This is a genomic window from Nostoc sp. (genome assembly GCF_036916975.1).
Lineage (GTDB): Bacteria > Cyanobacteriota > Cyanobacteriia > Cyanobacteriales > Nostocaceae > Nostoc.
The window spans coordinates 57,672-100,614 of the sequence record NZ_JBALFF010000118.1 but is presented as its reverse complement, the minus strand read 5'-3'; the positions used below and the strand labels follow the sequence as shown (position 1 = coordinate 100,614).

Sequence of the window (42,943 nt, the reverse complement as noted above, 5' to 3'; positions counted from 1 at the left end):
TTTGGAGTTTGGAGTTTGGAGTTTGGAGTTTGGAGTTTGGAGTTTGGAGTTTGGAGTTTGGAGTTTGGAGTTTGGAGTTTGGAGTTTGGAGTTTTAATTTATAAGTAGGTCGGCGAGAAAAAACTAAACTATGTAATGAAAAGTAAAATCTCTGTATTTGGCTCGTAGTTGCGCTTTAGCGCATCCGGATAAAGATGCGCTAAAGCGCAACTACGAACCAGTGATGATTATTTGCGCCGACTTACTTAACTCCTAATTACTAACTTTTAACTATTAGTTCGAGAAAACAATCCTGCGGATAAAATTAAAGTGAGACTTCTTGAATGCTATCAAAATTGGGCAATGAATCTTTCACTGCTTCTTCAGTAGGTTCTGTGCGTAGTTTACCGCCGTAGCCATCGCACCGTTTGGCAAACTGACAATAATCACAGGTTTTGCTACCCTCCACCACTTGAGGAAACTGCTGGTTATTTTGGTAATTTTTCAGCCAAATAGTTAACTGGCTTAATAATTGATTAAGTTTCTTTGCTATTTGTGTATGTTGAACAGTATTGTAATTAAATTTAATATTTTGTGGTTTTCCCTCAGATTGGACAAACCAGTAAGTCATCGAAATATTTTCTGGCAAATAGTCGCTAGTTTCTGCCAATACATACAAATAAAGCCGTGTTTGCCAGTTGGATTCTAAGTTGCGTTTATTGGGTGGTTTAGGATAAGTTTTCCAGTCGAGAATTTGCGCTTGTTGGTTATCTGCAATCAATAAATCATAGACAACTGTCAGCAAATAATCCTGAACTTGCAGAGTGCGGTAGTGTTCACTCTCACGGAAAGTTTGGTTTTCAGATGCAGGCGTTAAAATTTCTGGGGCTGCATCGGCAAAAGCTAGCATCCAGCTTTGCAGTTTAGCATCTGCTTGCAGGAAACTATCAATTGGCAGACCCATTTCTCGCTGCTGCATTAGCAAGTGAAAGCGACTACCCAAAGTTTGCCGTTCTTCTTGTTCTGGATTTGAGGGCGAATTGAGTTTTTCTAAGTAAGTATGTTGGAATTTACGCGGACAAACTTCTAGTAAGTTGAGTTGTCCTTGAGATAGTCGTAGTAGTTGAGTGGGAGTTGACAGCATTCTTCTATTTTAGAAGCGATCGCTGGGGTTACAGGGTTAACCGCAGCGCAGTTAGTGACGCTAAAAACTTTTGGGGCAAGTGGAAGATGGAGAGCAAAAATAAAAGGTAAAAGGATAAACTTTGCATTTATTCCATCCTTTTACCTTTTTTATGTACCTGATGCTTATTTCATGTTAGCCCTTGCGTCCTTCACTGCGGCAAAGAAAAATAATCCTGTAAGTGGAATGCTCAATGCCAGGATAATCGCAGTGGTCGTGAAACCAAAATCTGGTCGTCCGTAACTGAGTTCAAAAATCGAACCGACAGCCGCGATCGCGCTTACACAAGAACCACCCAGAAATAAACCGCTTTTTGGAGTTAAATACACTACTAGCCCCCTACCTATGTTATTGGTTTCACCGCTTGATACGAGAAGCCATTCTTAGATAGCTCCTGGACTAAAGTCAAGGAGTTTTCTACACGGTCTACAAATACCACGCCGTTAAGGTGATCCATCTCGTGCTGAATGCAGCGTCCTAAAAGGTCATTAGCCTTTAATGTCCGGGGACGACCGTATTCGTCTTTATAGGCAATTTCTACGACTTCGGGGCGCTTTACGTCTAGATATACGTTGGGAATGCTCAAGCATCCTTCTTGGGCTACAGAGATGTCGCGGCTTACTTGTTTAATGGTGGGGTTAATCAACACCAAGGGCTGATTAGCTGCATTCTCTGGTTCTAGGTCGATGACAATTAGTTGTTTGTGAATTCCCACTTGGGGTGCAGCCAAACCAATGCCATCTTTGCTATACATAGTTTGCAACATTTCGCGCACCACTTGGCGGAGTTCATCATCTACTTTCGCAACTCGCTTTGCAGCTTGACGCAGGACGCGATCGCCTAAATAATGAAGCTCCAAAGGTGGATTTTTTAACTTTTTTTTCTCTACAGCAATTTCAGAAGGCATGAGTCTTGATGGCTAGATGGTGAAAATTCTTACTATCTTTATTCTATAAGACTCATATTTAATTTTTGAAATCCCCGTAGGGGAGCCAGTGCTTTGCAATTTAAGCTGAAATCTTCTGACTGTATGAGTTTTGCCCTCACCCCCAGCCCCTCTCCCATTTTTGGGAGAGGGGAGCAAATCCCCCAGCCCCTCTCCCAAAAATGGGAGAGGGGAGCAAATCCCCTAACCCCGAATCCCAAAAATGGGAGAGGGGATGACGTTAAGTTCACACCAATGGCTTTTTGTCCCACCCCAGAAGATTGGATAATTTATTTGTTGCAAGTCCCTAGAGACGACTAAAGTCTTCATAAGATGACTGGAGCCGCTCACTACGAAATAATTTCAATATTTTTTACATTACTTAATCTAAACCTTATCTAAGTTGAGAACCGTAGTTTTCACCCTCTCCCTAACTCCCTCTGCTAAATGCTTGAGAGGGAGTTTGAAATTCTGGCTCCCCGAATCCCAGATTTGGATTCGGGGTTGGGGGATGAGGGCAAATCTTTTTCATCATGGAAGAACTATAGGTTTCAAGATAGACGTGGTTTAGTTTGATTTATTCTCACCGACTTACTTAAGCGAACACGAGTGTGTCTTGTAGAGAAGATAACTAATATATAACCAAAAATATGAAGTCTACTTCAGTAGACTTTAGCTTGTAGCCTTGAACTTTAGTTCCAGGCGGGTTTAGCAGCCAACACTTAAACTGTTTCTAAGCTTTTGTTGACACCAATACCCTAATCATAACCGCTATATCAATCTTACTTAGTAAAAGGAATTTTTCAATGTTTTTTATTGATTGAAACCTATATTTAACAATATTTTGTCGCATCCTCACCACATTCATTGACTAAATATAATAAAGACTTAAACCGAAGACCAACTATTTGTTCATAGAGGGGGTTAATTTTACATAAAGGTGGAATCTGAAACAGAGTCCGACCGAAAACTGTAACAGTTCTTTCAAAAGGACAATTGGAGGGAATTACTTTGCACAATAGTTTGGCTAGATGATAATTATGTATTTCTATAGACTCAAGTTGATATTGGATCTGGCTTAATAAGTTATTATCCAACTTTGCTTTATTTAAGGAGTTCATAATCTAAATTTCCTTCAATCAATCTTGTTTGTTCCTTTAAATTTACAAGCATCGTCAGATACTAAACATCGTAAAATTACCAAACTATTTTTCCCCTTTTTTGAAGTCGGTTATAAAAACAGTAAAATTGCTTAGAAACCAGAACAGGTAGCCATTGTTATCAATAACTGTAAGAGCGACAGCGAGTGTATCTATGGTGAATAGCACGAAGATAAGGTAAATAGTCGAGACACCAGGAGCCTACAGGAGCAAAGGAGCAGGAAGGAAGTGGCAATTTATAAAAGCTGATGTATTGGCAAACTTTGCACTATTGACTATAAATAGTGGTGTTATTGACGTAAAGACGCAAAAGCTGAACTTAGCGCCAAGGGGTTAAGTTCATTCAAATTTTGAGGTGATGTGTGTTTAAATCTCTTACGAAACTTGACTACCTGCTCAAAGAAACTTTCCTCGGTTTACTGCGGGGAGGTTGGATGAATTGGGCAGCTGTAAGTACTGTAACGGTGTTACTGTTTTTATTCGGCTTGAGTTTGCAAACCTCTTGGCAAGTTGAAAAACTCCTCTATCAGTTTGGTAGTCAGCTAGAAGTTTCAGTTTATCTCGAACCGGATACGCGGGTAGAAACCATTGAGCCACTGATTGCAAAAATGCCAGAGGTAGCGGCGATACAAAGCATTACCAAAGAGCAGGCTTGGACTAAGTTAGTTAAGGAAATGAGAATTTCTGATATTGAGGGGGCTACCCAACAGCTAGGTGAGAATCCTTTAGTTGACGAGATGAAGGTGAAAGCGCGTAATTCTCAAGTTGTACCAACTTTAGCAACGCAGTTGGCTAAGTTACCGGGAGTTGATACGGTGCAGTATGTGGATGAAGCAGTTAAACGCATTGCCCAATTGCACCAAGGTCTGAACTGGATTAGTTTAACAATTACGATTATTCTGACTTTAACAGCGATCGCAGTGACTACTACGACAATTCGGCTGATTGTGATGGCGCGACGCCAGGAAATCGAAATTATGCAACTGGTGGGAGCAACCAGAGCTTGGATTTACCTACCGTTTATTTTACAAGGAATTAGTTTTGGTTTGGTTGGTGGTGCGATCGCTTGGAGTTTTATTTCAGTAATTCAACAGTTTCTCGGTAAGTTGCTAGCCAATCAACCTGAATTTATTCAAGCTATCACCAACGGGGTGCAACTCACTCCAGCCCAAATTTTACTCTTGCCCCTGATTCTCTTGAGTTTCGGTTCAGCTGTAGGATTAATGGGAAGCTTATTTGCTGTCCGACGTTTTGCCAAAGGTTAATCATTAATCATTGGCCATTGCAAAGGACAAATGACTAATGACAAATGATAAATGACAAAACCTTATGAAATCGCAATGGGAATGTTTTCTGCAAAATCTCGGTGTATGGGAAGGTTCATTCACTAATTTTTCTCCCGAAGGTACACTTCTCACAGATACTCCTAGCCATCTTTCTCTAGAAGGTGTAAACAATAACCAGACAGTGGTACTAACTCTGAGCCGTTCGGGAGGAGATGATGTAATCAGAGAATTTAGTTCTGTGGGAGGGGGTCTACTTTTTTTTGAAAATGGTTCATTTTCTGAAGGTTTAATTCAGCTAGGGCCATTTTCCGAATTCGGTGCAGAACTGGCTTTTGTTCATGAAAATCGCCGCTTACGTCTGGTGCAACTGTTTGATAAAACTGGTAATCTAAGTAAACTAGTTCTAATTCGAGAACATCTAGCCAGAAGCCCAGTAACAGAACGTCCACCTTTGCAGATAAATGACTTGTTGGGAGAATGGCAAGGACAAGCAGTGACAATATATCGAGATTTGCGTTCGCCTGATATTTACTCTACAACTTTGAAAATACAACTTGATGATACTGGGCGATTAATTCAAAGTACCTCATTTGGCGATCGCACAATTACCTCAACTGCTACCATCAAAGGTTCCATAGTTCTATTTGACCAAGATCCCCAAAAACAAGTACAAGTATTATTGTTACCTGATGGCGCTTCTGCAACTTCTCCTCTAAAGGTGCAATTACGTCAACCATTATTTTTGGAAGCGGGTTGGTTAATCCAGTCAAATCTGCGCCAGAGGATGATTCGCAGCTATAACGATAAAGGCGAATGGGTTAGTCTGACATTAGTTACTGAAGAAAAAGTGTAAGGGATTTTTAGCTTGCAATTGATCGCACTAGAACCTATTTCCATCGTACCTGAAGAGAAAATGGAGCGATCGCTCTATCCAAATTTGTGATTGCCGACGTATCGCTGATAACAATCAAAGCCTTCCAAGCTCTCGTAGGTTTTTCAAATCCAATTCAAAGTCTTCAACGTCGTAGGAGTAGAGAGGGATGTTTCGCTGCTTGAGGAGTTGGCGAAAGGTATTGGGTTGCATATCCGCTAGCTGACTGGCGTAGCCTATCGTTAAGCGTCCTGTCTGGAATAGGAACAGAGCAATTTCTTGACAAAACTCGCTTGGAGTAAGCTGAGATGCTTGGAGAACTTCGTCTGAGATTACAACACTCATAACAAGCCTAGTTTACCGATTAAGTAAGTGGGCGCAAATAATCATCACTGGCTCGTAGTTGCGCTTTAGCGCTAAAGCGCAACTACGAGCCAAATACAGAGATTTTACTTTTTGTTACATAGTTTGGTTTTATCTTGTCTACCTACTTATATCTTTAGGGTAGTGCAAGAAACGTCAAACTATAACTGTAATTCTTCCAAGTAAATTTAACATCCGGTTTCACTGGGAGATAGTCTTTAACCCAGTATACGTAAAGTAGGCGTTCGTTAGTGTTAACACTGACTCAACACTGGGAATCAGGCAATTTGAAGTGTGCTAGGTTCAGGAATAGATTCACCTTCTACTTGCCAAGCTTCCAAGTACATTTCAATAACTTCTTCGCCATTACGAATAGCTTCCTCACGAGTTTTGCCATGAGTGCAAGGCATAATAACGCGCTCGACAAACTCTGGAATCGTGACTAGGAAAAGCTGATCTTCATCAGACCATTGAAGAATCATACTGTATCGATTCATGAATCATCGTCCTTTCTTAACTCTTGGAGTTCAGTCAATAAACTTGCTAACTGTTTTTCTAGGTAGATTGGCACATCGTCTCCATCTTTACCGGGAATTGTGAGTATTTTTTTGATCAAAGAATGTCGCCAACGCTCATGACTGCCTTTGCCACGCTTAGGCAGATAAACGAATCCTTCACGCGCAATCTGAGCTTTTAATTCCCGAATTTTCCTCGGCATGAATGTTATCTAGTTTTATACCCTATTTTCTCACGCTCAAACTCAGCATACAAAAGAACATCGACATTGCAACGCTTGCTTGAGTAAACCTTGATATTCATCATCCTCAACCCGATAAGCCCCAAACCTCTCCAAATGCGGATTCATCATTTGGGCATCAAAAAACACAAATTCCCTCTGACGCAACCTTTCCACCAACTTAACCATCGCTACCTTCGAGCCTTCAGGAATCCGATAAAACATCGACTCGCCAATAAAAGCCCCACCAATAACAATCCCTAAAATTCCCCCAGCTAATTCGTCACCCTGCCAAGTTTCAAAACTAAAAGCATAACCATTCTGGAAAAGTAGCCAGTAAATCTTTTGTAATTCCGGTGAAATCCAAGTTGTCTCTCTATCAGCACACCCAGCCACCACAGCTTGAAAGTCCCGATTAATAGCCACACTAAAACGCTCTTGATTCAAGACACGCTGCAAAGACTTAGGGTAGCGAAACCGTTCATCCAAAGGAATAAAAGTCCGATCGCGACTTCGGTACCAACTGAGGCGATCGCGCTCATCAGCCATGAGAAAATAGCCTTGTGCATAACCCCCAACAATAGCCGCGATATCATATTCCATAAATATAAAAAAACACTCTTAGAAACGCCATTTGATCCTATCAATCATCCTCCGCGTTCCTCTGCGTTTCCCTCCGCGTCCCTCTGCGTTTAAAATAAAAAAGATGACTCAACCAATCCCACCCATCACCCTACCACCCCCTGAAAACCCTTTGCTCGAAGGAGAATGGTTACGAGAACGCTTACAACGGTGGCTAGATACAGAATTTCTCCCCGAAGCAGTCAACCAAAACATTGCCCAACGAGCCGCCCAGATTTTTGTGCGTCAACGGATGGAAGGAGAAAACGACCTTGGTTCTCTGGTAATTGCCATTGTCACAGAGATGCAGTCGTATGATTTTTCCAATAGCTTCTATGGAGAGTTTGCGATCGCTAACGCCGTCAGCGATCTACTCTTAGAAAGTCTAGGAATTGATAAGTGTTGTGGTCAATAATAGTTAGGAGTTAGAAGTTAGGAGTTAGGAGTTAGGTTTGTCTCAATTAATAACTCATCACTCATAACTCATAACTTTTTACCAACTAGACTTAACAACTCCAGGTAAAAGACCTTCATGGGCCCATTCTCTCAGCACGTTCCGAGACAGTCCAAAATCGCGGTAAACACCTCTAGAACGACCGGTCAACCAGCAACGATTGCGGTGACGAGTGGGCGCACTATTCCGGGGTAGCTGTTGAATCTTGCGGTGGATTTCCAACTTATCTAGGGGAGATGGTGCACTTCTGAACTCTTCTAAGAGAGCTTCCCGCTTGTCAGCATACTTTTCTATCAACCTAGTGCGCTTTTTCTCGCGCTCAATCAAGCTCTTTTTTGCCATATATTCTCTAACTTATTTAAAGACACCGTTTTCCATTCTACAGTCTCTCCATCAATTCTGGGGTTACTTGTGTCGCTTACCCTACAACCACCGGCTTATTAGCAGCAGGACATAAATCGGCAAGTTCACAAGCAATGCAGACGGGAGAGCGTGCTCTACAAATAGCACGACCGTGATAAATCAGCCGAATTGACCAATTTTCCCAATCAGGCTGAGGCAATAAACCCATTAAATCTTGCTCAATCCGAACGGGGTCTTTTGCTTGAGTTAAACCCAAACGTTCACTGAGGCGCTTGACGTGAGTATCTACCGTCACCCCAACATTAATGCCATAACCATGACCCAAGACTACATTTGCTGTCTTTCGCGCCACACCTGGAAGCTTTAATAATTGCTCCATTTGGTTAGGCACAACAGAGTCAAATTCGCTAACAATCATCCGACAGGCGGCTTGAATGTTTTTGGCTTTATTGCGATAAAACCCTGTTGAACGCACCAAGCTTTCTAATTCTACCAAGTCAGCGATCGCTAAACTCTCAGCATCAGGAAACCGAGCAAATAAAGCTGGTGTCACTTTATTCACTCGCTCATCAGTACATTGAGCAGAGAGAATCGTTGCTACCAAAAGTTGTACTGGCGTTGAGTAGTTCAAAGAGCAAGTAGCATCTGGATAAAGACGCTTCAGCCGAGCTAAAATTTCTATCGCCCGTAGCTTTAAAGGTAAAAGTTTTTTTTCCCTATTCCCCACTCCCTACTCTCCACTCTCTATTTTCACTGAAACAATTTTTGTACCCACTCCAATTGGCTAGTTAATTGAGTAGTTTCTTTGACTATCAAAAAGATTCCTAACCCTAAGAGTAACACCAAACCAGTTTGCATTACCCCTTCTTGAATCCGCGCCGGAACAGGCTTACCGCGCAAACCTTCAATCAGCAGAAAAGCAAGTTGTCCACCATCCAAAGCTGGTAAAGGCAAAATATTGATAATAGCCAAGTTAATGCTGATAATTGCCGCAAAAGACAACAAGTTTACGCTATTGTCCTCAGCTAATTTTGCACCGATTTTGACAATATTAACTGGCCCAGAAACTTGTCCAGCAGTTTGTTGAAAGTTAGTAATCAACTGCCCAAAACCGCCGAGTGTACCAACAAATAATTGTTGAAACCTGTTAGCAGCAATGCCAAAAATTTCAAAAGGACTATTAGGACGACGATAAATTGCTGTAGCATTAGGACTAAGTGCCACACCAACTACACCTTTACCATCGGCTCCCAGTTTTGGGGTTAATTTCAGGGTTTGTTGTTGGTTGTCACGTAGAATTTTCAGGTCGATTTGCTGATTGGGATGAGTTTGAATTTCTTTTGTTAGCAAAGGAGTTGACTTTTCAGAAGCTGGGAGTTCTTGACCATTAACAGCCAGAATAATATCTCCTTCCCGAATTCCTGCTTGATAGGCAACAGATTCTTGATTAACAGGCTGTACGGCGACACCAGCTTTATAATTTAATTCCTTGGGAATGCCGACGATACCTAATTGTAGAACCAGCACCAAATAGGCAAAGATTAAATTGGCGATTACTCCAGCACTAATCACGATCGCCCTGTCTAAAACTGGACGGTTACGCAGCAGATTTGGGTCATTGGGTGGAATATCGCTATCGGGGTCATCATCCGGGAAGCCGACAAAGCCGCCCAAGGGAAAAGCGCGGACAGCATATTCGGTTTGTGAACCTTGGTACTTAAGAAGAACTGGGCCAAAACCCAAAGAAAAACGGTTAACGAGAATACCTTGAGAACGGGCTGCAACAAAATGTCCCAACTCGTGTACTAAAATCAAAACAGCCAAAACTGCGATCGCTGCTAAAACTGACATAGAGTAAATTGTGAAGATATTAAGATACGGTTATCTCCATTCTAATTGGGCATTAGGCATTGGGCATGGGGCATGGGGCATGGGTAAAAGACTAAGTACATAATTTCGTAAATTCATAGCGAATCCCTCAGCGTACCTCTGCGCTTCCCTCAGCGTTCCTTTGCGTTTAAAACTGCTACGAATTGGACAAATTACAAAACTTCACGCCCCAAGTAAGGTTGCAACACTTCTGGTATCCTCACCATCCCATCAGGTTGTTGATAATTCTCCAAAATTGCAGCCATCGTCCGTCCCACCGCCAAACCCGAACCATTCAGAGTATGTACGAACTGAGTCCCTTTCTTCCCCGCCTCTTTAAAGCGAATATCAGCCCGTCGTGCCTGGAAATCTATAGTATTGGAACAGCTAGAAATTTCGCGGTATTTGCCAGAAGAGGGTAACCAAACCTCTAAATCATAAGTTTTTGTCGAAGAAAATCCCAAATCCCCAGTACTTAAATTTACGACTCGATAAGGCAACTTCAACGCCTGTAAAATTGCTTCTGCATTCCCCACCAATTTCTCCAACTCATCAAAAGACGTACTGGGTTCGACAAATTTCACCATTTCCACCTTGTTAAATTGATGCAGGCGAATTAAACCCCGCATATCCCGCCCATAACTCCCAGCTTCGCGGCGAAAACAGGGAGTAAAAGCACAGTGGTAAATAGGCAAATCTTCAGCAGCGAGAATTTCACCCCGATAGAGATTTGTAACTGGAACTTCCGCCGTCGGAATTAGCCATAAGTCATCATCAGCGCATTTAAAGCTTTCTTCCGCAAACTTGGGTAATTGACCGGTCGCCGTCAAAGACTCGGTATTAACTAACAGAGGCGGACTGACTTCCACATAACCAGCTTGAGTATGAACAGTCAGCATAAATTGAATTAATGCCCTCTCCAATGCCGCACCAGCCCCTATCAATGTCACAAAGCGACTTTGGGCAACTTTTACAGCCCGTTCAACATTGAGAATACCCAGCTTTTCGCCAATTTCCCAGTGAGGGAGAATATTCGGATTTTTGGGAATATATTCATCACCCCAACGGCGGACTTCTACGTTATCTTCCTCATTTTTACCAAGGGGTGTAGAGTCGCTTGGTAAATTGGGAAGTGCCAACACAAGTTGGGCGATTTCAGCTTTGAGGTTTTTTTCTTGGGGTTCGAGTTCACTCAACGTAACTTTGACAGAGTTACCTTCATCCCGCAAAGCTTGAATTTCTCCGTCTTGAGGATTTATCCCAGATTTAATCTTTTGCCCGACAATTTTACCAATTTCGTTGCTACGAGCTTGGAGTTGACTACGCCTTCCCTCAAGTTCCCGTTGTTGCCGATCTAACTGTAAAATCGGTTCAATGTCGTATTTACCACTACGACTATTCAATCGTTCTTGAACTAATTGCGGATTTTCCCGTATTTGCTTGATATCCAGCACAGATTTTTCTCAGTTTTTAGCCTATTATCTTCCTGCCAACACATCAGCATATACTGATTTTGACTTGCCACGAGCAGAAAAGCAAACATAAAAATTTTGCCCTGCCAATCTTACCAGGGCTAGAAAAATTTAAAATCCAAAATTTGGTATTACTCCTCTGATTTTCTAGGGACGGTTAATGCGATTGAGCAACCAAAGCGATGCAATAACCCCTGCAAAATGCGCTGAAACAGTGTTGGTGTTTGCCTGTACCACAAGCATATCTAGACCGCTAATAATTCGGGTGGGATCAAACAATTGCGTAGTTATAGCTTGCGGGGATATGGATCTTGCTACTAGTGTACCGACGATCGCTTGCGCCCCTAAAAGAGTTACCAGCGTTCCCCCTAAATTCACCCACAGCCCTAAGCGTAATACTTGCACAGTCTCGCTTTTGCGAGGGCGGTTGCTGGGATTGGAGGATTCCAATTGCTTGCCAATTCTAGTGTATCGGTAAGCTAAATAAATCCCTCCACCCAAAATAACCAGTCCACAAATTGCTAAAAATACGCCAAAGCCAGTCCCAGGATTATTAGCAGGACTGCCAGTTCTTTGATTAAAGATGGCAAGCAGCACAATTATGCTAGAAACAACGCCTAGTACTAGCTGAATCCAGAAGCTAATCCAGCCTGTAAGGCGAAAAGTTTGGGCAATTGCCCGCAGAGTCGAGGAAGATGATGGAGCATCGGGAGTTTGTGACATAAACTGATCGCTAATATGCTAGGCGCTTGATTAAGGAACGCGAGGACGAGGGGACGCAAAGACTTCTTTACCCGCGTCCTTGCGTTTCCCCGTCTTCTTTCCCCCCGCCTTTGGGTCTTCTTTGATAAATTTACTATCACACTTGCCATAACAGACAAAAGATTCTCTTTTTGAGAAAATCAGTAATGGTTAAGCTTTAAGTGTTTTCACTGCCGTAGCAGATTTAACCCAGACATATCCCTTAGCGTAAGCTTTCAGAATTTGCATTGGAAAAATCACTATAAAACAAAGTGTTTATGAACTTTTACAGACAAAATAGCATTTTACCTGTAAAATTTCTTCGATGGCATTTTATTGCTTAAGCAGTTATAACTAGCTCGGCATCACTTAACACCAAGACAGTGACTTTGCCACTGTCTGTTCGCTCCTCACCATATCGTATCGAGCTTGAGTAGGGATACACTATTTGGTGCTCCTAAAACTCGTAAACTCGTCCCACAACTTCACCGGCGTGGGTAATTATTTCGTATTTACGCAATGGATATCTAGTCTAAGTAGCTTTATATATTACTTACTTAGCAGTAGCACTATATAGTGACTACAAGGATTGTAGACCCTACCCTAAGGCATTTTTTTAGCCATTCACTAACCATGAAACTTGAGGATATATATCAATTTTTTGAAAATCCTCCGCCAACTTACCTTTGTCAGGAAGTAGCAGTTTGTTACATACTGTCTGTTTTATTACAAGGGGAATCTTACGGAACCGAGTTGATTGAGCAATTAGAAACTGAATATCCAACCTATAGACTTTCGGATACCGTACTTTATAGTGCAATCAAATTTCTGGAAGATGAAAGGGCAATCACTGGATATTGGAAGAAACTCGAAGGACGAGGACGCCCCAGGCGAATGTACCAAGTTTCTCCAGAATGGCAAGTTCAAGCGCAGGATTTAGCTTTTCAATGGGTTAACTACATCAATAGGAGGACAAAGTAACGAATAATGAATAATTGATAATGAATAAGTCTCCTCCAGTCAAACAATAACAATTAGTTATGGATACTGCTATTCTGCCATCTACGTTCCTGCTAACCTTGTTGTTATCAGTTGGGCTGTTTTTCTTTATTCGGGCATCGACTAAAGACCGCATAGAAACAGCACAATTGGTATCCGAGCAAGACGAAGCTGCTTTCATGTCTCAATTAAAAGAGTATTTTCGCTCGCGGTCTTACCGAGTGGCAGAGGTAGACCGAGAACAAAACAAAGTGATTTTTGAAGGTAATGTCCGCCCCAGTTGGTTCTTAGCTATATTTTTAACTCTGCTGGCAGCGAGTGGTATTGTTTGTCTATCACTAGTCGTGTACCTGCTTTTTCCTAACCTGAGTACCTTTGTTCTACCTATGGTACTGCTGTCGCCTTTGAGTGGTCTATTTTATTGGAAAAAATCTGGAAGACTTGAGAAGGTGTCGCTTAAAGTAGAAACAACTCAGAGCGAACAAACCTCCTCAAGTAAAATTACTGTAGTTGCCCATCGAGATGAACTATACGAGTTACAGAGGACTCTACAGCTTAAGGCTGGTGAATAATTGTTGGTTTTTATGACCATCTCTTAACTATGATATGCAGACTTGTGATCTGACCTACTCTTTAGGCAATGGAAAGTAGGAAGGAGGAAATCAAGACTTCTGCTTTGTCAATTTTCCCCACGACTTGTGTCGTGGGGAAAAATTTAAATTCATTAACTTAAATTTGTTGACAGAGCAAGGTTTAACAATTTACGGCATAAGAGCGCAATTTCACTAGCGCTTTTGGAGGCGCTTGGCTCTATACCCACTTCCTTCTGTACCTTGACACTAGTATCAATCCATGCAATCTAGCGTGGTTTGACACAAGTTGATTTTTGAACTACCTGGCTAGCCTTAAAAAGCAAATCAGCTCCAAACTAAAAAAAAATTAAATTTTGCATAAACTTAGCAATTTTGCCAGTTAATGATAGTCAGGAGCCACATTCAATGCGTAAGATGACCGTTTATGGTTCACCGATTAGCTAAAGCTTGAGGTTCTTGACCTGGTGAAGGTTCTAACACCCTCAAGCTAGGAAACAAGAAGTGGTTTTCCTCTACGTATTGAGCACCAAAGAGTCCCTTTTCTGCCCAGAAATAACGGTCTGTGGTGTGTTCATTTCGCTTTACGAGTAGCAGCGCAGGTGGCAAAATACCTTCAGCTTGAATGAATCTTCTTGCTGCTGTCACAGGTTTTTCTTCGCCACTTTCGATGCTATATTGAGGCACATGTTCCAAAATTCGCCGTCCTTCCTGACGACGACGACTTTTCCTTTTGCGTCTCCTTGCCAATCTATTGTCCTCCTCTTTCAAGCTATAGATTGTAGTAATAGCTACAAAATCCGTCGCCATTATATAAGTTCTAGTTCAAAATATCAATAGTTTTTCACCTTTTAATTTAAGAAAATTAATATATGTATTTGGAGATAAAGAAAACAAAACTACCTAAGAATATAATCCCTTAGTACAAACCATCACTAAAAAGATTTTAGTTAAGCTTTATTAAATGGGTGAGGTAAAAACTAAGTATCTTCTCTTAATCATGCCTCAAAATCTGTAATCTTGAGGAAAAGCTAAAAAATGTTAATGTCTGCCAGTTCTGATTTTCTTGCCCTATGTCGAGAGCAAATAGCGCTGCTAACCCAAGGGCTGGGAGCAACTTTAAGTATTGTGTACCTGACACAAGAATTGGTAGAGACTCCTTCGGGTGAGTCGAAACTGATTCCTGTAGTGATTTACCCGGAAACAGCATTATTACCACCAGGAGAGGAGAATGCTGAAGCGACAGTACATAAGCAATTTCAAGTTGGAAATGTGTTTATATTACCCAATCAACAGAGAAGGTTATTGACAGCAGGATCAGAATCTCCAACTTCGTCACCGGAGTCGGAGATACCAGATGCTTCAGGGCCCTATCTAAAAGAGGAATACTTATTTAGTGGCAACCAAATTGTTTTACCTCTGGTTTATGAGGGTGTGATGATGGGGTTACTAGTGACGGGTAGGAAAGATCGGGGATGGAATGAACACGAGGAAAGTCAGATTCAACGGATAGCCCAAACACTGGCGATCGCTTGTATTTTAGATCAACGGCGAGCATGGTTTGAGCAGCAGTTGCATGAGCAACAAGTTCTCCAAGAAAAACAGCGAGATTTGCTGGATAATCTGTTGCATCAGTTTCGTAACCCTTTAACGGCGTTACGGACTTTTGGTAAACTGCTATTAAAAAGGCTCAGACCAGCAGACACCAACCGAAATGTAGCAAATAGTATTGTGCGGGAAAGCGATCGCCTCCAAGAATTGCTGCAACAATTCGATCAAGTAATTGATTTAACTGAGGCAGATTTAGCACCACTACATCTCCCCAAAGAAGTATTTGTAGAAGCAACTATCCAAAAAGACGCTAAACCACCGTTATTATTGCCAGGAACGGGAGATAAAGCAGTTGACTGCTCGTTAGCAGATATATTAGAACCATTATTAATATCAGCCAATGCGATAGCTCTTGAGCGAAAGCTAAAACTAATAACTGAAATTCAAGAAAATTTACCCCTAGTGCGTGCAAATGTCAAAGCATTACGAGAGGTGTTAACTAACATTATTGATAATGCTTTAAAATACACTCCCACTGGTGGCAAAATTTTAATTCAGGCGGGGCAAGAAAAGGCTAATTTTCAGGGAATTGTCATTAGTGACAATGGGCCAGGCATTCCCCCGCAGGATTTAGAACATCTTGGAGAACGGCATTATCGGGGTGTACAAGCGCAAACAGAAATCCCCGGCACTGGTTTGGGGTTAGCGATCGCAAAACAATTAATAGAGCAAATGCAGGGCGAAATCGAGGTTTTCAGCCCTGCAATCAACTCTAAGCTAACTTCACCCGATGCGCCGGGAACTACCTTTATTATTTGGTTACCGGAAGTGGAAACTTAGTTAGGAGTTTGGAGTTTGGAGTTAGGAGTTAGGAGTTTGGAGTTTGGAGTTTGGAGTTAGGAGTTTGGAGTTTGGAGTTTGGAGTTTGGAGTTTGGAGTTTGGAGTTTGGAGTTAGCCTAATTCATAACTATTTTAGTGAAACCAACAAGTTTTGATTGATGGTCATTTGTAAATCGGTATTTGGGTCAATGGCGATTAAGTCAACACTATTCTTGCCGAAGAATAGACCAACCAACGCACCGATACTGGCGCCACCCAACACTTCTTCTGTGGCGATCGCGCGATCGCCTATCAGGGATAATTAAAACAATTCGCAATTCGTAATTCCCAATAGAGCCTCCGGTACGCTTTGCGGTTTTCATGGCCCTTTGGGCTGTACGCAATTACGAATTATTTAATTGCTGGGGTTTGGCACGACATAGGGCGAGTTAATTGCTGGGGCTTGATTAGAACTAACCAGTGCTTGGTAGATAAAAGCTGCTACCTGGGCGCGAGTAGCAGTTGCGGTTGGATTCAGGGACTTCACATTCGGATAGTTCACCACAATTTGTTTTTCAGTTGCTGCTGCGATCGGGCTACGGGCGTAGCTAGCGATGTTAGAAACATCGTTGAAATACCTCAGAGTGTTTTCGGTATTGCCACCAGAAGTATATCCCAGACCGTTGGCGAGAGAAACCAAAACCTGCTGGCGGGGAATAGCCTGGTTAGGCCCAAAGCGATTACCAGGATATCCTGCTAAGAAACCAATGCTATAGGCTTTCCCAATGGCACTGGATGCCCAGTAGTTGCTAGGGACATCAGTAAAAGCGATCGCTTGCCGTTGCTGTGATTTTTGGAAAGCTTTATCGACCATAGCGGCAAATTGAGCGCGTGTCACAGGTTCTTCAGGGCGGAAGCTACCATCAGGAAATCCGACAATTACGCCTAGCTGTGACAATTGTTGAATAAATTGTGCCGCCCAATAGTTAGATGAAACATCAGAAAAAGCAATAGTTTGAGCCGAAGATGAAGCAGTATTTTGAGCCAAAGATGTCGGGGAGCATCCCACTTGGATGGGTTTGCTTTGCAAACTATAAGTCATTAGCTCACAAACTAAACTTGCCGACTTAGACTCTACAGAATTCCGCCTTGGCGGATTTTGTTTATCTAGCTTCGATTTCCAATCGCTAGATATTTTTTCTAGATTGGGATGTTTACTTAAAAACTCTGAGTCTGCAACAACATCGTGAGGTCCTTTAACACTTATCTTAGAACTATTGAGGTAGATATTATAGTCATAAGTAACGTTTTGATTTTTATAATTACTGTTACTAAGTTTGCCAGGAAAAGCATAGAGAATGTTATTTAAAATTTTGACATCAGATGATTTATTAGCAAATATTTGCCCCTCGTTAATTTCTGGACTTTGATTATTTAAAACAGCAGTGTTATTTACAATATCAATATGATCGCTTAAAAATCCATGAATGCCGGAACCACCATTATTATATGTAAGATTGTTTTTAACTAAAGTACGTCCTGTATATGCACTCATTTTTAAGTTCTTCTCATCATTTCTTGAACTATCGATAATGATGCCATTACCGTCTGTGATCTGTCCGACTGTGATCCAAGGGATGTACATACGATTGTTGTAGGTCTGATTGTTGGTCACATACATCTTGTATCCCTGGTTATTGTCAGAATTCCAATTGTTTAACATTGAAATGCCACTGTTACCATAAACACTATACCAGGCATTATTAAACACCACGTTATTATCTATTGTCACATAGTCGGATTGAATTGCTGAAATACCTCCTCCTCCGCAGTCATGCACTTTGTTGTTCAGAATACGAATGTGATGAGGATGATCGTTGGTTCGTCCGTCAACGCTGATGCAGTTTCCATTCGTCAGTGGGTTTACTTTGTTAGTCTTCTGACTCCTCGCATAATCAAGGGTAATATTGGCATTGTTCCCTATCACCTCCAGCCCGTTGATCTCGATATATGAAGCTCCATTTGAAATCAGGATACCATTCCATGTATTGTGCTGAATTTTTGGGGAATGCCCAGGATATGCTTTGTACTTAATCCATGCATTTGCAGTTCCAGAACGTTTAATAGTTACTACACTCCCAGCTTTGGGTATATTTTTGTATACTCCGTTCATAATCAATACTGTATCGCCAGGGTTGGTAAGGTCTGCTGCCTTTTGAATTGTCTTAAAGGCGGATGAAGTAGAGAGTCCGCTATTATTGTCGTTTCCAGTACCACTAACATAGTATGTTTTGGGTTTTGAATTAGCGCTAATTAGCTCGCGGCCAGATCGGCTCATTTCCTGGTTAGTGGATACCGGATGGACATTTTGAACTAAAAATACTTTTATCCTTTCTCCCTGAGCCATAAGACTTAATACTACGGGAATTGCAAAATATGTGCCTATACCGAAACCTTGAATTTCCACAAGCAAAAGCTCCTTGATTACCAGTGATTACCACTATTTAATAAAAATATCAGGATATTACGTAATTTTGAATACTCTTTTGGATAGAGAAGAAAATACAGCCGATTTTCTAAGTTCACAGTATAGGGTAATTAAATAAATATTTTAATAAATATTAATATTAATTAAAACGATATAGAGGAAGAATGGTTGCTGTAAAATATAATTTTTTACTATTAAAAATTAAGGCGATCGCACAGTATATTTAAAGGAGCGATCGCCTATCAGGGGTGATTAAAGTCACGACTTGAATTCAGTTAAATTTAGTAGCGGGATTGTGGTACTAAATTCAAGTTAGAATTCAGTGTGAGCTTCAAATCCTCTGCGGGTCTAAGAACAAAGACATTTGCTTGTTTTTTCCGCAACAGCACACTTGCTCCTGCACCCGCAGCCGCACCAAGAACAGGTTTTAAGTCGTCAATTTTGCGGTTACCAGTAACTAATGAACCTAAAAGACCAGCACCCCCACCAATAGCTGCATCAGTTAAAATCTGACTTGTGCTGGGGCCTTGTGAAACTTTTTGAGTTGTGGTATATGTCCGAGAACTTGCATTAATTGACTGACGCTGACCATTAGAAAATTCTAATTCTTGAGCTACAAACCGCACGCCTTTTCCTTGGTTATCATTTGTATCTCTTGAAGAATAATTATCTAGGTCAACAGATTCTAGTCGTCCATTTACTTTAGTACCGACGGGAATCAAGACATTTCTATTTCTGTCGATAATGTCATTCGCTATTCTCAAGGTTAGAGATTTAGTTTCCCCAGGAGCAATAGTAATTGTATCTTTATCGTAGGTAACAGGTAAAGCAACCCCAGAAGGAATGGTAACGTTTCCATATTGCCCAATTCTGTCTTGCCCAATTCTGTATTGTGCATTAGCAGGAGCTAAAGTTAACAGTGGGGCAGTGAGGCTTGCTGTAACGGCTATTGCCATGAGTGCAGCAGTTCCAGATTTCAATTGATGTATGCGAGTCATAAGTGGGTAAACCTTTGTGTATGTTATGTATTTAATGACGTGAATTCACTGAGTTTGTTTCTGAAATTTATCAAACCTCTTTAAAGACGCATTCCGAATATTTAAGGTACTTATATAGCCTGGAGTTTGTGTTGCAGCTAGTCCTATTGGAGATATCGCTTTTCAGAATTTGTATCTTGCTAATGTGCGTCACTAAATAGATGGTGAGATCCTCTCAAGATGACGCAAAATAGGTCTAATTGTTTCCAGAGTTGTTTCATTGTTAACATCCACATATCTACAGCACTGAACAGAGGCGGATGGACTGACTGTGAACTCTTACTTCTATTGTAGATTTCTTTGGTGAAACTGGGGAAAGGTTTTCGCTTTCTTTGTCAGTCAGGAGTCTATCCCCCTTGCTTATTGCTCCCTGTTCCCCTGCTTCTTTTTCAAGGGTATTGGGGATATGATTTATAGCTTTGACAAAATCTCTGGTAACAACTGACTAGGAACTTTAGATAAAGCCAGATTTTGTCCCTGGATGCCTAATTCATTATGAAAAGCACGAATAGTTTTCACTATATAAGTAAAGGTTGTTTGATAAGCTTCGGGCTGTTTGCTTAATCCGTTCAAGGCTTGCAAATGGTTGTCTAATGCTACTTCTAAGTGTTGAGAACGTGTTGCTTTGTCACCATTAAACGACTTATCTATTACTAGTTGATAATGTGCAAGTCCCAGGTTATTATAAGAGGCAAGCAAATCAAAACTTAAAGGAGTACCGCTAAGTGAGCGAGCCAAGGCTATGGCCTCTTCGTAAGCGCTAATGCATAGTTGCAGATACTTTTGCCGTGCTTCTTTAGTTGTTTGAGATAGGTTTGCTAAATGCCAGTAGGCAGTAGCTAAATTATTTTGTGTAGCGGCGCAGCCACCAGGAACATTAGCTGGAGTGCGATACTTAAGAGCTTCGTTGTAAACATCTATAGCTAGCTGAAGATTTTGGGCAGGATGTTCGTATTGTGCCAGATTCCAAGAGGCGGTGCCGATGTTGTTTTGAATCATGCCATATTTGAGCGGTTCCTGTTCGGGGTTGTAGTGTACAAGTGCTTCGTTGTAAGCTGCGATCGCTTTCTTTAAATGCACAATCGGTTGGTTGTATTGCCCTAAATGCCAGTAAGCAGTACCCAAATTGTTCTGGCAAGCCGCATACTTTAATGAATCCATGTCGGCTGTACGATAGCTAAGTGCTTCGCTGTAAGCTATAATCGCTTGCTGCCAATTTTCAGAAGGGTGAGAAAAACCAGCTAAATCACCATAAGCCGTCCCCAAATTATTTTGCACACGAGCGTAAGTTTCTAGATGTGTCTGGGGTGAGATCATCTTTAACGCCAACTGATAAAATTCTATAGCCTGCTCTATATAGGTTTGTCCTTCCTCAGAATTGGGCGGTGTACGGTATAGCATCCAGTAGAGTGTACCCAAATCATTTAAGATATCTGGGAGTTGTGGTGAGGTTTCGTCATAGCTAATTGCCTCCTGATAGGCAATAATTGCCACCATCAGGTTTTCTAGGGTTGCTCCTTGCTCAATGCGAAGGCGGTATAAGCTGCCCAAGCGATGATAAGCTTCTGCCAGTACCTCCCCTGGAACTTGCTTTTGGTGTAATTCTTCAATCTCCAGCAAAATCTGCTGCGGTTGCAAGTAATCCTCTGTATTTTGAGCAATATTTGTATTTATCGTTGCTATTACTAGCTCCGTTAACTCGCTACTAATATGAGATAAAGACGACAGCAATTGATTATTATTCGCAGTACCAGACCTATTAGTAGATTCCTGGTATTGTGGCGCAGCCTTCAATAAGTCGCCTGGTGATGGAGATTCCTGGGTTTTATGTCCGCCATTCCCTTGTGTTTCTGCTGGAAAATCGGAATTATTTTTAAACTTTAACTCGCTGGCTGCGGTTTTGAGTTCTGCTTGGGTAACTGATTCATCTGCAATCGACTGCTCAATATAGCCTAAATCCAAGCTTCTGGGATTAGAAAAACGTTCTGGATAACCCGAATTCTGAGTCGCTGGTGTAGGTTCTCCAGCAAACACAAATACGCCAGTCCGACAACGCCAAAACTGTGGCGCTGATTGCTTGATAGCAGATAACCAAGGACGTGGTATCCACAACAACAAGTTAGATTCTAGGAATCGGCTAGATTCTTGTACAGAGAAATATTGTTCGCTTAAGCGGAGATGGTGCAAAAATAACCGTTGTGTAGCGACTGGTTGCTTGGTGAGATGCTCCACGCCGACAATCTGAAATGCTGGTACTGGAGAAGGTCTTCCAGGGGTATCTTTTGATGCCCCAACAATTGGCGGTGGATAGTTTGCCAACCATTGATTTATTTGAAGTATGGGATTGGGATCGTTTAAATTCAAACGCAACGTAACTAATCGCGGATAAGCTAGAGTGCTATTTTCCTGAGCTTTTGATGGCTGAGATAGCACTTGTCCAATAGGATAAGCCAATGTAGAATGCAAACGGGTCGCTACTTGATTTCTCAAGTGTAAATCATCACATACTGCTAAAAAAAATTGTCGTCGTAAGCCAAGACTGAGGGCAAGTTTCAGGCGGTGGTATACTTGCCGATTCCAACTAGAATTATCATTTTTTGCAGTATCATTCACGCTCATAGCGGCTAAAGAGCCAGAACACAGTACATATCTATCACCTTTATGGGCGCATCCAAGTAAGCTAATCTCATAATAGAAATGATTTTTAAGCTAGCGTTCTACTGCTGTAGATAAATTCAGCTTTTCAGGTATAAGTAGATAGACAAGATAAAACCAAACTATGTAACGAAAAGTAAAATCTCTGTATTTGGCTCGTAGTTGCGCTTTAGCGCATCCGGATAAAGATGCGCTAAAGCGCAACTACGAGCCAATGATAATTATTTGCGCCCACGTACTTAGTAAAACAAAATAGTATATAATTATACTCTGAATTTTAATTTAATTTTAACAAAAAAAAGCAGGCTCCTCTTAAAATCAGAACCTGAAAACTATAAAGAAAATGAAATTTTATTAAAAAGCTTTACGATCAACTGCTCTTAGAAACAAAGAAGGCAACTAGAATCAAGCCGCCAACCAAAACTGTAGCGACGATTCCTAATAAAAGATAAGTTCGCTTTTGCCCTTCTGTGGGAGCTTCTGCTTGATAAATTTTTGGTTCCCGGGCAAAATTATTCAGAAGGCCGCCTTCTTCGTTTGTATAGGGCATGAATTAATTCCTTTATATTTATTGTTCATCTAATGTTACATAAATCGTAGATCCGCCCTCAAAGTGCTAGACAAATCGTTACATTAGGGATTTAAAAGAGGCAGGGGGCAGGGGGATGAGGGGGATGAGGGGGATGAGGGGTAAGAACTTGCAACAAGTCTTTCCCCTTGTCCCCAATTCTCAAGAGTCGCCAAGTCCTCTTCCCAATGCCCTGTTTGGCCTATTCCCCATTCCCTAACTAGTAATCGTTCCAGTCAGAGGTGAACTAGGACTGGCGTAGTCTTTGATAGGCATTCTGCCAGCAAGGTATGCTAGACGACCGCCAACTGTTGCTAAATTCATGGCCCGAGCCATTGCTGGCGGGTTTGGAGAAAGTGCGATCGCACTATTAATCAACAAAGCATCTGCTCCCAATTCCATTGCTTGGGCGGCTTCTGAGGGTGAACCAATTCCGGCATCTACCACCACTGGTACACCCGCATTTTCGATGATGATTTGGATGTTGGCGGTTGTTTTTAGCCCTTGTCCAGAACCGATGGGCGATGCTAAAGGCATTACTGTAGCACAGCCTACTTCTTCTAAACGCTTGGCTAACATGGGGTCAGCGTTAATATAAGGCAATACTGCAAAACCCTCTTTAACTAATTGTTCTGCGGCTTGCAGCGTCCCGATTGGATCTGGGAGTAAATACTTAAGGTCAGGTATTACTTCTAACTTTACAAAATTATTATCTTCCTGCCCTAACAATTTCGCCATTTCTCGCCCCAAACGCGCCACCCGAATCGCCTCTTCAGCAGTTTGGCAACCTGCGGTATTGGGCAACATCCAGATTTTTGTCCAATCTAAAGCTTCAGCTAAACCTTCGTGTCCGGGGGCTTTGGTTTGTACCCGTCGTACTGCTACGGTGACAATCTGGCAATCACTGGCGGTAACGCTTTGCTGCATTTCTTCAATGCTGCGATACTTACCAGTTCCAGTCATCAAGCGGGATTGAAAGGTTTTACCAGCAATAATTAATGGGGGGTCTTGAATGGGGAGTGGTGGCTGCTGTGGCGATATGGCAGGACGATTCCCGTTGGAGAAATTGGCAGAGTGAGTCAGCATTGGGGTAGAGGTAGATAGCTTGGACTGGAAGCGCGAATAGTGAAAATCAGCAAGTAGAGGGTCAGACTTTTGTTCTAAGATAAAATCGGCAATCAAGGCGGCTGTTACGGGTGCAAGTAGAATTCCGTTACGGTAATGACCTGTAGCAAGGGTTAAATTTTGACAATGGCTAGTGCCAAGGATGGGCAACTCATCGGGGGTGGCTGGGCGAAATCCCCACCAGAATTCTTGGATGGGATAATGTTTGAGTTGGGGATACAGGCGGATGGCAGCTTGTAGTAATTTTTGAATACCTTCTGGGGTGTTGTTGGGGGTGAAGCCAACGTCTTCGCTGGTTGCACCAATAATAAGGCGATCGCACCTTGGTACGATGTAAATATCCTGCCCAAACAAAACCCGCTTCAAGGGCAATTCTGGTGCAATTTCTGGTATCCGCACACTCAGCATTTGCCCTTTTCTGGGACGCACGGGTACTGGTAACAACTCATTTGACCAAGCACCTGAAGCTAAAACATAGTGTGCGGCGCGAATTATTCCAGCATTGGTTTGCACGCCAACCACTTGTCCTTGCTGCTGTAAAAATCCTTCTACTGTAATCCCGTCTTTAAGTTCAACACCAACAGACTCAGCCGCCGTCCACAAAACCTGAGCGAGAGCCTTATTATCAACTTGCGCGTCTTCAGGATACCACCAGCCACCAATTACCTCTGCTCCCAATCCTGGCTGATATTGATGAATTGCCTCTTTGGTTAACCAGTAAGCCGGGGATGAGGAAGATGAGGGGGATGTTGCTTCCATTACTCCCTCATCTCCCCCTGCTCCCTGCTCCCTGCCCCCCTGCCCCCCTGCCTCTTCAAAGACGGGTGCAAGGATGCCACAGGGACGGTAGCCAGTATTTAAACCAGTTAGTTCTTCTAGTTTGCGCGTCCAGTCGGGATATAAAGCACGCGATCGCCAACACAATGAACGCATTGCCCCATTAGGGATGTTTTCTGCATCTGGTGCTAACATTCCGGCGGCGGCGTGGGTAGCGGCAGCCTGGAAGTCACGACAAAGCACGGTGACACTTGCCCCGCGCAGTTTTAGCTCAATGGCGATCGCTAAACCAATAACGCCGCCACCAATAATTACAGTCTCACTAGTCATTAGTCATTAGTCACTAGTCATTAGTTATTAGTCATTAGTACATAACTAATAACTCATAACTTATAACTTATAACTCATAGACGGATCTAACGTTACCACAAGGCGCGAATTGGTTCGTTGCCTTGATTTGTATTGCTTTGCGTATTTGTTTGTGAAGAATCTGTATTGTTATTTGTTGTAGTGTCAGCAGGTGATGTTGAGTCATCAGAAGGATTCTGGGCAACGTTACTCCTGTTATCAGGTCTTGGAGCTACAATACTACGCTTGTTTGCGTTTGTTTCGGTTGTTTCATTTCCTTCTGTTGCAGTTTCTTCATTCTTGCTGCCAGCACTGCTATTAACATTGATATTAGCTGGCAGGACTTGTGATTTTTTGTCACTGGGAGCGTTAGCAGTTTGTACGCCCATCGGAAAGTTGATGCCCAGTAATGTACCAAGCAGAATGGCTAAACCTCCAGCCATTAAAATTAAGGGTGTCCATCTACCCATCTTGTCTTACTCCTTTTTAACCTTTTGGTGTCCACACTATTCGAGAACCTTGTCCCCAAAATCCATCAAACTTTGTCACTTTCACATCGCCTAAAACCAGAGTTTGGCTGTTCCTTAGGCAAGTCTGTTGTAGGAGAATGGGGAGGAAGCGAACGCCGTGATCGATCGCGCAATTCGCTGCTGATACTTCACCCTCGACCTTAACCGCGCAGGTTCTGCAACTGCCAATGCCCGGACAGTTTATTACCTTAGCACCGTCATTGTAGAGGTCAATACCATTTTGCAGCAAAATTGTTCGGAGATTGCTTTTGGTTACCCACTCAATTGTTTTACCTTGAGCTAGTACATTAGGCATTTTTTAATTGCCAAACTGGCGTTTTGTTGTATATTGACACATTGCCTCGAAAGTTGTCTCGTCGGTCCCAGTTTTATGACCACAAATTCTTCACCTCAACTTTGGCTCTATGACACTACATTACGAGATGGCACTCAGCGCGAGGGGCTATCAGTATCGATAGAAGATAAGTTACGCATTGCTCGTAGACTCGATCAACTGGGAATTCCCTTTATTGAAGGCGGTTGGCCTGGTGCCAATCCCAAGGATGTACAATTTTTCTGGCAACTCCAAGAAGATCCGCTAAAACAGTCTGAAATTGTCGCTTTTTGTTCGACTCGCCGCCCCAATTCCACTGCTGCAACCGAACCGATGCTACAGGATATTTTGGCTGCGGGAACTCGCTGGGTAACGATTTTTGGTAAGTCTTGGGATTTACATGTCACAACCAGCCTCAAGACGACATTAGAAGAAAATTTGGCGATGATTTGCGACACGATTGAGTACCTCCGTTCTCAAGGGCGTCGCATTATCTACGATGCCGAACATTGGTTTGATGGTTACAAGCACAATCGAGATTATGCTTTACAGACATTAGAAACTGCGATCGCATCTGGTGCTGAATGGCTAGTCCTTTGTGATACTAATGGTGGCACTTTACCCCATGAAATTAGCCAAATTGTTCAAGATGTCATTTGTCATTTGTCATTTGTCACTTGTCAAGAACCAATGACAAAGGACAAAGGACAGAGGACAATTCCCCAAATTGGAATTCATACTCATAACGATTCGGAAATGGCGGTTGCTAACGCAATAGCCGCCGTGATGGCAGGGGCAAAGATGGTACAGGGGACAATTAATGGTTACGGTGAACGTTGCGGGAATGCTAACCTTTGTTCGTTAATTCCCAATTTACAATTGAAGCTGGGTTACAGTTGTATCACAGAAGACCAGCTAACACAACTTACAGAAGCTAGTCATTTTGTGAGTGAGGTGGTCAACCTCGCGCCAGATGAACACGCTCCCTTTGTGGGACTTTCGGCTTTTGCCCACAAGGGCGGTATTCATGTATCAGCCGTGGAACGAAATCCTTTAACTTACGAACATATTCAGCCGGAACAAGTCGGGAATCATCGCCGCATCGTGATTTCTGAACAGTCTGGACTTAGTAATGTTTTAGCTAAAGCCCGCAGTTTTGGCATTGACCTCGATGAGCTAAAGGCAGAAGCCAAGCAAATTCTCCAGCGCCTCAAAGATTTGGAGAGTGAAGGATTTCAATTTGAAGCAGCAGAAGCCAGTTTTGCGCTACTGATGCACGAAGCTTTGGGAGGTCGCCAGAAGTTTTTTGAAGTCAAAGGTTTTCAAGTCCACTGTGATTTGATTGAGGGGAAAGAAACTAGCAATGCCTTAGCCACAGTTAAACTCGCTGTTGAGGGCAAAAATATTCTGGAGGCGGCGGAAGGTAACGGCCCCGTTGCTGCGTTGGATGCAGCTTTACGCAAGGCTTTAGTGAATTTTTATCCCCAAATAGCAACCTTTGATTTGACAGATTACAAAGTGCGGATTCTCAACGGACATACGGGGACTGCGGCAAAAACCCGTGTGTTGGTAGAATCGGGCAATGGTCGTCAACGCTGGACTACGGTAGGAGTTTCTACCAATATTTTGGAGGCTTCTTATCAAGCTGTGGTGGAAGGCTTGGAATATGGTTTGTTATTGCACTCTCAAGCAGAAGCGGCAACAAAGCTTCTAGTTGACAAATAACACTATATGGTGTAGATAAATTTTACACTTTTCAATGAGAATGGGAGGCGATCGCCTCCTTTTTCGTGCAATACTTTTGTGCGATCGCAGCTACTCTACCTGTATAGAACGTAAAATCGCAACTAATAAAATCAGCTGCACTGGCTCAAGATTGACTTTTCCTTTGCGGTAGTAGTGCCGAGTGCTGATATGGTTAAGTTAGTGGCTTCTGTGCCGTAAATGCAAAAATAGCAACCCAATTGCCAATTCCAGACATGTTATTCATATACCTAAAATGCGACACCGAACAGCCCGCCGCAGCCATCGCCAACATTTAGGTGCAGACCTAGAAATCTAATGCTGCGACAAAAACTTCATCATACACAAGGTTTTAGGAGAACTTTTCCCAAGATTGAGCAACTAATTGGCTCAACCAGCGACGTTGTTGCTGATCCAGCAATGGATCATCCGCTAGCAACTGAGCGGTTAATTCTTCCAAAGATTGACCCTGAGCGCGGACAATTTTAATTAATCCAGCGATCGCACTGGCAACTAGTTCTTCATCAATTGGCTGTTGTCGCAGAGCAAAAATTTCCTGGGGACTGTCTGGAATGGGATAATTCATGGCGTGGGTTTACAGAAATACAAAATGTACAATAAATTTGACAAATTCTTAAAATTTCTTCACTTAATCTTTACGAAAGTAATAGGGCGGAGTTTAGCTTACTTTGTGCCTTCATAAAATCTGTCTTAGTGAGTAGATTGCTCGGAGATGTCAGGAAACGATGAGAGAAATCCTTTATTTAGAAGTTCCAACTTCGGATATAGCAACTGTTCGTAGCTGGTTACAAACAGATTTTGAACCCGGAAATGGAGAAAAAGTGCTTACTTCGGAAGGCTTTCGCCTCAAAATCCCCACTGCAACTACAACTGCTACCGTGACTATTTCCGAAAAATTGCCTGCGGAACTTTCGGTATTTGTCTGGTCGGTGCAACGAACTACTTATCTGAAAGTGTTTCGTTGGGCAGAAAAACCCTTTCCCAAAGAGGGGCAGATTTTGCAACGCCTAACCAAAGAAATCAGAAGCCGTTTTCCGCATCATTACCCAGAACCGCCAGCGATTGATTTATCTAAGCAATCAATATTTGCAGCACTAGGCTCTGCTTACCCCCTCACCGTCAAGTATTTTCAGAAAATGCCCAACGGTGAATATGATTTAACGCGTGCCTACTGGTGGGAACAACGATGGCGCGAAGGAGTACGGAATCCGCAGCAGCCGCGTCAGGTGGTGTTTTCCACTCAAGGGGAGAGGGGAGCAGGGGGAGATGAGGGAGATGGAAAAATAATATCCCCCTCATCCCCCTCATCCCCTACTTACGACATCATCTACATCGGTGGCGCACTAGGCGCGATTCATGCAGCATTGATGGCAAAACTGGGATATAAAGTCTTGCTGGTGGAACGAATGCCGTTTGGGCGGATGAACCGAGAATGGAATATTTCCCGCGATGAGATTCAAAGCTTAGTTAACCTGGGTTTAGTCACCCCCGCTGAGTTAGAAACCATCATTGCCAGGGAATACAAAGATGGATTCAATAAGTTTTTTGATGCTAATAATCCAGTCAAACTGCGATCGCCCGTCCTCCACACACCCACAGTCCTAAATTTAGGCTTAGATTCCGAAAAATGGCTGCAAATGTGTGGGCAAAAACTGCAAGCCGCAGGCGGTGAAATCTGGGATCAAACAGAGTTTATCCGTGCAGATATTGATATATCACAAGTTCTTCTACAAGTCAAGCATTTACCCAGTCAGGTTGAAAAGCAAGTAAGTGGACGACTGCTAATAGATGCAATGGGAACTGCATCGCCCATCGCTTGGCAATTAAATGGTGGTCGTGCTTTTGATAGTGTATGTCCGACAGTGGGAGCGGCAATTGAGAGCGGATTTGAGCCGCAAGTGTGGGATTCTCAGTATGGGGACGTGCTTTATAGTCATGGGGATATTTCGCGGGGAAGGCAGTTAATTTGGGAACTGTTTCCTGGGGCAGATGATGAACTGACGATTTATTTATTTCATTACCATGAGGTCAATACAGAAAATCCCGGTTCCTTGCTAGAGATGTACGAGGACTTTTTCACGATTTTGCCAGAGTATCGCAGGTGCGATATGGACAAATTGGTGTGGAAGAAGCCGACATTTGGGTATATACCGGGGCATTTTAGTGTGGGAAGTAGCGATCGCACAGTTGCCTTTGATCGATTGATTGCGATCGGTGATGCTGCATCACTCCAGTCTCCCCTTGTCTTCACCGGTTTTGGTTCGCTAGTTCGCAACTTAGAGCGTTTAACAACCCTGTTAGATACTGCTCTCAAACATGACTTGTTGAGTTTCCGCTACTTGAACCAAATTCGCGCTTACCAAAGCAACGTATCCGTGACTTGGCTATTTTCCAAAGGCATGATGGTACCCACAGGGAAATTTTTACCACCCCAACGGATTAACTCCATGCTCAACACCTTCTTTGGATTGTTAGCAGACGAACCCCAAGAAGTAGCAGATAACTTCATCAAAGATAGGTGTGATTGGTTAACCTTTAACCGTTTAGCACTCAAAGCAGCGAGCAAAAATCCTGCCTTACTTTTATGGATTTGGCAACTTGCTGGGCCAAGAGATTTAGGGCGATGGCTTGGTAGTTATTTCAACTTCGGTCGTCATGCCCTGGTTAGTGCTTTGCTGAGTCCGTGGTTCGGGCGCTTCTTGAACCGGATAGGTTTTTGGCTAGAACCTCGGAATCCGGGATTGTGGCTGTGGCTGCTAGCGATTAATTATGCGATCGCCACAGGCAAACCGCGATCGCGCGCTCAAGTCGTAAAAGCCAACCCAGAAGCCATAATTCCGAAGTCAGAAGCAAGGATTTTGAATTAGGCATTGGGCAAGGGGCATAGGGCATTACATTAATCACTTGACTCCTAACTCCAAACTCCTAACTCCAAACTCCAAACTCCAAACTCCAAACTCCAAACTCCTAACTCCAAACCCCTAACTCCTAACTCCTAACTATTGACCCTTGGGGCGAAAATTTGGCAGTTCCACAGATGCCAATGACTTACGCCCCTTGGGTGGACGCTGGGGATAAACCACTGGTGAAGGTGATGTATCATTGGTGTTATCACCTAATGACTCTGGAGGCAAATCAGCTGCCGACAATTCCAACTGTGTCAATTGTGATTCTGACCAGTAGTCTTCAGTTCCTTCAGGCGGCGTCTCAGTCTGAGGTGAACTAGAAGAAACTAATAAGTTATTGGCTGGTGAAACTACAGAATCTATTGTCCAAGAAGTCGAGCTAGTTGTAGGAGGATTAATTTCTGCTTCCAACTGCTCCTCTTGTGGATTTTCTAATTCCTCATCGTCTTCTAAGATTGTTGCTAAAGTCTCCCAGATAGGTGCATCACCCTGATTATCCACATTGGTTTTCGCCGCGGGTGGTGGTGATGCAGGCTGCGAGGTGAAAAACATTTGAATGAGACTATCTAATTGCTGATCTAAATTTGATGAGCCTGAAGTTGTTTCAACTTCCGGTGTCTCTGGGGAATCATCAATTTTTGGAGGAGGAACCGATTCTGCTGGTGTTGGGGGATTTTGCTTAACTGACCAGTTCCAAGAAGATGATGCCGTCGGAGTCGGTTCAGTTCTTTGGAATGGAATTGGTGCTGACGGTTCGCCCCAAGAATTATCTAAATCATCAGTCAGGGATTCGGGTTCTGCTGACCAAGGTTGAATCGGCTGGGCGTTAGGAAACAAAGATCGAGCTTTTCTAGAAAATCTTCCTTGCCCACTAGTTATGTCTTTGGGATGTTTTGCAGTATCTTCTAGAGAGTCATAGTTAGGAACCGATGTATCTAGACATTTTTCCAAAGCTGCTTTATATTGCAGCGTCTGGCGTTGTTGTCGCATCAATCTAGTACGTAACTCCCGACAAACAGTTTCTGATTGCAATAACTGCTGAGACTGTTCGCTGCTGTTAGTGTGTAGCAACGTACATTCTCGCTCTAACTGGGCAAGGCGTTGTTGGCTAATTTGTAGCTGTGCTTTATAACTTTCGGTAAGAATTTCCTGGCGCTTAACAGTTTGTACAGCAGTTTCTAATTGGTGAAATAGGGATTTTATCTGATCTTGAGCCGCAGCCAGTTCTTTTGCGTGTTGGTTGAGCATCGACTCACTAACGCTAGAACGCGTTTTCTGCCACTGCAAAACCTTTTCTGACTCAGCTAGGTTGTCTTTTAGCTGCTCCACTTCTTCATACAACTTATTGTTAGCTGCACGCAATTCTTCGTTCAATGCCAGCAGGTTCTGAAATTCTGAGTCAATAAGTGCTTGTTTGCCGCTTTCAGGCTCTGCAACCCAGTCCGCCTGGGTGGTATCTTTTGAAAATTGTGTATCTTCAGCTGGCATGAGGAGTGGCTGTTTGCTGACTGTCATATTGTCATTAGGCACAACTGAATAAAAGGGACAACTCGCCTGCTCAGATTGTGGCGAATTAGCAGAATTTAGGGATTCCATCACAGCCCCCTTGTTTGAGGTGTTAGCTTCATTCATCACTCTTGACTCACCTGCTTAAAAATATTCAGCAGTGCTGGCATTAGCATTGCTTATCAACTCTGTCTAATCAGGGTTTGCTTTAGAAGCCAAGTTTAACTCTCTCCAAGCACCAGCAATTAATCATCAATTGATGTTCCCCATTTTGTATCTAGACTGATGCCGTTATAACACTATGATGCTCTTTCCCGTCAAGAAGAGACGGAAAGGGAATTTAGGCTGCCCTTGGGGATAGGCGGCCCAGAAAAGAAACCCGATGCTTAAAAACTAAACTGTATTGGCTGATGAAGCTTTTCTACATCGAAAAACTGCCTCACTACATAAATTATTGTCTATAATCGCATCCGTCTTAATAGATAATTTTAAAATGTATCCTTAAATACATTTTTTCACTGACTTCTTATTACTTAGGATAGATGTCAGTACAAGTATTTACTATTACGGCATACTTCTGTAGAAGTTACGCATTGACAGAGACAACCAACCGTGGGTTACCTCTGGTTACAAGCAAGAGCCTTGTAATGCTCTTGTAGGAAGCCCAGCCTTGTTTACATGATGGACAATGTGGAAAGTGCATAAGTCCTATTCTGTTATCTTGGGCGATCGCTATTTAATGTCAGCAAACAATTAAGAGCTTCTCTTAGAACTGGAATGTTAGAACAATATGCCTACTACGGATAAATACTTATAAATATTTGCTGAAGAAGTAATATTTTAGGTAAGTAAAAAAATAAAGCTTTTTTAAAGAATAATCTCAACTTGATACCGGCTTTTTTCTGATTAAATACAGTCCTAGTAAGCAATTTCAAGCTTAGTTAGTCAGAGGCTTCTCTAACAACTTGCCTTCAATGCGTCAAGTTTGTTTAATGACTACAAAAAATTTGTTTAAAGTATACTTTAGTACTTATACATATAAAATATTTAGTATAATAAATGACAAATTTTTTGTTATTATCAAGCAATACTACGGATACAATTTCTAATTTATTTATTAAATAATAGTTGCAGTAACCGACTTTTTTACTAGCAAAAAAGTAATTATAAAGACTATAATTACTGGCAATTAATGTGATTGCGGTGTTAGATAAAGCGGTATAACAGTTAGGCTTTTCCAAAAATTAGAAATTGAAAATAGGGTGCTAAAGATGACCGACGTACTTGCAATGGGTGTAAATATAAAACAAGTAACTGCCCAATTACCATTAGTTGCAGAAAATTTGGACAGTTTTTGGGATAAAGAAATTAGGCCGTTATTTACAGATGAGTCTCTATGTTTCAGAGTGAAAACTCTTAACGGAAAATATCTTAAGTATGTCAACTTGGATAATGGAGCGACAACCACTCCATTTGCGAGCCTCAAGCAGCATGTGGACGATATGCTTGACACATACGGTAGCGTTCATCGAGGCTCTGGGCAAAAGTCCATCATTACTACACGAGAATATGACGCCAGTCGGAACATTATTCGAGACTTTGTAGGGTCATCTTTAGACAACTATGTAATCTTTGCGAAGAATACAACAGAAGCAATTAATGGAGCCGCCACACTTTGGGCAAAAAAACCTGGAAAAATCTTAGTTTCTGATATTGAGCATTCATCCAACCTGCTGCCTTGGGTTACAAGAGACGAAGTTGTGCAGTACAGAACCCAGCCGGATGGAAGTGTAAGTGTCGCAGAAATTGAAGATATCTTCAAAGCACATGAAAATCTTCCCAAATCCGAGCAAATTAAGTTAGTAACTATTACAGGTGCTTCGACAATTACAGGTTACAGACCTCCGATTTACGAAATTGCAGCTTTAGCACATCGGTATGGCGCTCAGATTTTTGCAGACGTGTGCCAGTTGATTCAGCATGAGCAAGTAGATATGGGTGCTGATAATGACCCATGTCATTTAGATTTTGTGGCATTCTCTGGACACAAGATGTATGCACCCTACGGAACCGGGGTTTTGCTAGGGCCAAAGGAATTTTTTGATAGCTCCTACCCTTATCAAATCGGCGGTGGAAACCTGCCTTATATCACCAGAAATCTAGAAATCAAACGTTTTTATACAGAAAGGGCCCATGACCCTGGAACACCAAACGCAATGGGTGCGATCGCCATTGCCAAGGCGATTGAAATTATCGAAGCAGTAGGGCGCTCGCGCATTGCTAAGTATGAACACTCTTTAGTCGAATTTACATATACACGGCTTCAGACTATTACTGGTGTCAAATTACATATTCCAGGACATAATTTAGCCCATGTTATTCCCTTTGATATTGATGGGTTTGATGGACGTTTAGTGGCAGAGATTCTGGCACAAGAATACGGCATTGGGGTTAGGGCTGGGGCTTTCTGCACTTATGAATATATTCGCAAACTTAAGAATATTTCAGACGAGCAAGACTGCGAAATTGCTCAGGAAGTAGACAGAGGAATCACGCGCAACATTCCTAGTATTATCCGAGCCAGCTTTGCTGTATATAATACATTAGAAGACTGCGATCGCTTTATTGATGCGATCGCTCAAATAGCTAAAAACGGATTTGCTCACTACTTGCCCAACTACACACAAGATCAGATAACTGGTGTTTGGACAGCGATAGACAGCTAGTTTTTTCTCTTCATTGGGGAAAAGGCAGAGGGGCAGAAATAAATTCTTTAATTTTGAATTGATTTCTCCCTCATCTCTGTGCCTTAAATTACGAATTACGAATTACGAATTACGAATTACCAGGAGGTAATAGCTTGAGCGATGAAAACCTCTTTGACCAGGAGGATTATTTACACGCACGGGTTGAACAGTGCATCTGGCAAAAAAGTACAGAAGCAGGTATTTCGCGCCAGCGCTTTCTAAAAATACTAGCTACTATGGTTGGCGCAACAGCCATTGGGGGGTTAGCTAAACCTGCGCCGGCTCAGAGTCAGCCAACTGTAAAAACTAAAGGCAGTAAAATACTTAAGCCATTGCCACCAGGGTATATCTCTCATAGCAAAGGCACATTAGAGATGAACTGGGAAGCCATGTATGGGCGTGGTTATTTAGTACCAAATGATTGGTTTTATGTTCATAACCGCAGTACACCTCCTCCCTTTGACCCATCTACATGGCGTTTGCAAATTCATGGAACTGGGGTTTCTGCCCCCTGTGAGTTTAGTTACGATGAAATCCTTGCTATGCCGTCCATCTCAGTCACTTGTGCCATTGAGTGTGCTGCTAATGGTCGGCGTTTCTTTGAAGAAGCTTACAACATCCCACTTCCCGGAACACGATGGAGGCTTGGGGCTATTGGTGTGGCTGAGTGGACTGGTGTACCACTTAGCATATTATTAGAGCGAGCCGGACTGAAATCCACAGCAAAAGATGTACTCGTTGAGGGCGCTGATGTGGATTCGCTGGACTCAAAAGGGACGAATAAATCCAAATTCAACAATGTAGTTCCGATTAGCAAGGCATTAGCAGATAATTCGCTCCTTGTCTATGCAATGAACGGAGAACCATTACCTCCAGATCATGGCCAGCCATGCCGTGCCTTATTCCCTGGTTGGGGAGGAAACGCCAACGTTAAATGGATTGAGCGGATTGAGGTTTCCCAAACGCCAATATATACCCAGTGGGTGACGGAGCAAATGGTGCTGATTGGTGCAGATTACCCAGCGATCGCACCGTATAAAGGTAAGCTGATTACCTATCAAAATGTTAAGAGCGCTTTTGAATTGGCTTGGCCGGCTACACTTTCTGCTCAAACTCACTTACTACGTGGGCGTTCTTGGTCTGGGAAAGGAAAGATTGTCCGTGTAGAAGTCAGCCTAGATGGCGGCAAAACTTGGCAATTTGCACGACTGCGAGAACCAAATTTTCCATTTGCATGGGTACGCTGGGACATTGAATGGAACCCACTTCCTGGGGAATATTTTCTCCAAGCTATTGCTACTGACGATTTAGGTAATACACAACCGAGTACAGTTCCGTGGAATGATTCTGGATTGCTCTATGGTGGCGTTGTTAGCCATCCGGTGACAGTACGGGGATGAGGGGAATGAGGGAGCAGGGGAGAAGAACTATTTATATATCAATAAAGTTCAGTTAAGCATTTTTTCTTCTCTCAGTGTTCTCTGCGCCTAATAAGGTTCGTTAAAAAAATTGACTTTGACAAAAAGCTTTAGCCTTAACCCAAGCGTATTGATTTATATATTGATTGCCCAATGCCTACTCAGTACTATCAGTTCTTTAGAAAAAGACCTATTTATGATTGATTTGAGTTGGTTGATTTTAATAACTGGCGGTCTAATATCTGGAGTCATAGCTGGACTTTTAGGAATAGGTGGCGGGATTATCACAATTCCTCTTTTAGTTACACTAGGTTATACTCCCGTTCAGGCGATCGCTACTAGTAGCCTTGCTATTGTAATTACTTCAATTTCGGGAAGTTTGCAGAATTGGCAAATGGGCTACTTTGACTTTAAACGAGTAATTTATTTAGGAATTCCAGCTTTTCTAACTACTGGAATAGGTGTATACTTTGCCAATAAAATTCCATCTTATATAATACTCTTTACATTTGGCATTATACTACTCGCTAATCTTTATCTGATTGAGCTTCGCAAGCAACTGGCTTTAAAAGAGAAAGAAAATACACCCCCAGTTTTTAATCCCTTAGTTTCTAAAATTGGCACTGGGGGAGCAGCAGGAATTTTAGCAGGTTTATTTGGCTTAGGTGGCGGTATCATTATGGTGCCACTGCAAATGTTATTACTGGGAGAAGAAATTAAAGTAGCAATTCAGACTAGTTTGGGTGTAATTGTCATCACTGGTTTAGCTGCCTGCACAGGACACACCTTAGAGGGAAATATTCTATTTTCTCAAGGTATAATTTTGGGATGTGGTGGGCTTTTAGGCGTTCAGATGAGTACTCGCACATTGCCAAAGCTACCAGATTATACTGTCAGTTTAGTGCTTCGTATCTTCTTAGGAATACTATCAGTTTATATTTTTTGGGAAGCTTGGACAAATTATCAACAAATAATTACTATAGCAGTCCTAAATCATTCGTGAACAACAAGATCCCCGACAACTTTTACGAAGTCGGGGATCTGAGCATCTCGATTTTCACAACTCATTTATGATTGCTATATTTTGTAATATCATGTCTGCTTGATTACTTATTAAACCCAGAAAACCCGACTCTGCCAAAGGCTAACGCATCCTAGTACTTTGTCTAAGCTAGTAATGAAAAGTTTGTAGTAACCACTTTAGTACTTCAAAAATAAGGACTAAAGTCCTTACTACGGGAGTATCCCGTCAGGTGCAAAAACTTTGTGTTTGCCCTCATCCCCTAACCCCTTCTCCCAAAAATGGGAGAAGGGGAACTAGAATTATGTCTCCCCTCTTCCATATGACGGGAGAAGGGGAACTAGAATTATGTCTCCCCTCTCCCGTCATATGGGAGAGGGGCTGGGGGTGAGGGAAAAGATTTAAGCCTTCGCACGCCACTACAAGAGAGCCAAAGTCTAAATTTTTAAAAGAGGTGATATATGAGTATTTTTAAAGTTGAAGTTGTCAAAATCAACAGCATTATTCCTCATCCCAATGCTGATAGGCTAGATATTGCCTCTATTGAAAATATGGGGTATCAAGTAATTATAGTCAAAGGTCACTTTAAACCGGGAGATTTAGCTTTTTACTTTCCTATTGATAGTGTGATTCCAGAAAAGTTTTTGGATGAGTTTGGTATTCGTAACTACTACTCGAAAAAACTGTATGCTGTCAAACTTCGCGGCATTTTTTCTGAGGGTTTGCTTATTCCCGTTGGTAATAACTTTATCGGAAATGTCGGAGATGACTACACGGAGCATTTTGGTGTAACAAAGTACGAATATCCAATCCCTCAAGGGATGAGCGGGCAGGTAGAAAGTGTTATTGGACATTACAAATTCCCCAGTCCAGAAAACCTGAAACGTTACAAAAATATACTAATTGAAGGTGAAGAAGTTGTTGTAACAGAGAAGTTGCACGGAACTAACTTCACTGTCTTAGTTGATGCTGATGGCACAACTAAAATTGGCAGCCATAATTACTTCTGGAAAAACAGCGAAGTCAATAAAAAATTAGTTTATATTCGTGCTTACAACGAAAACAAAGCTTTCCAGAAACTTCCGCCAGGAACTCAGATTTTTGGGGAAATCTACGGCGTACAAGATATCAAATATGGCTTGAATAATGGCAATATTGGAATTGCTATATTTGCTGTGCGTCGCGGCAGTTATTTTCTCAATTACAGCGATTTTGTGGCTTTTTGCGAGGAATTTACTTTGCCGAGAGTGCCTGCGCTTTATATCGGTGCTTACAGTTGGGAAGCGGTGTCTCAGTTCAATAATGCCAATAGTGTAGTCAGTCCGAATTGCATCATGGAAGGCGTTGTTGTGCAACCGGTCATTGAGAAAACGCATCCAGAAATAGGTAGAGTAGTTTTGAAGTTGATTAGCGATCGCTATTTGCTCCGTAAGAATGGAACTGAACTGCATTAGGTTCAACTCGAATTTTGGCGACGACACCTTAACTAAACTTCCGCAATCGACTTAAGAATTATTCTCTCAAGGTAGCCACCGGGGCCGAAATCCGGCTAAGGGAAGTTGTTCTGGTTTAATTTCAACAGTCGCAGCATCAGCGATGGGTAACAAAGGCATTAACCACAAGCTACTGGTAGCAATAACATCTCCATCATCAGTTTTCAAAGTGTTTGTGGGTAATGATGCTGTCGTGTTTGTCTGCGGTACTACTTGGTCAAATAACAAGCCCAAACCGTCAGATGATAAACTCATTTGCACATTCCGTTGAGCGGGAGGGAGTACTAGCAATGGTTTCTGTTGCCCAGTTTTCAGATCAATTGCCACCACATAAGGCTGTTCTATGTATTGTTCCTTGGATATTAGCTGTGTCAGCAAGCAGTAGAGGGTGGGTGAGGCGATGTCAAATTGGCAGCTGAGAATTGAGCCTGTAGTTTTTAATAGTTGTTTCTGCACACCTTGGTTTGTCACCAAAAACAAATCTCGCGTGTAATCTGTATTAAATTTCACCATCGCTGCTTGAGAGCCATCTTTAGAGAAAGCTTGTACCAAACCAAACTGCGGCAAAAAATCTAGGGGTTTACTAGCATCACCTTGCAGTGGTAAAATTGCTGCTCCCTGGCCTTGGGCAACTGCTACGGCTTTACTATCTGGCGTTACCATAAAATCTCCCCCCGGTTGGCTTTTTAGGCGTTTAGGGGTGGGTTTTTCTGCTGAACCGTCACTGGTTGCTGGCATAAACCATAGTCCAAAGTCACCGGGATTAGTTTTGTTTCCCCTTTGGATGACAATAGTTTGCCCATCAGGTGATAAGTCAAATTTCAGGTTTTGATAATCTTTACTATCTAAAACTAAGTCAACTTTGCTTGCTGGTTCTGTTTTTTCTCCAGATTTACTATAAACGCCTGTTGTCACTGTATACAGTTGGGCTGAAAGTAAGTCTTGGTTGTTTGCGGCGCGAGCAGAAAATAAAATTTTCTCTCCATCAGGAAATGACTCAAAATCTATTACTATCAGGTCTTTGGGGGTAAGCACCCTTTTTTGCTCTTGGGTTAAGTTGTAAAGAACTAACCGTCCCTGTTCTTCTTTATCGGTTCCGATGTAAAGGATAACGCGATCGCGTGTGCGAAAGCTACCAATAAAGGGCTGTATCAACCGATTATTGCCTTCTTGCTTTGCAAACTTATCTTTAGCTCCCTGTAACTGCACTTTATAATTCGTGCCATAAGGTGCTGGTGTTAGCAGTGTATAAACCATCCGCCGCCCAGCCCAACTGAATTTACCTGCTAGGGGTGGCTCGATTTTCAAGTTATCCTCTACGGTTTTTACTTCCATTGGGCGGCTGAAGGTGAGGGTGAAAGAATTATCTTCTGCGCCAATTTGTTGATTTTGCCAGGTAAATTCCCGGACACGAGCAGTCACTACATCACCTTGCAATATTATTAACCCAATCAGCACACTCAGCAGTAGCATTAGTGCGATCGCTATCCGATCTAGTGGTTGGATAAATGCTTTAGATTTCGTCATTGGTTATTTGTCATTTGTCATTTATCATTTGTCATTAGTCATCAACAAATAACTAATAACTATAAGGATTTTGCGGTTGAGGAATGTTTTTGAGAGAGGTAGCGGCGATGGTAAGTTGGCGTTTACCTGCCAAATTTTCTGTTACCATTTGTCCTTCTACTTCCAACCAGGTGTCAGGAGAATAAGCTTCTTGATTGTTTGGGAGTTTGACGGGTAATCCTACAGGGTAAGCATCTGCTGCACAGCAAGTTAAGACAAATCGCGCTAAAAACAAATATTCTTTTGCTATATCTGGCGGGTGGATGACAAATCCTTGCACCTTGACTTTTTGTCCTGCATATGTATCTGGCTCTGGATAGACATTGACAGTGCGTACCCAGTCTACAAGCGATCGCTCCTCTGGACGAACAGTAGCTCGAAAGGCTTGGGGTTTGACGCGTGTGCTTCCCAATGAATCAGCCGTCACACCTCTTTGGAGCGCTTTGTCACTAGCAAAAACTTGCGGTGTAATGATAAAACCTAAAATCGCTGTAGTCAACAACAAAGTACTGCCCCAACCAGGGGGAAATAAACGAATATGCTGGGTATTTGGCGTAACATCACGGCGACGGCGTTGCCAAAGTTCCTGCATCTTAAATAAACCTATAATGATGAAGCTGATACCAGTCACGACCGCCAACCAAATGTAATTGGGGTGAATTAACAGGTTCAGCTTGTTAGTTAGCCAATATTTCAACATCAAAAGGCCCCAAGATGTAATTGCTAAAGCATCCAGCCAAGGGAATAACAGATTAGGAATTTTAGATTTGGGATTTTTGTTAGTCATTAGTCATTAGTCATTGGTGGTTGGTCATTAGTCATTAAAAAAGGACAAATGACAAATGACAAATAGTTTTTTAAAAGACGTGCAAATTCAGAAAAAGGGTGAATACAAATGTCAATTGTGCTGCTAAAGCAAATAAGTAAAAGATAGTTTTTGGTTTAAAAATAGATAACATCAAACCAACACTTTTGATGTCAATCATTGGGCCAAATACCAGAAATGCCAACAATGAACCACTGCTAAAGGTTGAGGCAAAAGATAGTGCAAAGAAAGAATCGACTGTAGAACAAATTGACACCACTACAGCTAATATCAGCATGACCACAATTGAAGTAATCGGGCCAGCACCCAAACTAAGAATTAATTCACGGGGAGCTAGCACTTGAATAGCAGCAGCGATCGCACTTCCGACAATCATCACTCCGCCTAATTCTCGTAATTCTTGGATGCTATTATCCACAACTAGGCGCAGTTTAGCTGCAAGCGGTTTATCGGTGGTAGAGATTAAGGTAGGCGGTACTAAATTCGGATCTATCCGCAGAGGTATACCTGCTTTTCCTCCTAAGATATAAGTTCCAGATTGTAACAGATTCGGTACTGTTGCTTCCTGTTGTACTTGGGAACGTTTACCACGGCGTTTAGTTTGTGGTTGTTCAGGCGGATTAAACTTCATATACCGAGCGATCGCAGGTTGGAGTATGGGATTTAAATCCTTTTGAAAACTGAAAACAAACCCGATAATTGTAGCAATTGCTAGAGAAAATACAACTCGTAAGACTACTATTTCTGGCTGATCTCGAAATGCCGTCCAAGTTGCCCAAATTACAATGGGGTTAATTGTTGGTGCTGCTAGCAAAAAACCAATTGCGACTGGCATAGGTACTCCCTGAATTAGGAACCGCCGCGCTACCGGTACATTCCCGCACTCACACACCGGAAATAAAAAGCCGATCATGCTGCCAACTAAAGCACCCAGCAACGGATTTTTGGGCATTTTTTCTACTAATTTGCGCTCATCAACAAAAAACAGCAGCAAACTGGAGAATAAAACCCCAAGAAGCAAAAAAGGCATCGCCTCGACTAGCAGACTTAGAAATATCGTAAAACCATTGTTCAATTCATTCATGGGCGTCGCAGTCAAAAGCGGTTTTTAGTTTTAGGGTTCTGCCTAGTCATTCTATCGAAATGGGGATCAAAAGCTGTTCGGGAAAATTAAACATTATTTAAGTCAGCAAGTTGTCTTTCGTTTCAAGTAGCGTTCAAGCGCTATAAACCTTTGCTTGAGCCAATATAGTGATATTTACCTGAATGTATTTACTGATGATAACCATTTCTAAGATTGTCTTAGTTCAGAAATTGTTCCGTTCTAGAGGGCAAGTAGCTGCATAGATGTTTTGGAATTATCTATGCTTATAGTTACAGTAATTTGCTGGAGAAGATATTAGCTCGGCTGTATTTTCATCAAGGATTCACAGTTATTCAACAATTGGGGTATCCCGTCAGGTGCAAAAACTTTGTGTTTGCCCTCATCCCCTAACCCCTTTTCCCAAAAATGGGAGAAGGGGAACTAGAATTATGTCTCCCCTCTCCCAAAAATGGGATTCAGGGAACTAGAATTTTATGTCTCCCCTCTCCCAAATTTGGGAGAGGGGCTGGGGGTGAGGGAAAAGATTTAAGCCAAAATTGGGATGCTCCCTAGCCCGTCGTAGACATCGCTCTTGGTTGCTAGCATCATTGATTTTGGCTAGTTCTGGCAAAATTTTATCTGGGCTTTGGTTGATTTTTTACTATAAAAACTCTAAAAATGCAAGATTAAAGTTTAGCAAACAAGATAAATGATGGGGAGAATCTTTCGGCGTTAAAATCTGAGACAAGTATATCCCCGACAACTTTTAAGAAGTCGGGGATATAGTC

The 42,943-nt window shown here is 42.2% G+C and carries 36 protein-coding genes and 2 pseudogenes; 12 read left to right on the top strand and 26 right to left on the bottom strand.

Translation table 11 applies throughout. The annotated features are described in order from the left end of the window. Positions 1 to 304: 304 nt before the first annotated feature. From V7K73_RS27475 to V7K73_RS27460, 4 genes are all read right to left on the bottom strand, one after another. Positions 305 to 1,123 carry a PD-(D/E)XK nuclease family protein gene (locus V7K73_RS27475; protein ID WP_334884880.1) on the bottom strand — a complete coding sequence of 273 codons (819 nt, stop codon included), beginning with the start codon at positions 1,121 to 1,123 and terminating at the stop codon, positions 305 to 307. Positions 1,124 to 1,287: 164 nt separating this feature from the next. Then, a complete protein-coding gene (locus V7K73_RS27470; protein ID WP_100899691.1) occupies positions 1,288 to 1,491 on the bottom strand; it encodes a hypothetical protein in 204 nt (67 codons plus the stop codon). A 14-nt stretch (positions 1,492 to 1,505) separates the two neighbouring features. After that, on the bottom strand, positions 1,506 to 2,069 hold the full coding sequence (gene def, locus V7K73_RS27465; protein ID WP_334884878.1) for a peptide deformylase: 564 nt from the start codon (positions 2,067 to 2,069) through the stop codon (positions 1,506 to 1,508). Between the two features lie 851 nt (positions 2,070 to 2,920). Further along, entirely contained in the window at positions 2,921 to 3,208 is a 288-nt protein-coding gene (locus tag V7K73_RS27460) for a Mo-dependent nitrogenase C-terminal domain-containing protein (protein ID WP_334884876.1), read from the bottom strand. Positions 3,209 to 3,609: 401 nt separating this feature from the next. On the opposite strand from V7K73_RS27460, the gene V7K73_RS27455 reads away from it, so the two are divergent. Together V7K73_RS27455 and V7K73_RS27450 are read left to right on the top strand one after the other, a co-directional pair. Then, complete coding sequence (locus V7K73_RS27455; protein WP_334884874.1) at positions 3,610 to 4,512, top strand: cell division protein FtsX; 903 nt, start codon at positions 3,610 to 3,612, stop codon at positions 4,510 to 4,512. Positions 4,513 to 4,576: 64 nt separating this feature from the next. After that, a complete protein-coding gene (locus V7K73_RS27450) occupies positions 4,577 to 5,386 on the top strand; it encodes a DUF3598 family protein (protein WP_334884872.1) in 810 nt (269 codons plus the stop codon). A gap of 114 nt (positions 5,387 to 5,500) precedes the next feature. On the opposite strand, the gene V7K73_RS27445 is transcribed toward V7K73_RS27450, so the two are convergent. The 4 genes from V7K73_RS27445 to aat all read right to left on the bottom strand — a co-directional run bounded on the left by V7K73_RS27445 (position 5,501) and on the right by aat (position 7,106). Beyond that, entirely contained in the window at positions 5,501 to 5,749 is a 249-nt protein-coding gene (locus V7K73_RS27445) for a UPF0175 family protein (protein WP_334884871.1), read from the bottom strand. A gap of 296 nt (positions 5,750 to 6,045) precedes the next feature. Beyond that, complete coding sequence (locus V7K73_RS27440; RefSeq protein WP_334884869.1) at positions 6,046 to 6,264, bottom strand: type II toxin-antitoxin system HicB family antitoxin; 219 nt, start codon at positions 6,262 to 6,264, stop codon at positions 6,046 to 6,048. Beyond that, positions 6,261 to 6,485, bottom strand: a complete 225-nt coding sequence (locus tag V7K73_RS27435; protein WP_334884867.1) for a type II toxin-antitoxin system HicA family toxin — start codon at positions 6,483 to 6,485, stop codon at positions 6,261 to 6,263. Before V7K73_RS27435 ends, V7K73_RS27440 begins: the two co-directional genes overlap by 4 nt. Before the next feature lie 42 nt (positions 6,486 to 6,527). Continuing rightward, complete coding sequence (aat, locus tag V7K73_RS27430; RefSeq protein WP_334884865.1) at positions 6,528 to 7,106, bottom strand: leucyl/phenylalanyl-tRNA--protein transferase; 579 nt, start codon at positions 7,104 to 7,106, stop codon at positions 6,528 to 6,530. Between the two features lie 103 nt (positions 7,107 to 7,209). Between aat and V7K73_RS27425 the strand changes: the two genes are divergently transcribed. After that, positions 7,210 to 7,539 carry a hypothetical protein gene (locus V7K73_RS27425; protein ID WP_334884864.1) on the top strand — a complete coding sequence of 110 codons (330 nt, stop codon included), beginning with the start codon at positions 7,210 to 7,212 and terminating at the stop codon, positions 7,537 to 7,539. Positions 7,540 to 7,617: 78 nt separating this feature from the next. On the opposite strand, the gene rpsN is transcribed toward V7K73_RS27425, so the two are convergent. The 5 genes from rpsN to V7K73_RS27400 form a co-directional block, all read right to left on the bottom strand. Then, positions 7,618 to 7,920, bottom strand: coding sequence for a 30S ribosomal protein S14 (gene rpsN, locus V7K73_RS27420; protein ID WP_334867077.1), 303 nt, complete (start codon positions 7,918 to 7,920; stop codon positions 7,618 to 7,620). A 76-nt stretch (positions 7,921 to 7,996) separates the two neighbouring features. Further along, positions 7,997 to 8,668 carry an endonuclease III gene (nth, locus tag V7K73_RS27415; RefSeq protein WP_334884862.1) on the bottom strand — a complete coding sequence of 224 codons (672 nt, stop codon included), beginning with the start codon at positions 8,666 to 8,668 and terminating at the stop codon, positions 7,997 to 7,999. Positions 8,669 to 8,691: 23 nt separating this feature from the next. After that, complete coding sequence (gene rseP, locus V7K73_RS27410; RefSeq protein ID WP_334884861.1) at positions 8,692 to 9,792, bottom strand: RIP metalloprotease RseP; 1,101 nt, start codon at positions 9,790 to 9,792, stop codon at positions 8,692 to 8,694. A gap of 191 nt (positions 9,793 to 9,983) precedes the next feature. Then, positions 9,984 to 11,264, bottom strand: a complete 1,281-nt coding sequence (gene serS, locus V7K73_RS27405) for a serine--tRNA ligase (protein WP_334884860.1) — start codon at positions 11,262 to 11,264, stop codon at positions 9,984 to 9,986. A 165-nt stretch (positions 11,265 to 11,429) separates the two neighbouring features. Continuing rightward, positions 11,430 to 12,005, bottom strand: a complete 576-nt coding sequence (locus V7K73_RS27400) for a DUF3611 family protein (protein WP_334884859.1) — start codon at positions 12,003 to 12,005, stop codon at positions 11,430 to 11,432. A gap of 651 nt (positions 12,006 to 12,656) precedes the next feature. Between V7K73_RS27400 and V7K73_RS27395 the strand changes: the two genes are divergently transcribed. Beyond that, positions 12,657 to 13,004 (top strand): PadR family transcriptional regulator, encoded by a 348-nt coding sequence (locus V7K73_RS27395; protein ID WP_334884858.1) that lies wholly within the window; start codon positions 12,657 to 12,659, stop codon positions 13,002 to 13,004. 59 nt (positions 13,005 to 13,063) lie between these two features. Then, positions 13,064 to 13,594: a cofactor assembly of complex C subunit B gene (locus tag V7K73_RS27390; RefSeq protein ID WP_334884857.1), complete on the top strand. Its 531-nt coding sequence runs from the start codon at positions 13,064 to 13,066 to the stop codon at positions 13,592 to 13,594. A gap of 450 nt (positions 13,595 to 14,044) precedes the next feature. Here V7K73_RS27390 and V7K73_RS27385 read toward each other — a convergent pair whose 3' ends face one another. Continuing rightward, positions 14,045 to 14,362, bottom strand: a complete 318-nt coding sequence (locus V7K73_RS27385) for a DUF3155 domain-containing protein (protein WP_334884856.1) — start codon at positions 14,360 to 14,362, stop codon at positions 14,045 to 14,047. A 288-nt stretch (positions 14,363 to 14,650) separates the two neighbouring features. Here V7K73_RS27385 and V7K73_RS27380 point away from each other — a divergent pair, with 288 nt between their 5' ends. Further along, positions 14,651 to 16,003 (top strand): GAF domain-containing sensor histidine kinase, encoded by a 1,353-nt coding sequence (locus V7K73_RS27380; RefSeq protein WP_334884855.1) that lies wholly within the window; start codon positions 14,651 to 14,653, stop codon positions 16,001 to 16,003. Between the two features lie 128 nt (positions 16,004 to 16,131). Here the strand turns inward: V7K73_RS27380 and V7K73_RS27375 are convergent. From V7K73_RS27375 to V7K73_RS27345, 7 genes and pseudogenes are all read right to left on the bottom strand, one after another. Then, positions 16,132 to 17,085 (bottom strand): annotated as a pseudogene (locus V7K73_RS27375) (S-layer homology domain-containing protein). 1,667 nt (positions 17,086 to 18,752) lie between these two features. Beyond that, positions 18,753 to 19,469 carry a conjugal transfer protein TrbI gene (locus tag V7K73_RS27370; RefSeq protein ID WP_334884853.1) on the bottom strand — a complete coding sequence of 239 codons (717 nt, stop codon included), beginning with the start codon at positions 19,467 to 19,469 and terminating at the stop codon, positions 18,753 to 18,755. Between the two features lie 450 nt (positions 19,470 to 19,919). Beyond that, positions 19,920 to 22,127 (bottom strand): tetratricopeptide repeat protein, encoded by a 2,208-nt coding sequence (locus V7K73_RS27365; RefSeq protein WP_334884851.1) that lies wholly within the window; start codon positions 22,125 to 22,127, stop codon positions 19,920 to 19,922. A gap of 406 nt (positions 22,128 to 22,533) precedes the next feature. Further along, positions 22,534 to 22,713: a photosystem II assembly protein Psb34 gene (psb34, locus tag V7K73_RS27360; RefSeq protein ID WP_334884850.1), complete on the bottom strand. Its 180-nt coding sequence runs from the start codon at positions 22,711 to 22,713 to the stop codon at positions 22,534 to 22,536. 234 nt (positions 22,714 to 22,947) lie between these two features. After that, complete coding sequence (thiO, locus tag V7K73_RS27355; RefSeq protein ID WP_334884849.1) at positions 22,948 to 24,963, bottom strand: glycine oxidase ThiO; 2,016 nt, start codon at positions 24,961 to 24,963, stop codon at positions 22,948 to 22,950. A 92-nt stretch (positions 24,964 to 25,055) separates the two neighbouring features. Further along, entirely contained in the window at positions 25,056 to 25,451 is a 396-nt protein-coding gene (locus V7K73_RS27350; protein ID WP_334884848.1) for a hypothetical protein, read from the bottom strand. Positions 25,452 to 25,467: 16 nt separating this feature from the next. Next, a pseudogene (locus V7K73_RS27345) lies at positions 25,468 to 25,806 on the bottom strand (2Fe-2S iron-sulfur cluster-binding protein). A gap of 75 nt (positions 25,807 to 25,881) precedes the next feature. Here V7K73_RS27345 and cimA point away from each other — a divergent pair. After that, positions 25,882 to 27,549 carry a citramalate synthase gene (cimA, locus tag V7K73_RS27340; RefSeq protein ID WP_334884847.1) on the top strand — a complete coding sequence of 556 codons (1,668 nt, stop codon included), beginning with the start codon at positions 25,882 to 25,884 and terminating at the stop codon, positions 27,547 to 27,549. Between the two features lie 370 nt (positions 27,550 to 27,919). Here the strand turns inward: cimA and V7K73_RS27335 are convergent, their stop codons facing one another. Then, positions 27,920 to 28,153 (bottom strand): hypothetical protein, encoded by a 234-nt coding sequence (locus V7K73_RS27335; RefSeq protein ID WP_334884846.1) that lies wholly within the window; start codon positions 28,151 to 28,153, stop codon positions 27,920 to 27,922. Between the two features lie 160 nt (positions 28,154 to 28,313). On the opposite strand from V7K73_RS27335, the gene V7K73_RS27330 reads away from it, so the two are divergent. Next, entirely contained in the window at positions 28,314 to 30,455 is a 2,142-nt protein-coding gene (locus tag V7K73_RS27330) for an NAD(P)/FAD-dependent oxidoreductase (protein ID WP_334884845.1), read from the top strand. Positions 30,456 to 30,587: 132 nt separating this feature from the next. Here the strand turns inward: V7K73_RS27330 and V7K73_RS27325 are convergent, their stop codons facing one another. Further along, positions 30,588 to 32,126, bottom strand: coding sequence for a hypothetical protein (locus V7K73_RS27325; RefSeq protein ID WP_334884844.1), 1,539 nt, complete (start codon positions 32,124 to 32,126; stop codon positions 30,588 to 30,590). 1,145 nt (positions 32,127 to 33,271) lie between these two features. Between V7K73_RS27325 and V7K73_RS27320 the strand changes: the two genes are divergently transcribed. The 4 genes from V7K73_RS27320 (at position 33,272) to V7K73_RS27305 (ending at position 38,640) form a co-directional block, all read left to right on the top strand. Next, on the top strand, positions 33,272 to 34,726 hold the full coding sequence (locus V7K73_RS27320; protein WP_334884842.1) for an aminotransferase class V-fold PLP-dependent enzyme: 1,455 nt from the start codon (positions 33,272 to 33,274) through the stop codon (positions 34,724 to 34,726). Between the two features lie 134 nt (positions 34,727 to 34,860). Further along, positions 34,861 to 36,147: a sulfite oxidase gene (locus V7K73_RS27315; RefSeq protein WP_334884840.1), complete on the top strand. Its 1,287-nt coding sequence runs from the start codon at positions 34,861 to 34,863 to the stop codon at positions 36,145 to 36,147. A gap of 214 nt (positions 36,148 to 36,361) precedes the next feature. After that, the gene (locus tag V7K73_RS27310) at positions 36,362 to 37,168 is read left to right on the top strand and encodes a sulfite exporter TauE/SafE family protein (protein WP_334884890.1); all 807 of its coding nucleotides are present in this window, start codon (positions 36,362 to 36,364) and stop codon (positions 37,166 to 37,168) included. A 479-nt stretch (positions 37,169 to 37,647) separates the two neighbouring features. Then, a complete protein-coding gene (locus V7K73_RS27305) occupies positions 37,648 to 38,640 on the top strand; it encodes an RNA ligase (ATP) (RefSeq protein ID WP_334884838.1) in 993 nt (330 codons plus the stop codon). Positions 38,641 to 38,706: 66 nt separating this feature from the next. Here V7K73_RS27305 and V7K73_RS27300 read toward each other — a convergent pair whose 3' ends face one another. The 3 genes from V7K73_RS27300 to V7K73_RS27290 form a co-directional block, all read right to left on the bottom strand. Then, positions 38,707 to 40,206, bottom strand: coding sequence for a hypothetical protein (locus tag V7K73_RS27300; RefSeq protein ID WP_334884836.1), 1,500 nt, complete (start codon positions 40,204 to 40,206; stop codon positions 38,707 to 38,709). Positions 40,207 to 40,258: 52 nt separating this feature from the next. Then, positions 40,259 to 41,032 carry a TIGR03943 family putative permease subunit gene (locus V7K73_RS27295; protein WP_334884834.1) on the bottom strand — a complete coding sequence of 258 codons (774 nt, stop codon included), beginning with the start codon at positions 41,030 to 41,032 and terminating at the stop codon, positions 40,259 to 40,261. Between the two features lie 70 nt (positions 41,033 to 41,102). After that, positions 41,103 to 42,155, bottom strand: a complete 1,053-nt coding sequence (locus V7K73_RS27290; protein WP_334884888.1) for a permease — start codon at positions 42,153 to 42,155, stop codon at positions 41,103 to 41,105. Between the last annotated feature and the right edge of the window lie 788 nt (positions 42,156 to 42,943).

Coding starts and splice junctions, on each gene's coding strand:
- V7K73_RS27290 (WP_334884888.1), bottom strand. CDS start 42,155: ATGAATGAATTGAACAATGGTTTTACGATATTTCTAAGTCTGCTAGTC.
- V7K73_RS27370 (WP_334884853.1), bottom strand. CDS start 19,469: ATGACTCGCATACATCAATTGAAATCTGGAACTGCTGCACTCATGGCA.
- V7K73_RS27460 (WP_334884876.1), bottom strand. CDS start 3,208: ATGAACTCCTTAAATAAAGCAAAGTTGGATAATAACTTATTAAGCCAG.
- V7K73_RS27295 (WP_334884834.1), bottom strand. CDS start 41,032: ATGACTAACAAAAATCCCAAATCTAAAATTCCTAATCTGTTATTCCCT.
- V7K73_RS27395 (WP_334884858.1), top strand. CDS start 12,657: ATGAAACTTGAGGATATATATCAATTTTTTGAAAATCCTCCGCCAACT.
- thiO (WP_334884849.1), bottom strand. CDS start 24,963: ATGACTAGTGAGACTGTAATTATTGGTGGCGGCGTTATTGGTTTAGCG.
- aat (WP_334884865.1), bottom strand. CDS start 7,106: ATGGAATATGATATCGCGGCTATTGTTGGGGGTTATGCACAAGGCTAT.
- V7K73_RS27300 (WP_334884836.1), bottom strand. CDS start 40,206: ATGACGAAATCTAAAGCATTTATCCAACCACTAGATCGGATAGCGATC.
- V7K73_RS27325 (WP_334884844.1), bottom strand. CDS start 32,126: ATGAATGAAGCTAACACCTCAAACAAGGGGGCTGTGATGGAATCCCTA.
- V7K73_RS27450 (WP_334884872.1), top strand. CDS start 4,577: ATGAAATCGCAATGGGAATGTTTTCTGCAAAATCTCGGTGTATGGGAA.
- V7K73_RS27350 (WP_334884848.1), bottom strand. CDS start 25,451: ATGGGTAGATGGACACCCTTAATTTTAATGGCTGGAGGTTTAGCCATT.
- V7K73_RS27445 (WP_334884871.1), bottom strand. CDS start 5,749: ATGAGTGTTGTAATCTCAGACGAAGTTCTCCAAGCATCTCAGCTTACT.
- V7K73_RS27335 (WP_334884846.1), bottom strand. CDS start 28,153: ATGAATTATCCCATTCCAGACAGTCCCCAGGAAATTTTTGCTCTGCGA.
- V7K73_RS27475 (WP_334884880.1), bottom strand. CDS start 1,123: ATGCTGTCAACTCCCACTCAACTACTACGACTATCTCAAGGACAACTC.
- V7K73_RS27305 (WP_334884838.1), top strand. CDS start 37,648: ATGAGTATTTTTAAAGTTGAAGTTGTCAAAATCAACAGCATTATTCCT.
- V7K73_RS27400 (WP_334884859.1), bottom strand. CDS start 12,005: ATGTCACAAACTCCCGATGCTCCATCATCTTCCTCGACTCTGCGGGCA.
- V7K73_RS27425 (WP_334884864.1), top strand. CDS start 7,210: ATGACTCAACCAATCCCACCCATCACCCTACCACCCCCTGAAAACCCT.
- V7K73_RS27330 (WP_334884845.1), top strand. CDS start 28,314: ATGAGAGAAATCCTTTATTTAGAAGTTCCAACTTCGGATATAGCAACT.
- V7K73_RS27365 (WP_334884851.1), bottom strand. CDS start 22,127: ATGAGCGTGAATGATACTGCAAAAAATGATAATTCTAGTTGGAATCGG.
- V7K73_RS27435 (WP_334884867.1), bottom strand. CDS start 6,485: ATGCCGAGGAAAATTCGGGAATTAAAAGCTCAGATTGCGCGTGAAGGA.
- V7K73_RS27440 (WP_334884869.1), bottom strand. CDS start 6,264: ATGAATCGATACAGTATGATTCTTCAATGGTCTGATGAAGATCAGCTT.
- cimA (WP_334884847.1), top strand. CDS start 25,882: ATGACCACAAATTCTTCACCTCAACTTTGGCTCTATGACACTACATTA.
- V7K73_RS27390 (WP_334884857.1), top strand. CDS start 13,064: ATGGATACTGCTATTCTGCCATCTACGTTCCTGCTAACCTTGTTGTTA.
- V7K73_RS27380 (WP_334884855.1), top strand. CDS start 14,651: ATGTTAATGTCTGCCAGTTCTGATTTTCTTGCCCTATGTCGAGAGCAA.
- V7K73_RS27310 (WP_334884890.1), top strand. CDS start 36,362: ATGATTGATTTGAGTTGGTTGATTTTAATAACTGGCGGTCTAATATCT.
- rseP (WP_334884861.1), bottom strand. CDS start 9,792: ATGTCAGTTTTAGCAGCGATCGCAGTTTTGGCTGTTTTGATTTTAGTA.
- psb34 (WP_334884850.1), bottom strand. CDS start 22,713: ATGCCCTATACAAACGAAGAAGGCGGCCTTCTGAATAATTTTGCCCGG.
- def (WP_334884878.1), bottom strand. CDS start 2,069: ATGCCTTCTGAAATTGCTGTAGAGAAAAAAAAGTTAAAAAATCCACCT.
- rpsN (WP_334867077.1), bottom strand. CDS start 7,920: ATGGCAAAAAAGAGCTTGATTGAGCGCGAGAAAAAGCGCACTAGGTTG.
- V7K73_RS27320 (WP_334884842.1), top strand. CDS start 33,272: ATGACCGACGTACTTGCAATGGGTGTAAATATAAAACAAGTAACTGCC.